Origin of the sequence: Falsirhodobacter sp. alg1 (genome assembly GCF_000739715.2) — a bacterium.
Lineage (GTDB): Bacteria > Pseudomonadota > Alphaproteobacteria > Rhodobacterales > Rhodobacteraceae > Falsirhodobacter.
In genome coordinates this window covers 281,503-336,971 of sequence record NZ_BBJC02000004.1, presented here as the reverse complement: position 1 = coordinate 336,971, position 55,469 = coordinate 281,503, and the positions used below count along the sequence as shown (strand labels likewise).

The 55,469-nt window shown below is 62.2% G+C and carries 58 protein-coding genes and 3 tRNA genes (2 of these 61 only partly in view); 37 read left to right on the top strand and 24 right to left on the bottom strand.

Going from position 1 to position 55,469, the window contains the following annotated elements; genetic code table 11:
• Nucleotides 1-98, bottom strand: the beginning of a protein-coding gene (locus TR36_RS10090; protein WP_062763143.1) for a GNAT family N-acetyltransferase. It extends 394 nt beyond the left edge of the window; 98 of the gene's 492 nt are visible here — the first part of the coding sequence; it begins with the start codon at nucleotides 96-98; the stop codon falls past the left edge of the window.
• A gap of 73 nt (nucleotides 99-171) precedes the next feature.
• On the opposite strand from TR36_RS10090, the gene TR36_RS10085 reads away from it, so the two are divergent.
• Entirely contained in the window at nucleotides 172-756 is a 585-nt protein-coding gene (locus TR36_RS10085) for a flavin reductase family protein (RefSeq protein WP_045391112.1), read from the top strand.
• Here TR36_RS10085 and TR36_RS10080 read toward each other — a convergent pair.
• Complete coding sequence (locus TR36_RS10080) at nucleotides 716-1,537, bottom strand: pseudouridine synthase (protein ID WP_082714915.1); 822 nt, start codon at nucleotides 1,535-1,537, stop codon at nucleotides 716-718. The two genes, TR36_RS10085 and TR36_RS10080, sit on opposite strands and share 41 nt — an antisense overlap.
• A 103-nt stretch (nucleotides 1,538-1,640) precedes the next feature.
• On the opposite strand from TR36_RS10080, the gene TR36_RS10075 reads away from it, so the two are divergent.
• The 3 genes from TR36_RS10075 (at nucleotide 1,641) to TR36_RS10065 (ending at nucleotide 3,245) form a co-directional block, all read left to right on the top strand.
• Complete coding sequence (locus TR36_RS10075) at nucleotides 1,641-2,093, top strand: nucleoside deaminase (protein WP_045391115.1); 453 nt, start codon at nucleotides 1,641-1,643, stop codon at nucleotides 2,091-2,093.
• 47 nt (nucleotides 2,094-2,140) lie between these two features.
• The gene (locus tag TR36_RS10070) at nucleotides 2,141-3,115 is read left to right on the top strand and encodes a phosphoribosylaminoimidazolesuccinocarboxamide synthase (protein ID WP_045391118.1); all 975 of its coding nucleotides are present in this window, start codon (nucleotides 2,141-2,143) and stop codon (nucleotides 3,113-3,115) included.
• Nucleotides 3,116-3,155: 40 nt separating this feature from the next.
• A tRNA-Ser gene (locus tag TR36_RS10065) sits at nucleotides 3,156-3,245 on the top strand.
• A gap of 14 nt (nucleotides 3,246-3,259) precedes the next feature.
• Here TR36_RS10065 and TR36_RS10060 read toward each other — a convergent pair.
• On the bottom strand, nucleotides 3,260-4,516 hold the full coding sequence (locus TR36_RS10060; RefSeq protein WP_062763141.1) for a histidine kinase dimerization/phospho-acceptor domain-containing protein: 1,257 nt from the start codon (nucleotides 4,514-4,516) through the stop codon (nucleotides 3,260-3,262).
• Nucleotides 4,513-5,169 carry a response regulator transcription factor gene (locus tag TR36_RS10055; RefSeq protein WP_045391125.1) on the bottom strand — a complete coding sequence of 219 codons (657 nt, stop codon included), beginning with the start codon at nucleotides 5,167-5,169 and terminating at the stop codon, nucleotides 4,513-4,515. The genes TR36_RS10060 and TR36_RS10055 overlap by 4 nt, the downstream gene beginning before the upstream one ends.
• Before the next feature lie 110 nt (nucleotides 5,170-5,279).
• Between TR36_RS10055 and TR36_RS10050 the strand changes: the two genes are divergently transcribed.
• Nucleotides 5,280-5,837 carry a tyrosine-protein phosphatase gene (locus tag TR36_RS10050; protein ID WP_045391944.1) on the top strand — a complete coding sequence of 186 codons (558 nt, stop codon included), beginning with the start codon at nucleotides 5,280-5,282 and terminating at the stop codon, nucleotides 5,835-5,837.
• A 10-nt stretch (nucleotides 5,838-5,847) separates the two neighbouring features.
• Nucleotides 5,848-6,459: an isoprenylcysteine carboxylmethyltransferase family protein gene (locus TR36_RS10045; RefSeq protein WP_045391128.1), complete on the top strand. Its 612-nt coding sequence runs from the start codon at nucleotides 5,848-5,850 to the stop codon at nucleotides 6,457-6,459.
• 49 nt (nucleotides 6,460-6,508) lie between these two features.
• Here TR36_RS10045 and TR36_RS10040 read toward each other — a convergent pair whose 3' ends face one another.
• From TR36_RS10040 to hpxO, 11 genes are all read right to left on the bottom strand, one after another.
• Entirely contained in the window at nucleotides 6,509-7,243 is a 735-nt protein-coding gene (locus TR36_RS10040; RefSeq protein WP_062763139.1) for an amino acid ABC transporter ATP-binding protein, read from the bottom strand.
• On the bottom strand, nucleotides 7,240-7,914 hold the full coding sequence (locus TR36_RS10035; protein WP_045391131.1) for an amino acid ABC transporter permease: 675 nt from the start codon (nucleotides 7,912-7,914) through the stop codon (nucleotides 7,240-7,242). The genes TR36_RS10040 and TR36_RS10035 overlap by 4 nt, the downstream gene beginning before the upstream one ends.
• Before the next feature lies 1 nt (nucleotide 7,915).
• Nucleotides 7,916-8,671, bottom strand: a complete 756-nt coding sequence (locus TR36_RS10030; RefSeq protein ID WP_045391135.1) for an amino acid ABC transporter substrate-binding protein — start codon at nucleotides 8,669-8,671, stop codon at nucleotides 7,916-7,918.
• Nucleotides 8,672-8,824: 153 nt separating this feature from the next.
• Complete coding sequence (locus tag TR36_RS10025) at nucleotides 8,825-9,301, bottom strand: ureidoglycolate lyase (RefSeq protein ID WP_045391138.1); 477 nt, start codon at nucleotides 9,299-9,301, stop codon at nucleotides 8,825-8,827.
• Between the two features lie 12 nt (nucleotides 9,302-9,313).
• Nucleotides 9,314-10,132, bottom strand: a complete 819-nt coding sequence (locus tag TR36_RS10020) for a bifunctional allantoicase/(S)-ureidoglycine aminohydrolase (RefSeq protein ID WP_045391141.1) — start codon at nucleotides 10,130-10,132, stop codon at nucleotides 9,314-9,316.
• Nucleotides 10,129-11,541, bottom strand: coding sequence for an allantoinase PuuE (gene puuE, locus TR36_RS10015; RefSeq protein WP_045391144.1), 1,413 nt, complete (start codon nucleotides 11,539-11,541; stop codon nucleotides 10,129-10,131). Before puuE ends, TR36_RS10020 begins: the two co-directional genes overlap by 4 nt.
• 3 nt (nucleotides 11,542-11,544) lie before the next feature.
• Complete coding sequence (uraH, locus tag TR36_RS10010) at nucleotides 11,545-11,868, bottom strand: hydroxyisourate hydrolase (RefSeq protein ID WP_045391147.1); 324 nt, start codon at nucleotides 11,866-11,868, stop codon at nucleotides 11,545-11,547.
• Nucleotides 11,856-12,791: a xanthine dehydrogenase accessory protein XdhC gene (xdhC, locus tag TR36_RS10005; protein ID WP_045391150.1), complete on the bottom strand. Its 936-nt coding sequence runs from the start codon at nucleotides 12,789-12,791 to the stop codon at nucleotides 11,856-11,858. Before xdhC ends, uraH begins: the two co-directional genes overlap by 13 nt.
• The gene (gene xdhB, locus TR36_RS10000; protein WP_062763137.1) at nucleotides 12,781-15,192 is read right to left on the bottom strand and encodes a xanthine dehydrogenase molybdopterin binding subunit; all 2,412 of its coding nucleotides are present in this window, start codon (nucleotides 15,190-15,192) and stop codon (nucleotides 12,781-12,783) included. Before xdhB ends, xdhC begins: the two co-directional genes overlap by 11 nt.
• Nucleotides 15,189-16,541: a xanthine dehydrogenase small subunit gene (gene xdhA, locus TR36_RS09995; RefSeq protein ID WP_045391153.1), complete on the bottom strand. Its 1,353-nt coding sequence runs from the start codon at nucleotides 16,539-16,541 to the stop codon at nucleotides 15,189-15,191. The genes xdhB and xdhA overlap by 4 nt, the downstream gene beginning before the upstream one ends.
• Nucleotides 16,542-16,760: 219 nt before the next feature.
• Nucleotides 16,761-17,909 carry an FAD-dependent urate hydroxylase HpxO gene (hpxO, locus tag TR36_RS09990; protein WP_062763135.1) on the bottom strand — a complete coding sequence of 383 codons (1,149 nt, stop codon included), beginning with the start codon at nucleotides 17,907-17,909 and terminating at the stop codon, nucleotides 16,761-16,763.
• A gap of 223 nt (nucleotides 17,910-18,132) precedes the next feature.
• On the opposite strand from hpxO, the gene TR36_RS09985 reads away from it, so the two are divergent.
• From TR36_RS09985 to TR36_RS09960, 6 genes are all read left to right on the top strand, one after another.
• The gene (locus tag TR36_RS09985; protein ID WP_062763132.1) at nucleotides 18,133-19,044 is read left to right on the top strand and encodes a LysR family transcriptional regulator; all 912 of its coding nucleotides are present in this window, start codon (nucleotides 18,133-18,135) and stop codon (nucleotides 19,042-19,044) included.
• 215 nt (nucleotides 19,045-19,259) lie between these two features.
• A complete protein-coding gene (locus tag TR36_RS09980; protein WP_062763130.1) occupies nucleotides 19,260-20,048 on the top strand; it encodes an alpha/beta fold hydrolase in 789 nt (262 codons plus the stop codon).
• A 10-nt stretch (nucleotides 20,049-20,058) separates the two neighbouring features.
• Complete coding sequence (locus TR36_RS09975) at nucleotides 20,059-21,036, top strand: ABC transporter substrate-binding protein (protein ID WP_045391164.1); 978 nt, start codon at nucleotides 20,059-20,061, stop codon at nucleotides 21,034-21,036.
• A 67-nt stretch (nucleotides 21,037-21,103) separates the two neighbouring features.
• On the top strand, nucleotides 21,104-21,895 hold the full coding sequence (locus TR36_RS09970; RefSeq protein WP_045391167.1) for an ABC transporter ATP-binding protein: 792 nt from the start codon (nucleotides 21,104-21,106) through the stop codon (nucleotides 21,893-21,895).
• Entirely contained in the window at nucleotides 21,892-22,743 is an 852-nt protein-coding gene (locus TR36_RS09965) for an ABC transporter permease (RefSeq protein WP_202814398.1), read from the top strand. The genes TR36_RS09970 and TR36_RS09965 overlap by 4 nt, the downstream gene beginning before the upstream one ends.
• 1 nt (nucleotide 22,744) lies before the next feature.
• Nucleotides 22,745-23,242 (top strand): nucleoside deaminase, encoded by a 498-nt coding sequence (locus TR36_RS09960; RefSeq protein WP_062763128.1) that lies wholly within the window; start codon nucleotides 22,745-22,747, stop codon nucleotides 23,240-23,242.
• Between the two features lie 42 nt (nucleotides 23,243-23,284).
• On the opposite strand, the gene TR36_RS09955 is transcribed toward TR36_RS09960, so the two are convergent.
• Nucleotides 23,285-23,848 carry a carboxymuconolactone decarboxylase family protein gene (locus TR36_RS09955; protein ID WP_045391173.1) on the bottom strand — a complete coding sequence of 188 codons (564 nt, stop codon included), beginning with the start codon at nucleotides 23,846-23,848 and terminating at the stop codon, nucleotides 23,285-23,287.
• A gap of 145 nt (nucleotides 23,849-23,993) precedes the next feature.
• Between TR36_RS09955 and TR36_RS09950 the strand changes: the two genes are divergently transcribed.
• From TR36_RS09950 to TR36_RS09935, 4 genes are all read left to right on the top strand, one after another.
• On the top strand, nucleotides 23,994-24,584 hold the full coding sequence (locus tag TR36_RS09950) for a TetR/AcrR family transcriptional regulator (protein ID WP_045391176.1): 591 nt from the start codon (nucleotides 23,994-23,996) through the stop codon (nucleotides 24,582-24,584).
• 94 nt (nucleotides 24,585-24,678) lie between these two features.
• The gene (locus TR36_RS09945; protein ID WP_052362612.1) at nucleotides 24,679-25,815 is read left to right on the top strand and encodes a DUF6152 family protein; all 1,137 of its coding nucleotides are present in this window, start codon (nucleotides 24,679-24,681) and stop codon (nucleotides 25,813-25,815) included.
• 67 nt (nucleotides 25,816-25,882) lie between these two features.
• Nucleotides 25,883-26,341, top strand: a complete 459-nt coding sequence (locus TR36_RS09940; protein WP_045391179.1) for a hypothetical protein — start codon at nucleotides 25,883-25,885, stop codon at nucleotides 26,339-26,341.
• A gap of 11 nt (nucleotides 26,342-26,352) precedes the next feature.
• Complete coding sequence (locus TR36_RS09935; protein WP_045391181.1) at nucleotides 26,353-26,850, top strand: DUF6644 family protein; 498 nt, start codon at nucleotides 26,353-26,355, stop codon at nucleotides 26,848-26,850.
• Between the two features lie 23 nt (nucleotides 26,851-26,873).
• Here the strand turns inward: TR36_RS09935 and TR36_RS09930 are convergent, their stop codons facing one another.
• Genes TR36_RS09930 through ftsY form a run of 3 tightly spaced genes read right to left on the bottom strand, consistent with a single transcriptional unit; the run spans nucleotide 26,874 to nucleotide 29,386 of the window.
• Complete coding sequence (locus tag TR36_RS09930; RefSeq protein WP_045391183.1) at nucleotides 26,874-27,476, bottom strand: inner membrane-spanning protein YciB; 603 nt, start codon at nucleotides 27,474-27,476, stop codon at nucleotides 26,874-26,876.
• A gap of 13 nt (nucleotides 27,477-27,489) precedes the next feature.
• On the bottom strand, nucleotides 27,490-28,386 hold the full coding sequence (locus TR36_RS09925) for a DMT family transporter (RefSeq protein WP_045391185.1): 897 nt from the start codon (nucleotides 28,384-28,386) through the stop codon (nucleotides 27,490-27,492).
• 7 nt (nucleotides 28,387-28,393) lie between these two features.
• Nucleotides 28,394-29,386, bottom strand: coding sequence for a signal recognition particle-docking protein FtsY (gene ftsY, locus TR36_RS09920; RefSeq protein WP_045391188.1), 993 nt, complete (start codon nucleotides 29,384-29,386; stop codon nucleotides 28,394-28,396).
• Between the two features lie 151 nt (nucleotides 29,387-29,537).
• Here ftsY and TR36_RS09915 point away from each other — a divergent pair, with 151 nt between their 5' ends.
• A complete protein-coding gene (locus TR36_RS09915) occupies nucleotides 29,538-29,936 on the top strand; it encodes a hypothetical protein (protein ID WP_045391953.1) in 399 nt (132 codons plus the stop codon).
• On the opposite strand, the gene xseA is transcribed toward TR36_RS09915, so the two are convergent.
• Nucleotides 29,933-31,486: an exodeoxyribonuclease VII large subunit gene (xseA, locus tag TR36_RS09910; RefSeq protein WP_045391191.1), complete on the bottom strand. Its 1,554-nt coding sequence runs from the start codon at nucleotides 31,484-31,486 to the stop codon at nucleotides 29,933-29,935. The two genes, TR36_RS09915 and xseA, sit on opposite strands and share 4 nt — an antisense overlap.
• A gap of 71 nt (nucleotides 31,487-31,557) precedes the next feature.
• Between xseA and purD the strand changes: the two genes are divergently transcribed.
• The 19 genes from purD to TR36_RS09815 all read left to right on the top strand — a co-directional run bounded on the left by purD (nucleotide 31,558) and on the right by TR36_RS09815 (nucleotide 51,404).
• Nucleotides 31,558-32,820: a phosphoribosylamine--glycine ligase gene (gene purD / locus TR36_RS09905; RefSeq protein ID WP_045391194.1), complete on the top strand. Its 1,263-nt coding sequence runs from the start codon at nucleotides 31,558-31,560 to the stop codon at nucleotides 32,818-32,820.
• Between the two features lie 68 nt (nucleotides 32,821-32,888).
• A complete protein-coding gene (locus tag TR36_RS09900) occupies nucleotides 32,889-34,145 on the top strand; it encodes an aspartate kinase (RefSeq protein WP_045391197.1) in 1,257 nt (418 codons plus the stop codon).
• A gap of 19 nt (nucleotides 34,146-34,164) precedes the next feature.
• The gene (gene ptsP, locus TR36_RS09895) at nucleotides 34,165-36,405 is read left to right on the top strand and encodes a phosphoenolpyruvate--protein phosphotransferase (RefSeq protein ID WP_045391200.1); all 2,241 of its coding nucleotides are present in this window, start codon (nucleotides 34,165-34,167) and stop codon (nucleotides 36,403-36,405) included.
• Between the two features lie 86 nt (nucleotides 36,406-36,491).
• Nucleotides 36,492-37,541 carry an alanine racemase gene (alr, locus tag TR36_RS09890; protein ID WP_045391203.1) on the top strand — a complete coding sequence of 350 codons (1,050 nt, stop codon included), beginning with the start codon at nucleotides 36,492-36,494 and terminating at the stop codon, nucleotides 37,539-37,541.
• Complete coding sequence (locus TR36_RS09885) at nucleotides 37,538-38,320, top strand: ABC transporter permease (protein ID WP_045391206.1); 783 nt, start codon at nucleotides 37,538-37,540, stop codon at nucleotides 38,318-38,320. The genes alr and TR36_RS09885 overlap by 4 nt, the downstream gene beginning before the upstream one ends.
• On the top strand, nucleotides 38,317-39,063 hold the full coding sequence (locus tag TR36_RS09880; protein ID WP_062763126.1) for an ABC transporter ATP-binding protein: 747 nt from the start codon (nucleotides 38,317-38,319) through the stop codon (nucleotides 39,061-39,063). Before TR36_RS09885 ends, TR36_RS09880 begins: the two co-directional genes overlap by 4 nt.
• Nucleotides 39,063-40,421, top strand: a complete 1,359-nt coding sequence (radA, locus tag TR36_RS09875) for a DNA repair protein RadA (RefSeq protein WP_062763124.1) — start codon at nucleotides 39,063-39,065, stop codon at nucleotides 40,419-40,421. Before TR36_RS09880 ends, radA begins: the two co-directional genes overlap by 1 nt.
• A gap of 15 nt (nucleotides 40,422-40,436) precedes the next feature.
• Nucleotides 40,437-41,036, top strand: coding sequence for a CvpA family protein (locus tag TR36_RS09870; RefSeq protein WP_045391215.1), 600 nt, complete (start codon nucleotides 40,437-40,439; stop codon nucleotides 41,034-41,036).
• 82 nt (nucleotides 41,037-41,118) lie between these two features.
• Complete coding sequence (gene purF / locus TR36_RS09865) at nucleotides 41,119-42,582, top strand: amidophosphoribosyltransferase (RefSeq protein WP_045391218.1); 1,464 nt, start codon at nucleotides 41,119-41,121, stop codon at nucleotides 42,580-42,582.
• 17 nt (nucleotides 42,583-42,599) lie between these two features.
• A complete protein-coding gene (locus TR36_RS09860; RefSeq protein ID WP_045391955.1) occupies nucleotides 42,600-43,085 on the top strand; it encodes a flavin reductase family protein in 486 nt (161 codons plus the stop codon).
• Complete coding sequence (locus TR36_RS09855; protein WP_045391221.1) at nucleotides 43,082-43,294, top strand: hypothetical protein; 213 nt, start codon at nucleotides 43,082-43,084, stop codon at nucleotides 43,292-43,294. Before TR36_RS09860 ends, TR36_RS09855 begins: the two co-directional genes overlap by 4 nt.
• Before the next feature lie 58 nt (nucleotides 43,295-43,352).
• A complete protein-coding gene (locus TR36_RS09850; protein ID WP_062763122.1) occupies nucleotides 43,353-44,639 on the top strand; it encodes a homoserine dehydrogenase in 1,287 nt (428 codons plus the stop codon).
• Nucleotides 44,640-44,717: 78 nt separating this feature from the next.
• Entirely contained in the window at nucleotides 44,718-45,686 is a 969-nt protein-coding gene (gene glpX / locus TR36_RS09845; protein ID WP_045391227.1) for a class II fructose-bisphosphatase, read from the top strand.
• Nucleotides 45,687-45,738: 52 nt separating this feature from the next.
• Nucleotides 45,739-47,487, top strand: a complete 1,749-nt coding sequence (gene recJ, locus TR36_RS09840) for a single-stranded-DNA-specific exonuclease RecJ (protein WP_062763120.1) — start codon at nucleotides 45,739-45,741, stop codon at nucleotides 47,485-47,487.
• Between the two features lie 54 nt (nucleotides 47,488-47,541).
• Nucleotides 47,542-47,616 (top strand) — tRNA-Glu (locus TR36_RS09835).
• A 108-nt stretch (nucleotides 47,617-47,724) separates the two neighbouring features.
• Nucleotides 47,725-47,799: transfer RNA gene (locus tag TR36_RS09830), tRNA-Glu, on the top strand.
• Nucleotides 47,800-47,936: 137 nt separating this feature from the next.
• Nucleotides 47,937-49,067 carry a lycopene beta-cyclase CrtY gene (gene crtY, locus TR36_RS09825; protein ID WP_045391233.1) on the top strand — a complete coding sequence of 377 codons (1,131 nt, stop codon included), beginning with the start codon at nucleotides 47,937-47,939 and terminating at the stop codon, nucleotides 49,065-49,067.
• Nucleotides 49,060-50,514 (top strand): phytoene desaturase, encoded by a 1,455-nt coding sequence (locus tag TR36_RS09820; protein WP_045391236.1) that lies wholly within the window; start codon nucleotides 49,060-49,062, stop codon nucleotides 50,512-50,514. The genes crtY and TR36_RS09820 overlap by 8 nt, the downstream gene beginning before the upstream one ends.
• A complete protein-coding gene (locus tag TR36_RS09815; protein ID WP_045391239.1) occupies nucleotides 50,511-51,404 on the top strand; it encodes a phytoene/squalene synthase family protein in 894 nt (297 codons plus the stop codon). Before TR36_RS09820 ends, TR36_RS09815 begins: the two co-directional genes overlap by 4 nt.
• Here TR36_RS09815 and TR36_RS09810 read toward each other — a convergent pair.
• Together TR36_RS09810 and TR36_RS09805 are read right to left on the bottom strand one after the other, a co-directional pair.
• Nucleotides 51,386-51,895: a sterol desaturase family protein gene (locus TR36_RS09810; RefSeq protein ID WP_045391242.1), complete on the bottom strand. Its 510-nt coding sequence runs from the start codon at nucleotides 51,893-51,895 to the stop codon at nucleotides 51,386-51,388. The genes TR36_RS09815 and TR36_RS09810 overlap by 19 nt on opposite strands.
• Nucleotides 51,895-52,845, bottom strand: coding sequence for a polyprenyl synthetase family protein (locus TR36_RS09805; protein ID WP_052362614.1), 951 nt, complete (start codon nucleotides 52,843-52,845; stop codon nucleotides 51,895-51,897). Before TR36_RS09805 ends, TR36_RS09810 begins: the two co-directional genes overlap by 1 nt.
• Nucleotides 52,846-53,202: 357 nt before the next feature.
• On the opposite strand from TR36_RS09805, the gene rimO reads away from it, so the two are divergent.
• Nucleotides 53,203-54,594, top strand: a complete 1,392-nt coding sequence (rimO, locus tag TR36_RS09800; protein ID WP_045391960.1) for a 30S ribosomal protein S12 methylthiotransferase RimO — start codon at nucleotides 53,203-53,205, stop codon at nucleotides 54,592-54,594.
• Here rimO and TR36_RS09795 read toward each other — a convergent pair.
• Nucleotides 54,591-55,424: a carboxylesterase gene (locus TR36_RS09795; RefSeq protein ID WP_237763550.1), complete on the bottom strand. Its 834-nt coding sequence runs from the start codon at nucleotides 55,422-55,424 to the stop codon at nucleotides 54,591-54,593. The two genes, rimO and TR36_RS09795, sit on opposite strands and share 4 nt — an antisense overlap.
• Nucleotides 55,417-55,469: the 3' portion of a carboxylesterase gene (locus tag TR36_RS09790; RefSeq protein ID WP_062763116.1), read on the bottom strand. The gene runs 676 nt beyond the window's last position; the window shows 53 of its 729 coding nt (coding positions 677-729); its start codon lies beyond the right edge, outside the window; it ends in the stop codon at nucleotides 55,417-55,419. The genes TR36_RS09795 and TR36_RS09790 overlap by 8 nt, the downstream gene beginning before the upstream one ends.

Here is a 55,469-nt window from a genome sequence, read left to right as displayed (position 1 = left end):
TATGATGACAGCGCCGTCCGGCCCGGTGCAAAGCACAGATCGTACAGCGCCTCTACTTCCCACCAGTCGGCGGGCGTTTCCTGCTCCAGCTGGTACAAGGGACCTCCGCGAATCTGCTGGAAACGCGGGTAACATGAGGGCACAACCATCGCAAACGCATAAGGAGTTGCTATGTTCTATCGCCCCGAGGACGGCCATGGTTTGCCGCACAATCCCTTCAATGCAATTGTTTCTCCGCGTCCGATCGGCTGGATATCCACCCGCGGGCCGGACGGCGACAATCTGGCACCCTATTCGTTCTTCAACGCCATTGCCTATGTGCCGCCGCAGGTGATGTTCGCCACCACTGGCGAAAAGGACAGCGCAGCTGCCCTGCGAGCAACGGGTGTATTCTGCGTGAACATCGTCGAGGCCGCCTCTGGCAAGGTGATGAATGAAACCTCGGCCGCCTTTCCACGCGGCACGGATGAATTCACCCAGCTGGCGATCGAAAAGGCCGAATGCGACACCATCGATTGCCCGCGTGTCGCCAATGCCCCGGCAGCACTGGAATGCCGCGTCACGCAGATCGCCCCCCTCTTGGGCGACGGCAACTCCCTGATCATCGGTGAGGTCACGGGCGTCCACATGCGCGATGACTGCATGGTGGACGGCCGTTTCGACGTGACGCGGTTCACACCGCTGTCACGTCTGGGCTATCGCGATTTTGCCGAAATCAGCGCGGTGTTCGAGATGAACCGCCCCGGCGAACAATAGGCCCCTTGCCGCGTGGCTTGGCCTTCGGTTCCTCTTCCACCGGGTCCGACAGGCCAAGCTGGTCGCGCAGAACGCGCGGCCGCACCTCCTCCACGTCTCCGGGCTTCAACTCGTTCAGCCGGAACGGGCCGTAGCTGACGCGGATCAGGCGGTTCACAATCAGACCGATATGGTTCACCGCGCGGCGGATCTCGCGGTTCCGCCCTTCGCGCAGGCCCACCGTCAGCCATGCGTTCGCCCCCTGATGGCGATCCATCGTTACGGTCATCGGCTGGAAACGCTCTCCGTCGATCGTGATTCCCTGCCGCAGCGGTTCCAGATCCGCATCGGTCGGGTTACCCTTGATCCGCACCCGGTACTTGCGCAGCCAGCCCGTGGACGGCAGTTCCAGCTTGCGCTTCAGGCCCCCGTCATTCGTCAGCAGCAACAACCCCTCGGAATTGAGATCCAGACGCCCGACCGTCATCACACGGGGCATATCCTCGGGCAGGTGATCAAAAACAGTCTCACGCCCCTTTTCGTCGCTGTTCGACGTCACAAGACCTTCGGGCTTGTAATACAGCCACAGACGGGCCGGTTCGGGGGCGTTGATGGGCTTGCCTTCAACCGTGATCCGGTCACTGTCTGTAACATTCAGGGCGGGGCTGCTGATCATCTTGCCGTTCACCGAAACCATGCCGGCCTCGATCATCCGCTCGGCCTCGCGGCGCGAAGCAACACCGGCCCGCGACAACACCTTGGCGATGCGGTCTCCGGCGGGGGGGGATTTAGGCTCGGTCATGGTAATCCTTACGCATTGGGCGTGGCATAACAGACTAAACTATTTGCGTTGGTGCGGCGGGGCAAGGTGTTGCCTGACCGGCGTCGTCACGGCATGAGGGAATATGAGCACATTTCACAGCCATATGCAGCTTGCATTATCCGAAGCCCGCGCCGCTGCCCTGCGGGGCGAGGTTCCCGTGGGTGCGGTCCTGACCGATCCATCCGGCCGTGTGGTGGCACAGAACGGCAACCGCACCCGGGAGCTGTCGGACCCGACTGCCCATGCCGAAATTCTGGTTCTCAGAGAGGGGTGCAGGCTTGCCCGTTCCGAACGTCTGCCCGGATACCGGCTGTATGTGACGCTGGAACCCTGCCCGATCTGCGCCGCCACCATTGCCGCCGCCCGCATCGCACGCCTGTATTACGGTGCCGCCGATCCGAAATCCGGCGGTGTTGCGCAGGGCCCCCGCGTTTTCAGCCATCCCCAGTGCCACCACGCCCCCGAAGTGTATGATGGCCTCGCCGAAGCCGAGTCTGCAGAACTTTTACGCAGCTTCTTTGCAGCACGGCGTTGACTTCACAAACCGCCGGACCCATGACGACCGCAAACAGGAGGAACGCCATGACCCTCGATATGACCCGCGTGCTGCCCGAGGCCCGCATTGACGAACTGCCGAACCCCTATTTCGGCAAGGTCCGCGATTGCTACGATCTGCCCGCAGACGGGGACGAGCCTGCGCGCCGCATCCTGATTTCATCCGACCGTATTTCCGCATTCGATCGCATCCTGACCGCCATTCCGTGGAAAGGTCAGGTGCTGACGCAGATGGCGCGCTGGTGGTTCGATGAAACCGCCGACATCGCACCGAATCATGTGCTGGCCTATCCTGACCCCAATGTGGTCATCGGCCGCAAGGTTACCATCCTGCCGGTCGAGATCGTCGTGCGTGGCTATCTTGCCGGTACAACCGGCACCTCGGTGCTGACCCAGTACAAACAGGGCGTGCGCAAGATGTATGGCCACACCCTGCCCGACGGCCTGCGCGACAATCAGGTTCTGCCGAAACCGATCATTACCCCGACGTCCAAGGCCTTTGACGGTGGTCATGACGAGCCGCTGGATGCCGATGCGATCCTGACCCAGGGCCTGCTGACCGCACCGCAGTGGGAACAGATCTCGGCAATGGCGCTGGCGCTGTTTGCCCGGGGCCAAACGATCGCCAATGATCGGGGCCTGATCCTGGTCGATACCAAATACGAGTTCGGGGTGGACGAAGAGGGCCGGATCCTGCTGGCCGACGAGATCCACACCCCCGACAGTTCCCGCTATTGGCACGCTGCGTCCTACGCCGAGGCTTTCGAGGCAGGCACCCGCCCCTCAAGCTTTGACAAGGACGTCATCCGCGCTTGGGTCGCAGCCCGCTGCAACCCCTATGAGGATGATATTCCCGAAATCCCGCAAGACATGATCACGGCCACTTCGGCCGCCTATGTCGAGGCGTACGAGACGATTACCGGCACACGCTTTGTCCCCGATACGTCCGGCAGTACTCCGCTGGCGCGAATTCGCAAAAATCTGGAGCCATGGTTCGGTTGAGGCTGGACTAGGCTGCGTATTTTGCTATGCCTCGGCCAACGGATGGGTGGCCGAGTGGTTTAAGGCTCTAGTCTTGAAAACTAGCGTAGGGGGAACTCTACCGTGGGTTCGAATCCCACCCCATCCGCCACTTGCCACCGCAACCTACCGATCCGGGCTTATCACGGCCTCGAATCCATCGTCATATCCATGGCGGGGGGAGGCAAGTTCCAGCTTCAGGTTTGCCCCTTGGGCAATGGTCGCAACAATTGCCAAGCCAAGCCCGGACCCTTCGGCCCGGGAATTCGCCCGTTCAAATCGGCGGGTCAACTGTGCCAGAGTGGCCGCCGGGACAACCGCACCGCCGTTGCTTACACGAAGCGTTCCGTCCGGTGACAGGCACACCTGTACGTCCGTTCCATGACAGACCGCATTTTCGATCAGGTTACGGGCAAGGATGGCAAAGGCGTCAGGATCGATCCGCAGGTCCACGGCCCCCGCGGGAACCAGCGGACGCACCTGAAAATCATCCGCAACCAGCCTGAGGATGGGGGAAACATCGGTAACGGTGTCCTGCGGCACCAGATGTTCCGCACGGGCCAGTTGCAGCAGCTTTTCCACCAGCCGCGTCACACGCTTCAACTCCCGCTCGATCCGGCGTGCGCGATCCGCTGCTGGCCCCGAAGACACTTCCGACATCAGCAGTTGCACATGGGCCAGCGTGGCGGCGATCGGGGTCCGCAGTTCATGTGCGGCATTGGCAGAGAAGGCACGCTCGGCGTGCAGTGCCTTGGACAGATTGGCCATCAGGTGGTTCATCTCGTCCCGTATGGGCAACAACTCGGCCTGCAGGCCGGATGTCATCAAGGGGCGCAGATCATCGGGGGTACGACCCGCCACCTCGGCCGACAGCGCCCGCACCGGGCGCAAACGGTAACTGGTAAAGGCAATCACGCCAAACAGACATAGAGGCAGAAGCAGCAGAGCGGGAAACAGCAATGTCGACAGAACGCCCCAGGCCGCCTCCCGTCTTTCGTTCAGCGGGCTGGCCACATCCAGCGTCCGTCCCGCAGTACTGCGGACGAAATAGCGATGATCATCCCGCGTGCTGAACCCTTCGGGCGAAGGCACGGCAAAGATATCTGCCGATGCGCCGGTTGATTGCTGCAGGATTGTTCCGTTTTCGTCCCGAACAGCCCAGAACAGCAAGGCTTCGGCCTGCGGCGGCAGATCGACCAGATCGCGATCGGCGGCAAGGGGCAGCAGGCGGTCGGCCGTTTGCTCCATCAAACTGTCGTAAACCTCATCCAGCTCTTCGCGCACGATCAGGGTTGCCCCCAGCATCGCCAGAATCCACAACGCCGTCAGCCCTGCCCCAAGTCCAAGCGCAAGATCACGCCGAAGGCTGCGCGGTTTTTTCATCGTAGAATCCTGTACCCGAGGTTGCGCAGCGTTTCGATACTGTTGCGCCCCAGTTTCTTGCGAAGACGGCTGACATAAACCTCGATCGTATTGCTCTCCACCTCGGCATCAAAGGAATAGAAACGATCCTCCAGTCGGGATTTGGAAACCACCCCGCCCCGTGCCTGCAGCAGTGTTTCAAGAATGATCCATTCCCGCTGCCCCAGATCGACGATTCCACCCGGTCCGCGCACAACCCGTCCGGCCAGGTCCACCGAATATTCGTTGAGCATCAGATGCGGATTCGGATCACCGGCATACCGGCGGGCAACGGCGCCGATACGGGCCGTAAGCTCTGCCAGATCGAAGGGCTTCACCAGATAATCATCGGCACCGGCGTTCAGCCCGTCGATACGGTCCGTAATCCTGTCCATCGCCGTCAGGACAATGACAGGCACGTCGGACCGGTCGCGCCGCAGCCCTCGCAACAGATCCAGCCCATGGCCGTCCGGCAGCATCATATCCAGCAGAACCAGATCATAGACCACCGTGGAAAGGCATGCACGGGCATCGGCCAATGTCTGCGCCCAATCGGGCAGATGGCCATCTGCCGTGATCCGGTCCCGGACTGCCGTGCCAAGGCCGACATCATCCTCGATCAGCAATATCCGCACCGCACGCCTCCCTTTGCGCAAACATAAAGAAACGTCCCGCAGACGCCACAGCGTTCAGGCTCGTGTCAGGATCAAAACCGATGAAGGCGGCACCGATACCGAGGACCGCCATGAAAACTGCCATGATCCGCCTGACAATCCTGACCGTGCTATGCGTCGCCCTTCTGGGCGGCTATCTCGCGCATCTGCAGATCAGCGGCAATTTCCATCCGGTCGTGGCCGGCGTTGCCTATCGGTCGGCGCAGCCATCGGCCGAGGATCTTGCCCTCTGGACGGCCGAAACCGGCCTCCGCAGTGTCATCAACCTGCGGGGGGCGCATGAAGGCGCAGCATGGTACGACAGCGAAATGGCCGGTGCCGCCGCGCTCGGGCTGGTGCATTATGATTTTCAGATGTCGGCGGGCAAGCAGCTGACCCTGCAGGACGCCGCCCGATTGGTGGCCCTGCTGCGGGCCGCGCCGAAACCTGTGCTGATCCATTGCAAATCCGGCTCGGACCGGACGGGCCTCGCTTCGGCCATGCTGATGGCCGACCTCGGTGAAAACGAGGCCAGGGCCGAACGGCAGATTTCCATCCGCTACGGCCATGTCTCCCTTCCCTACACCGCCGCCTGGCCAATGGACCAAAGCTGGGAAGCTTTGGAAGGTTGGCTCGGCTATGCATCCTGAGGACATCCCCATGACCACGATTCCGGCCATCCCTTTCAACCAGAAAATCCGTATCGCCGGGTTGCGCCTTGCGTTTCTGGCGCTACTGCCGCCGATTGCCCTCTGTGCCTCGGCGTGGAATGCTCTTTCCATGACCATGATGGAAAGCGCGGGTATTCTTGCGATTGTCGCAGCCGTTCTGGGGCGGTTCTGGGCGATCCTCTACATCGGCGGGCGCAAGAATGCCGTGGTGATGCAGGACGGCCCCTATTCGATATGCCGCCACCCGTTGTATCTGTTCTCCACGATCGGGGCGGTGGGCTTTGGCCTGATGCTGGGCAGCCTTCTACTGACCGCGATGATCGGGACCGTTGCCTTTGTGATCCTGTCCCTGACCGCCCAACGTGAAGAAGATTACCTTCGTCGCACCTTCGGGCGCCAATACGATGATTATGCCGCACGCGTTCCGCGTATGCTGCCCGCGCCGCGCCGTTTCAGCACACCCAGAACGGTAACCTTCGACATCGGGACGCTATCGCGCAATGCCGCGGACGCATTGGTCTTTCTCAGCCTGATCCCCTTGGCCCAGATCCTGAATTGGCTTCATGCTTCGGGGATGCTGGGGGCGGTGCTGCTGAAATGAACTGAAGGTCCGGGCACTGCAGCCTTGTGCGCTGCAGTGCCCGAAAATGTCATTGTTTCACACGGCGCAGGAAGGCCTGCGTTCGCGGGTCCTGTGCATTTTCAAAAATCTGCGCAGGGGGCCCCTGTTCCACGATACGCCCGCCATCCATGAAAATGACCCGATCCGCTATTTCACGGGCGAACTGCATTTCGTGGGTCACGATCAGCATGGTTTGCTGCCGCTCTGCCACGCGTCGCATCAGGTCCAGCACCTCGCCCACCCATTCAGGATCCAGCGCCGAGGTCGGTTCGTCGAACAGCATCAGCTCGGCATCCAGCGCCATTGCCCGCCCGATCCCCACCCGCTGCTGCTGGCCGCCGGACAGGGCGGCAGGATAGCTGTCTGCCTTGTCCGCCAACCCGGTTTCCTGCAGGATCGTATCGGCCCGGGCCTCGGCCTCTGCGCGGGGCCGCCCCTGAACCGTTATCAGGGCTTCGGTGATATTCTGCCGCGCGGTCTTGTTCGCAAACAGCGCATAGTTCTGGAAAACGAATGCCGTTCGGCGCCGCAGCCCGAGGATTTGTGCCTTGGTGGCCCGTGCCGCATCGACAGACAGATCACCGATTCCGATCACACCCTCATCAGGACGATCCAGAAAATTGATGCAGCGCAGCAGGGTGGATTTTCCGGTGCCCGAAGGTCCGATGATCACCACCCGCTCTCCGTCCTGGATCGTCAGGTCGATACCGTTCAGCACGGTATTCGTACCGAAACGCTTGGTCAGTTTATCCAGACGGATCATCGGGTGAACGCCTTATTCAAATTCGTCTCCAGCCGCCGCTGCACAAAGGACAATGCCTCGACCAGTACCCAGTACACCAATGCGACCACGATAAAGGATTCGAAGAACAGAAAGCTGCTGGACGCCTCTTTTTGCGTGGCCCCCATCATTTCCGTCACCCCGAGGGTAAAGGCCAGAGATGTGCTTTTGATCATGTCGATGAAATAGTTCATCAGCGTGGGGGCAGCCACACGGGCCGCCTGGGGCAGGATGATCCGCCGCATCATCTGGATGCGCGTCATGCCGACGGCCTCGGATGCCTCCCACTGGCTGCGATCCACGCCCTGAATGGCCGCGCGAATGCTTTCGGCCATATAGGCGCTGAAATGCAATGTCAGCCCGATGATCGTCGCCTGCACCCCCGTCAGCCCCGACATGAACGGCATCAGCGACGGCAGCCCGAAATAGAACAGGAACAGCTGTACCAGCAGCGGCGTCCCCCGGAAAAAGCTGATGAAGACCACGACAGCCTGATCCAGCACCGGAATGCGGGCCACACGTTCAACTGCCAACAAGGCCCCGAGGATCAGCGCGCAGATCATCCCGACTGCCGCCATGAACATCGTCAGCGGCAGGTACCCCAGGATGATGGGCACCAGACCAAGCATGAAATCGAGGTCCAGCGCCCTCATGTCAGTTTGCGCCCGTCGGAACGGTCACATCCGTTTCCAGCCATTTTTCGGAAATAGCCGCAAGCGTGCCATCCTCTTTCATCGAGGTGATGGCGGCATCCACCTTTTCACGCAACTCCGTTGCATCCTTGCGGAAGGGCAAGGCGTTCTGGATCTCGCTGAAGGGCTGTCCGGCCAAGGCCAGCGGCAGCGGGCTTTCGGCAATCACCTGCCCCGACGAAACGCGGTCCATGACAAAGGCATCCACCCGGCCAAGCGCGGTATCCTGCGCGATATTGGATTCATAGGTCAGGATATTGATTTCATCCGAATAGGGCAGATCGCGCAGCAGCTGCTCGAAGTTGGAGCCGAGGTTCACGGCAACCTTCCGCCCCTTGAGCGATTCCGGGCCAGTGATTTCGGTTTCATTGCCCCGCTTCACCACAACCTGTGCCCCGTCATAGACATAGGGCTGCGTAAAATCGAAACGGGCCTCCCGCTCGGGCGTAATGGTGATCTGGTTGGCAACGGTATCGATCCGGTTCGAATCCAGCGCCCCGATCAACCCCGAAAACGACATGGTCACGAATTCCACGTCCAGATCGGTCCGTTTGCCGATCTCGTTCATGAAGTCGATCTCAAATCCCTGAAGCGTGTCGCTTTTCGTGAACGTGAACGGGAAATATCCACCCGACGTCCCCACACGCAGCGTTTCGGAAAGCGCGGGCGTGGCCAGCGCGGCGGCAGCAACCGCGGCGAATGTCAGGGCTTTGAACATGATATTCCTCGTTTTCTTTCCAGAACGCTCGACATGACGTTTTCACGCGCGCCCTGCAATATAGCACAAGAAACAAGGATGCCTTGCAATGGGTTCCGCCATGCCGTGAACGAATATTCCCACCGCAGATGGCAAATCGGAAGAACGTTCCGGTCATATGACGGTTATGGGGGTCTCCAACCAATGTTCTTCCAGATTCGGGGTGGTTCCGATGCGGTCCACCACCATGAAAAGCCCGGGCGGATGCAGGGACGTCAGCACCCCGTGCCATGTTCCGCGATGCAGGTTGACCCCCTGATGCGGTGCCGACAGAAAGGCCAGCGGCACACCCGGGCGCCCCCCGTCATCCGGTGCGACAATCACCAGAAACGGATGCTCCGACATCGGCATGAAGGCCTGGCTGCCGTGCGGATGCCGCTCCATCATCTCCAGCCGGTACGGCAGGTTGCGTGGCACAGCCCGGAAAATGGAGATACCGAGCCTTCCGCCTTCTGCCACGCAATGGGCCCGGTCATGGAAACGCTCGCACATTCCCTGATTGATCATCATATCGGCCGGGCCGGACGCCTCCAGCACATCCCCGAAGGGTGCAAAGGCCGTGGAAGTCAGGGGCTGTGTCCGTATCTCCATCCCGTCCCCCTATCAGAAGCGACGCAAGGCCGCGTGGCGGTTCACATCCTTGTACAACAGGTAGCGGAACGGCCCCGGTCCGGCAGCATAGCAGGCCTGCGGGCAGAAGGCGCGCAGCCACATGAAATCACCGCCCTCAACCTCGACCCAATCCTGGTTGAGCTTGTAGACCGCCTTACCCTCCAGAACATATAGCCCGTGTTCCATCACATGCGTTTCCTCGAACGGAATGACCGCGCCGGGCTGAAGTGTCACGATGGTGATATGCATGTCGTGGCGAAGATCCGCAGGATCGACGAAACGGGTTGTGGCCCATGCACCATCCGTGTCGGGCATCGGGCTGGGGGCAACATCGTCATCATGCAGGATCAGCGGGTCAGGACGCTCCATCCCCGCACCGTCCCACAGCTTGCGGAACCAGTGGAAGCGCGCAGGCTCCTCGGCCCGGTTGTGCAGGCACCACGCCATACCGGCAGGAATATAGACGTAGTGGCCCGCCCGCAGCGTATGATCCACGCCATCCAGCGTCAGGACCGGCGTACCGCCCGTGATAAACAGCACGGCCTGCGCAGCGGCCTCCGGCTCCGGCAGATCAGAGCCGCCTCCGGGCGCGACCTCCATCACATACTGGCTGAAGGTTTCGGAAAACCCGGTCATCGGTCGCGCAATCACCCAAAGCCGCGTCTTGTCCCAATTCGGCAGGAAGCTGGTGACGATATCCGAAAATACCCCCTTGGGCAGAAAGGCATAGGCATCGGTGAATACCGCCCGCCCCGTCATCAGTTGCGTCTGGGGCGGCAGGCCGCCTTTGGGGGTGTAATACTGGGTCATAGAAGGGCCTTCAGTCGATGTTCGATGATGCGTTCAACCTGCGCGCAGGCGGTGGTGAATTCGGTATCGCGATCATGGGCAATGCGCTGGCGGAATGCGGCAAGAATGCCGTCCTTGGTATGGTCGCGCACGGCGATGATGAAAGGAAAGCCGTGCCGGGCAACGTATTCGGAATTCAGCGCGGTGAACTCTGCCCGCTCGGCATCCGTCAGCGCATCCAGCCCCGCGCTTGCCTGTTCCGATGTGCTTTCGGCCGTCAAACGTCTGGCCGCCGCCAGCTTGCCCGCCAGATCGGGATGCGCGTTCAGCGTGGCAAGGCGGTCCGCCTCGCTTGCGGAACGGAATATCCGGCACAGGGCGTTATGCAGCCCGATCGCGCTGTCATGCGCGGGCCCCAGCTCCAGCTGCCATGCCCGCTCGGCCACCCAAGGGGAATGTTCGACGATGCCGCCGAAACGCGCCACGAACGTCTCGCGGTCCATCTGGCTGGGACGTTCGCGTCGCCTATGCGGATGGGTTGCGGCCCAATGCGCCGCAATCTGGCCGCGTGTGGCAAACCACGCACCGCCCTTCTGCGCCGCATATTCCAGAAAACGCACAAGCCCGGCAACCTTGCCCGGTCGTCCGATCAGACGGCTGTGCAGCCCGATCGACATCATCTTGGGCGATCCCGCAGCACCTTCGTCCCACAGGGTATCAAAGGCATCCCTCAGATAGGTAAAGAACTGCTGACCGTTGATATAGCCGGGCGCCGTGGCAAAGCGCATGTCGTTCGCCTCTAGCGTATAGGGAATCACCAGCTGATCGCGCGCGCCCACCTCGACCCAATGCGGCAGGTCGTCGTCATAGGTATCCGATATCCAGTCGAACACGCCGGTTTCCGCCGTCAACCGCACGGTATTGGCAGAACAGCGCCCCGTGTACCAACCGCGCGGCGGCGTACCCACCACCTCGGTATGCAGGCGGATCGCCTCGGAAATCTGGCGACGCTCCTCATCCTCGGGCATTGCCCGGTGCTCGATCCACTTGAGACCGTGAGACGCGATTTCCCAACCCGCCGCCTTCATGGCAGCCACCTGTTCGGGGCAACGCGCCAGTGCCGTGGCCACACCGAAAATGGTGACCGGGAGCCCCCGCGCGGTAAAGATATCATGCAGCCGCCAGAACCCTGCACGTGCTCCGTAATCGTAGATGGATTCCATGTTCCAGTGCCGCTCTCCCACCCAGGGGGAGGCACCGGCAATATCGGACAGAAACGCCTCTGATGCGGCATCGCCATGCAGGATGGAATTCTCTCCCCCCTCTTCATGGTTCAGCACGAGGCTGACAGCCACCTTCGCCCCGCCCGGCCAAAGGGCATCGGGGCGCGCGGCGCCATATCCCGTCATATCACGTGGATAACGGTTCACTGCTCAGCTCCCCCGATAGGTGCTATACGCGAACGGCGACAGCAGCAGCGGCACATGATGATGGCCCGCGTCCGAAATCCGGAACCCGACCGGCACCACATCCAGAAACGTATCGGGCTGGCCCGTTGCCCGCAGATAGTCGCCGGCATGAAACCGCAGTTCGTAATTCCCCAATGCCAGATCCGCGGCCATCGGGGCATCGGTGCGGCCATCCGAATTCGTCACCGCCTCTGCCAGGGGCACATCACCCTGCCACAATGTGATCTGGACCCCCTCTGCAGGGCAGCCGCGGGCGGTATCAAGAACATGGGTCGTCAGTCGCGCCATGAAATGTCCTTTTTCAATTCGGATGTAAGGGGGGAAGCCGCTGCGGCCACCGCTGCATTCCGCAACAACTGGCTTGCCACTCCGACGGCGATTGCCTGCGGATGCTTGCCCAGAGCAGGGTCGCCGATCGGGCAGGTGATGCGCGCCGGATCATGGCCCAGCGCTGCCAGACGGCTGGAGAAGCGTGCAGCCTTGGTGGCGGATCCGATCAGCCCCGCAAAGCGGAACCCGTGCTGAAGAAGGCTGTGGCAAATCTCCAGATCCAGCGGATGCGAATAGGTCAGGACCAGATGCTCGGCCTGCGGCGGGGCACCTGTGACCATATCCGCCACGTCTGCGGACCAGCGCGCCGTCACGCCTTCGGGAATGGCGGGAAAACGGTCGGCCGCGGTATCCAGCCACGTTATCGCAAAATCCGGCAAGGGCCGTATGGTATCAATCAATGCGCGACCGACATGCCCGGCACCCCAGATCCACAGCTGCCGCGTCGGACGGGCCACGGGTTCCACCATCCAGCCCTGAACAAGCTGCGGGGCCACCGGTTGACCCCTGTCCCGCGCGCGTTTCACAAGCCGCGCCACCGCCAACGGCATCGGCCCCGCCCCGCGCGCAACCACGGGGCCCTCGGGGGCCGCGGCCAGCACCTCTGACCAGAGCGTCACCGCGCCGCCGCAACATTGCCCAAGGGACGGGCCCAGTGGATGGCGGGTAATACGATGCCCCTCGCTCATCCCGCGAGCATTCGCTATGGCCTGCCATTCCAGCGCCCCGCCACCAATGGTCCCTTCGGTTCCGGTCGCCCAGACCAGCATGGCCGCACCTATCTCCCGGGGAGAGGAGCCTTCGACCTTGGCCACCACCACGCGGACCACCGGCCCATGTTCCGCAATGGCGCGTGACAGTGCTGCAATATCAAACCCCATTTTCGACCGCCCGCAGGATGCGTTCGGGCGTGGCGGGGGCATCGATCAATCCGCCCCCTGCAGCACGAACCGCATCCTGGATTGCCAGAAATGCCGATATGCCCAGCATGAACGGCGGCTCCCCTACGGCCTTTGACCGGCCGACTGTCCCTTCGGAATTCGGCCGGGACCAGAGCGCCACATTGAACACATGCGGGCGATCCGAACAGGCGGGGATCTTGTAGGTGGAGGGTGCATGCGTTGTCAGCACGCCCTGCGCATTCCATACCAGTTCCTCGGTGGTCAGCCAGCCTGCCCCCTGCACATATCCGCCCTCTATCTGCCCGATATCCAGTGCCGGGTTCAGGCTGCTGCCGGTATCATGCAGGATATCGGCCCGCAGGATCCGGGATTCTCCTGTCAAAGTGTCGATCACCACTTCGGATACGGCAGCGCCATAGGCGAAATACAGGAACGGGCGGCCCTCACCGCGTTTTCTGTCCCAAGTGATCTTCGGAACCTTGTAGAACCCCGTGGCCGAAAGGGAGATGCGGTTCTGATAGGCGATCTGGACCGCCTCCGCGAACGGAATGCGGCTGTCGGCAATATGGACATGGCCTGCACGGAACAGGATCGTATCCGCCGCCACGCCGTGCAGCGCCGCAAGACAATCGGCAATCCGCCCGCGCAGCGTCTCGCAGGCCGACTGGGCTGCCATGCCGTTCATATCCGCCCCGGAGGAGGCCGCCGTGGCAGAGGTGTTCGGCACCTTGGAGGTATCGGTGGCCGTGATCTTCACCGTCTCCATAGGGACATCGAACACCGAGGCCGCTATCTGCGCGACCTTCTGGAACAGCCCCTGCCCCATTTCCGTCCCGCCATGGTTCAGATGGATGGAACCGTCCTGATACACATGGACCAAGGCCCCCGCCTGATTGAGCCATGTCAGCGTAAAGGATATCCCGAACTTGACCGGCGTCAGGGCAATTCCCTTTTTCAGGACAGGATTGCGGGCATTCCAATCGGCCACCGCCAAGCGGCGGGCTGCATAATCCGACGTTTCCTCCAGTTTCGCCACCAGATCATGCGCGATGAAATCCTCTACCGGCATGTGATAATGCGTGGTCTGCACCCCATCGGCCACAGGCACATGCGCCGGACGTGCTGCCCCTTCCTGCCCCTGAGAGGTCAGATCAACGCCCGTTGCCGCAGCATCGGCCCTGATCTGCGTATTCGCCTCCACCGGCACCTTGGGCGCGATGGGAGCATCCCCGCCCGTCATCGCACGGTAGAAATTGACCCGGCGGACCGCCAGAGGGTCCATCCCCAAGGTAGCTGCGATATGGTCGACAATCCGCTCGATTCCGATCATTCCCTGCGGGCCACCGAACCCGCGAAAGGCGGTGGCGCTCTGGGTATTGGTTTTCAGGCGATGGCTCTCGATCCGGATATCCGGCAGGTGATAGGTGTTATCGGCGTGCAGCATCGCCCGGTCCGCCACCGCCAACGACAGATCCTGCGCCCAGCCACACCGCAGCAAATGGCGCAATTCCAGCCCGGCGATCCGGCCATCCGCCCCGAAGCCGACACGGTATTCGATGCGAAGGTCGTGGCGTTTACCCGTGATCATCATATCATCATCACGGTCATAACGCATCTTGCACGGACGGCCCGTCAGGCGCGCGGCCAAGGCGCAGGCGATGGCCAGGGCATTTCCCTGGCTTTCCTTCCCCCCAAAGCCGCCGCCCATACGTCGCACCTCTACACGGACCGCGCTCATGGGAATGTGCAGGGCGTGCGCCACCTTGTGCTGGACCTCGGTCGGATGCTGGGTAGAGGAGTGGATTAGCATATCCCCCCCCTCTTGGGGAACAGCTGCAGCGATCTGCCCTTCCAGATAGAAATGCTCCTGCCCGCCAACAGTCAGGGCAGCCTCAATCACGTGATCGGCGGCGTCGATGGCGCGCGCGGCATCACCTTTCTGCCAGATTACCGGGCCGTCCTCGAACCGGCTGTTGGCCACCAACGCGTCCTCGATCGTCAGGACAGGCGTTTCGGCAGCATAGGTTACCCGTGCCAGACGTGCCGCGCGCCGGGCCGCCAAGTGGGTTTCGGCCACCACGATGAACAACTGCTGCCCCGCATGGTTCACCCGACCGGCCGCCAACAAAGGCTCATCATGGACCGATGCCGAACAATCGGGAATTTCGGCAAGATCATCCGGCCCGATCACCGCCACAACGCCGGGGGCAGCCCGTACCGGTGCCAGATCCAGCACCGTGATCGCCCCCCGCGCGATAGAGGAAAGCCCGAAGGCCAGATGCAACGTGCCGCGCGGCAAAGGCATATCATCCACAAAGCGGGCGGCACCTGTCACATGCAGGGGCGCTGCATCATGGGGGAGCGGTTTGCCGATGCTCATGATGCCACCTCCTGAACCGAGGTCACGTTGCCCGCCAGATCATGGATGTATCGTGTCAGCAGGTTCTGTGCGATTTTTAGACGATAGCCGGCGCTGGCACGCATGTCGCTGAGCGGGGTAAAATCCTCTGCGAACACCTCGGCCGGCAGGGTTGTTAGGGGCTTTCCAGTCAAGGCAGCCTCTACCGCGCTTGCACGTTTGGGCACAGCCGCCATTCCGCCGAAGGCGATGCGCGCGCCGGTTACCACGCCATCCGTCACGGTAATGTTGAAGCAGCCGCAAACCGCCGAAATGTCCTGATCGAACCGCTTGGATACCTTGTAGCACCGCAGCGCGGGGGATGCGGCCGGGATGCTGATGGCCTCCACGAACTCACCGGGGTGACGGTCCTGCTTGCGGTAATCAAGGAAGAAATCTTCCAGCGGCATATCCCGCCGCGCATTCCCGCGCCGTAGATGAAGCCTTGCACCCATCGCGATCAGTGCGGGCGGCGCATCCCCGATGGGAGAGCCATTTGCGATATTTCCGCCGATGGTCGCCGCGTTCCGCACGGGCGGCGAGGCAAAGCGGCGCAGCAGTTCGGCCAGCGCGGGATGGGTGTCCACCACCGCCTCTGCCAAGGCAGAGATGGTCACACCCGCGCCGATGCGCAGCATGTCCCCCTGCTGTTCGATACGCTGCATCTCGGCGATGCCGCCCAGAAATATGGCGGGCGTCACATCGCGCAGCCCCTTGGTGACCCAAAGCCCCACATCCGTGGCCCCGGCAACCAGCGTGGCATTTGGCATCTCGGCATAAAGGGTGGCAAGTTCATCCGATGTGGCGGGGCTATGTGGCAGGCCAACGCCTTCGGTGGCCATATCGGGTTCGGTCAGCCAGTCGGGTCTGGGGGCCGTCGCCGCCCGCTCTGCCGCGCGGACAATCGGGGCATAACCGGTGCAACGGCACAGGTTGCCTGCCAGCACATTGTCATGATCCGTTCGTCCCGTGGCATGCGCCGCCGCCATCGACATGACAAAACCCGGCGTGCAGAATCCGCATTGGCTGCCGTGGCATTCCACCATCGCCTGCTGCACCGGATGCAGCCGGCCATCCGGGGCGGCCAAACCCTCGACAGTGCGCACAGCCTTGCCATGCAGCTGTGGCAGAAACAGGATGCAGGAGTTCAGTGCGCGTGGTCCGCGCCCATCGGTGACCATCACGGTGCAGGCACCGCAGTCGCCCTCATTGCACCCCTCCTTGGTGCCGGTCAGCCCCCGCGTTTCACGCAGCCAGTCCAATAACGTGCTTGTGGGGGAGGCATCCGCAATGCGTACGGGCATTCCATTCAGATGAAACGCGATATCCATGGGTCAGACCTGCCGCGATACAGAAACAAGCCCGCTGCGGGCGGCCCCGCCCGAGACGGCGTAAAGCAGGGCGCTTCTCCCCAACAGGCCGATACGGCGACGCACAATCAAGAGGCGATGTGCCGCCTTGCGGGCAGATTTATAATCCACCCGCAACAATCATGCCTGATCGCCTAATTTTCGGGCCCCATGGCGAAAAAACGCACAGGTGTTATGCGATCATACGGCCAAGGGTCCGCCGTCGACGGTTTTCTGGATTCCCTGAAGGATTTCACCCGCCGCATCCGCCGTAAGGCTCCGGTACCAATCTTTGGTAAGGGCGGGATCGATACCATGCGTGATATCGCTGCGGACACGGGCGCGCAGCACCAGTTCGGCACAACGATCAACACGAGCCGCCTGATAGCTGGCCAGCGCGGCGTCCAGATCGTCCGGATACTGTGTCAGCGCCCGCTCCAGCACCACCGCATCCTCCATCGCCATGCAGGCCCCCTGCCCCAGATCCGGGGCGGTGTTATGCGCCGAATCCCCCAGCAGAACCATGCGGCCGTTCACCCATGTGCCGATCGGATCAATATCGTGGATCTCCACCCGATTGAGCGAATCGGTGCTGATCGCGTCCAGCAGGCACTGAACCGGCTGGCACCAATGGCTGAAATGCCCACGCAGTTCCGCCAGACGGTCCGCGGGGGCCTCCCCGCCCGCGGGCCGGGGAACATCGAAGAAATAATAGCATTTTCCCGCCCCGATCGGCATGATCGAGACACGCTTTCCCTCGCCCACATAGGTTGTCCAGCTGGTCACGGGGGCAATAGCCGGATCGGCAGGAACGATGCCGTTCCAATTGGTATACCCCGCAGACCTCCGCGACAGTGGCGACCCGAGGATGTGCGAGCGAATTGCCGAATGCGCGCCGTCCGCCCCGATGATCAGATCACCCTGCGCCTGCATGCCGTTCGAGAACGTCGCCGTACCATCCTGCGCTGCCGTCAGCAGTTCTGCCCCGAAATGGATCTCCTCACGGCCGAAACGATCGATCAACCTGTCCTGCAGGGCAGCCCGTGAAACCGGATAGGCCCGCGCGCCCGAGGCATCGTAAAGCGGCTGCAACGAGAAATCCGTCATACCCGCGCCGCTCAGGCCATCGACATATGCCATGGTTTCCATCTGGCCGCCCAAAGCCTCCACATCCGGCCCAAGGCCCAGATGCTGCAGACAGCGGATACCGTTCGGCCACAGGGACAGGCCCGCCCCCACCGGGCGCATCTCGCGCACCTTTTCGAAAATCTCGATATCATGGCCAAGGCGACGCAAGGCCAAACCAGCACATAGCCCGCCAATTCCCGCGCCGATGATCAGAATTTTCATATGCGCCCGCCTTTTTCCGGTTTTACGACAACCTCGAAGTCGTATGTCGCACCCCTGCCGGAGGCAAGCACCGGATGGGGCCGCCCCTCGGAACCGCCCGTTTACCGCCCGCAGCTGATTATTTTTCGGGCAGATACCGTCCGCCACTGCAAGATTGCCAAGTGGTTCCCCGCACCGGCAGACTGCATTACCCTGAACAGGTCACTTGCAAAGGTTGCCCCATATGCGGATCCACGCGCCAGCCATCCTCTATTTCGACACGGTCCGCAGGGCAGGTTCCATCCGCGAGGGGGCGCGGCAACTGAATGTGGCCTCTTCGGCTGTGAACCGTCAGATCCTCAAGCTGGAAGAGGAAATCGGCGCCCCCCTGTTCGAGCGACGCTCTACAGGCATTGTCCTGACAACCGCGGGGGAAATGCTGGCACGGCACGTCATTGTCGTTCTGCAGGATCTGGAGCGGGCAAAATCCGATATCTCCGCGCTGCGCGGCGCCCGGATCGGCCATATATCCGTGGCGGCGATCGAAGGGGTATGCGCCTCCCTGCTGCCGGCCGTCATCCTGCGGATGGGAAAGATTGCGCCGCGTATCCGGCTGACCGCGCAGATGATGGGATCGCGGGCCATTCCCGATGCACTCAACGACGGGCGCGCGGATGTCGGCATCACCTTCTCCCCCTCGCGGACGCCGCAGGTCCGGCAGGCGCATGTCGCAAAATTCAAGCTGGGCGCAATCATGGCCCCCACCCACCCCCTGGCACACCGCCAGACCGTAACACTTTCGGCCTGCTGTGATTATCCGCTGCTCTGGGCGGGTCCGAACCTGTCGATCTCGGCACTTCTGGAGCCCCATATGCAGACATTGGGCCGCACGGTAGAGCCGATGCTGGTCACCGATTCCATCGATCTGACACGGCGGCTGGCCATGACGCCCCCCCTCATCGGCTTCCAGACCCCTATCGGGCTGGAAACGATGCTGGAGGACGGCAAGCTGGTCCATGTTCCTCTGGAAACCGCGCGCGGGCCGATCTGGTCCGATCTGGGCATCTATGTTCGCGCAGGCCGGTCCCTGCCGGGGGCCGTCGATCTGTTTCTTCAGGTGCTGATTGCAGAACTGCAAGGGCAGGAATCCATCTGAACGCCGGCCCCTGTCATCAGGGTGATGCCGAAACGGCATCAGCCTGTGCGATAATCTGTTCTTCTTAGATCGCCCGATACTGGCCTATGACGACATCACAGGAAACCGGAGGTCGGGCATGGACAATCACACCAGCAGGGCAACGCAGCAAACACGCTGCCTTTGCGCCATACCGTCACCGACATCGCCCACCCTTGCAGAACGGGAGACCGCCCGTGCCGCATGATCCCGTCTGCCTGATCCACGGTGCATGGCAGGGGGCATGGGTCTGGAACAGGCTGTCCCCGCTGCTGGAACAGGCGGGCATTCCGGTACTGGCCGCAGATCTGCCCGGCAACGGGGCGGACGGCTCCGACCCGGCTGCGGTCACGCTGGAAATCTGTCTGGATTACCTTGATCGTCTGATCGCCCCCTATGACCATGTCAGTGTGGTGGGCCATTCCGGCGGGGGCATGATCGCCTCGGCCCTGGCCGAACGGAACAAGAAGGCCGTCCGCATCGCCTATATCGCAGGCATCGTGCTGCCGGCAGGTTTGGGGTTTGCCGAGGTACAGGCCCGGATGGCAGGCGACAAGGGCATCAGCCGGGGGATCACGCCATATCTGGTCTGGTCGGATGACGGGCGGGTGACATCGGTTCCGCACAGCGTGGCCCAGGCAATCCTGTTCAACGACTGCCCGCCGCAGGTTGCCCGCACCGCCAGCCTTGCCCTGACGCCGCAGGGCGAAGGTACGCGGTCGGTCCGCCTTGGCAGCGATGCAAGGTTCACGAAACTGCCCCGGCTTTACGTGGAGGCGACCGAGGATATGTCCGTCCCCCTCCCCCTCCAGCGGCATATGCAGCGCCTGCTGCCCCGGGCGCTGGTGGCGGATCTCCCGGTGGGCCATGTGCCGCATCTAGTGGCTCCGCAATTGCTTGCAGATCACCTGATCCCCTTTCTGACCGGCGGGCGTGATGATGAGGCCCTGCTGCTGCACGACGATAAATTCCATGAAATTCTTTAACGGAGACATTATGAAAACCCTGAGCACATTCCTCCTCTCGGCCGCCTTCGGGATTACCGGCGCGGCCGCCAATGCCGCCGATTCCGTCACCTTCATGATCGACTGGCTGCCGGCCGGGGATAAGGCCGCCATCTATTACGGCATCGAAAGCGGCATCTTCGATGAGGCTGATCTGGATGTATCGGTCATGGTGGGCCGTGGATCCTCGGATGTGGTCACGAAACTGGCCACCGGCACGGCGGACATAGGCTCCGGCGGGCTGTCGGCGCTGATGCAGGCCGCGGCAACGGGCGATATTCCGGTAAAGGCGGTGCAATCCGTTTATACCATGCAGCCCGATGTGATCTTCACCACCACCGATACCGGCATCTCCACACTTCAGGATCTGGTGGGCAAGAAGATCGCGACTGCCACCTTCTCCTCTTCCAACGTGGTCTGGCCCCTGCTGCTGGAGGCGAACGGCCTTTCCGCCGATGCGATCGTTCCGATCAAGGTCGATCCCGGCGCGCTTGGCCCGATGTTGGCGACCGGTCAGATCGATGCCACCATCAACTGGAACACCAAGGCCCCGGGACTGGAGGGGCCCCTGGCCGAAACCGGCAAGACGCTGGCAATGCTGCCCTGGTCCGATTTTGGCTATGAAGGGTACGGCCTGTCGATCTTCGCCTCGGAAAAGATGATTGATGACCGGCCCGAAGTTCTGTCGCGTTTCCTGACCGCCTATAGCGAGGCAACCAAGGCCGCGATTGCCGACCCCGCGGGTGCCGCCGCCGCGATGAAGGCGATGGTGCCGGAAATCGACGTGGATACTGCCCAGAAGGAATGGGAAGTCTCGATCCCGCTGATGGTCAATGACATTACCGAAAAGGACGGCATGGGCACCTTCGAAGCCGAACGCCTGGCCGTGACTTGGGATTGGGTCGCCCGCTCGCTGGACCTGGATCCTGCCTCGCTTGATCCGCAAAGCCTGATCGCCACAGCCGAATAATCACCCCCACCTCCCCAAGCGCGGCAGTCCCCACCGGCCTGCCGCCCCTTTCCAAAGGATCTGGCGCATGCGGACCCCCCCTGCCATCCATTTCAAAGACATAGAGCAGGTGTTTCCTGGCAAGAGCGGTGCGCCGATCCATGCGTTGCACGCCCTCGATTTCCGGATCGAACGGCATGAATTCGTCTCGGTTCTCGGGCCGTCCGGTTGCGGCAAATCCACCCTGCTGCGGCTGCTGTCGGGGCTGATGCTGCCAAGCGACGGCCAGGTAGAGGTTTTCGGCAGCCCGATCAAGGGACCGCGCGATGACGTGGGAATCGTTTTCCAGCGCCCGACCCTGCTGCCGTGGCTATCGGTCATCGACAATGTGACATTCCCGATGCGGCACAAATACGGCCGCGTTACCCCGGATGACCGCAAGCGCGGATTGGAAATGCTGGACCTTGTCCGGTTGGGGGATTTTGCAGACAAACGTATCGACGAGCTTTCGGGCGGAATGCAGCAACGGGTCGGGATTGCACGCGCGCTGCTTCTGGACCCCGACATCCTGCTGATGGACGAACCCTTCAGCGCACTTGACGCCCTTTCACGCGATGAAATGAGCTTCGAGCTGTTACGGATCTGGCGCGAACGGCCCAAGACGGTCCTGTTCATCACCCATTCCATCCCCGAGGCACTGCTGCTTTCCGACAGGATCATCGTGCTGAGCGAACGGCCCGGCACGGTACGCGACGAGATCATCGTTCCCTTTGCCCGCCCGCGCACGCTGGAAACGATGGCCGATCCGCGATTCACCGAAATGGCGAACAGCATCCGTCGCCGTTTGTTTTCCCACCCGGTCGACGGAGGCGAAGCATGACATCCCCCACACCCCAAACCGCCGCCCAGACCCGTCTTGCCGCCCTGATGCAGCCCGTGCGTATGACACCGCGCCGCCGCCTGCTGGATATGCTGGACCGTTTCACGCCCTTTCTGGCGTTCGTGGCCGTGCTGGTCATATGGGAGGCCGCGACCCATATCTTCGCGATCCCGTCATTCCTGCTGCCTGCCCCGACGGCAATTCTGGGTGCCGGCATCGCGGTGGACCCGATGGTCTGGCTGGATCATATCTGGGCCACCGTGCGGGTGGCGCTGACGGGATATGCCGCGTCCATCGCCATCGCCATTCCGCTGGCCGTGGCCCTGTCGGATTCGCGTTTTCTGAAACGGACGCTCTATCCGATGCTGATCGTGGTCCAATCGACCCCTGTCGTCGCCGTGGCCCCGATCATCGTGGTCACATTGGGTGCAGGTGATCTGCCGCGGGTGGTCATCACCTTCCTTATCGCCTTCTTTCCGATCGTCGTCTCCACCACCACCGGGCTGATGGCCACACCGGATGAGCTGATCGAACTGTCCCGCTCGCTCAGGGCTGGCCGCATCCGCGAGATCTACCAGATCCGCCTGCCCTATGCCCTGCCCTATGTATTCTCGGCGTTGAAGATATCGGTCACGCTGTCGATCATTGGCGCCGTGGTGGCCGAATTCGTCGCGGCCCAGTCGGGCCTCGGGTACTTCATCGGCTTTTCGACATCCTTCTTCAAAATTCCGCAGGCCTTTGCCGGGCTGATCGTTCTGGTCGTGATCAGCCTTGTGATGTTCCGCGCCGTGGCATGGGTCCAGAACCGCTTTGCCCCCTGGTCCCTGCCCAAATCCGAAAGGAAATAAGATGCCCCCACATACATTTGATGAATCTCGTGACGAAGAGTTCCTGCGTGCCGCCTTTGCCGTGGCAGCCAAGGCGCGCGACGGAGGCGACCATCCCTTCGGATCGGTTCTGATCGGGCCGGAAGGGGAATTGCTGATGGAACAGGGCAATGCCTATACCAGCGAAGGCTGCGACATGACGGCCCATGCCGAACGGGTCCTGTGCAGCCGCGCCTCAAAGACATACGCCATCGATTTTCTGAACAAATGCACCCTTTATACATCGGCTGAACCCTGCGCGATGTGTGCAGGGGCCATGTATTGGGCAGGAATCGGGCGCGTGGTCTTCGGGCAGACCGAGGCCGATCTGAAGGCCCGCACAGGGGATCATCCGGAAAATCCGACACTCGACCTGCCATGCCATATCGTTTTCGCGGCGGGTCAGCGTCAGGTGGTGATCAAGGGGCCCTTGCTGGAAGAAGAGGCCGCGAAGCTGCAGGATGGCTTCTGGCAGGCCTGAAAATCACCGGCGCGGCTTGTGCCGCGCCGGTGTACCTGATGCTTAGCGCTTCGATGCAGGGGTCCATGCGAATTTCTGCATGCCCTCATCAACCGGCGTCTCGGCAACGTGGTTGGTATAGTTGCTCATCACTTTCTGCGCGAGGCCGAGGATGATTTCCAGAACCTGCTGCTCACCATACCCGGCGGCATAGAACGCCTCCATCTGGGCATCGGTCGGGCGACCGCGGCTGTCCAGCATGGCCAGCGTGAAGGTGCGCAGGGCTTCCAGCTTCTCGCTCGGCAGCGGCGTTTCATCACGCAGCGCGTTAGAGATATCGTCGCTGACCTTCATAGCCTTGGCGATGCCGGTATGCGCCGGAACGCAGTAATGGCATTCATGCGCCACGTTGATGGTCTGCCAGACAACGGTCTTTTCATCGGCATCGAACGAGGTCTTTTCGGCGAACAGGCCGTGAAGCACCTGATAACCATCAAGCAATGCGGGCGATTGCGCCATGACGGCGTGCAGGCCCGGCAAACGACCGAATGCCGCCTTCGATTTTTCGATCAGGGGCAGTGCGGCCTCGGGGGCTGTGGTTTCATCAAGCTTTTCGAACTTTGCCATTTTTGGCTCCTTTGAGAGTTGCCTATCGTGTCTGTGCCTTAACCTGTACCCACTTGAGCGATCATTCAAGAATAAATTGAGCAATCGCTCAAAATAAATCGTGAGGGTACTTTGCCTGAGCAAAGCAAGGCTGTATGAAAGGAATATGGCACGCACAGCGACATATGACAGGGATACGGCACTGGATGCCGCCATGCAGCTTTTCTGGGTGAAGGGCTATCACGCCACATCCATGAAGGATCTGGAGGCCGTGCTGCACATGCGCCCCGGCTCGATATATGCCGCGTTCCACAGCAAGGAGGCGTTGTTTCGCGCCGCGCTGGACCGATACGCCACGCGGATGGCGGGTGATATGCAGGCACTGATCGACAACAGCCCCTCCCCCTTGGCCGCTCTGCAATCCCAACTGCTGAGCCTGGCCGACCTTACGCCCTGCGATCGCCCCTCAACGGCCTGCATGCTGGTGAAATCCCTGCTGGATGTACCGGACGAAGGGGATCTTCGCCGGTTCATCACCGATCATCTGGACCGGATAGAGCGGCTGATCGGTGGCGCCTTGCAAAAGGCCCGCGACCGTGGAGAGCTGGAAGCCGATTGTGATACGGGCCGGCTGGCCCGCCGCGTCCAGACCTATATCTTCGGGCTGAAGGTACAGGCCCAGCGCGAACGGGATCCGCAGCGGATGCAGGATCTATGTGCCGATCTGGCTGACGAATTGGGCCGGATTGCCGCCTGAAGCGGTCTTTTCACTTTCATCGCGACGGAAAATGCGCGTCCGCCCGTTCAGAACGGGATGAACGCCGCTGGCCGTGCAAAAAGAAAGTGACCCTATGGCAAATCTGAAGAACCTCGGGCTGATCGCCGCAATGGCCGCAGCGCCGTTTCCCGCCTTGGCCCATCACGGCAGCAGTGGGCAGTTCGATTTGAGCAAGACCGTTGAATTCACCGGCAGCGTCACCCGCATCCGCCTCGTGAACCCGCATGCCTATGTGTATTTCGACGTGACAGGCACCGCAGGCGATGTGACCAATGTGCGCTGCGAACTGCAGTCCGGATCGCTGCTCAAACGGAACGGCTGGTCGGCCGACATGTTTGAAAAAGGCAGCACCATTTCCGTGGTCGGGGCACCGGATCGGACGGATCCGACCACCTGCTACATGAAGCAGATCACCTTTGAAAACGGCATGACCGCCACCCGCAACAGCACCTTCGATACCGATGGCACCGTACTGGCCGAACAGCGCCCGACGGAGCAGGACGACGGCACCCCGAACATAGATGGCAACTGGGTGAAGGTCCGTGACGAAAACGCCCCTCCTGAAGGCGGCAACGAAACGCGCACCGAACTGACCGACGCCGGGAAGAAAGCCGTCGAGGGCGCCACCAGTGACGACAATCCCCGCTTCCATTGCCAGGCCACGAATATCTTCATGGACTGGTGGATGGATGAAATGGTGAACAGGATAGAGCAGACCTCGACCGAGATCACGATGGACTACGGCTTCATGGACATGGAGCGGACCATCCATCTGGATGGCCAGCCCATGCCCGAGGATTACACCCCGGGCCGCGCCGGATATTCCACCGGCGAATGGCAGGACGGCACATTGGTCGTCACCACCACAGGATTTGACGAAGGCTGGATCATGGCCCCGATCGGTGGCGGACCGGACGGGCATACACCGCCCGACGAAGGCGAACGGCCTCAGAACCGCCCCGAGGGGGGACCGGAGGGCGGCAAGGGGCGCGGCGGCCCACCTCCCACACCGATGAAGAACAGCACTGAAATGGTGGTGACCGAACGCTTCACCCTCAATGACGACGGGACCGTATTGCACCGCGAATACACCATGGTCGATCCGCTGTATCTGCAGGGGGAGATCACGGGATCCGATGATGTGACGCTGACTACCGACCCCTACGAACCCTATGACTGCGATGATCTGACCAACGAACGGTCGCATTGATTCCGACCCTATCCCGCACACCGCGCCACGCATCTGTGGCGCGGCGACGATTCAAGGAACACATGAAATGGAAACGCTGTACTGGCTGGAGGATTCGGCCCTCGGCATGATGGTTTCCAGCTCTGAATGGGGCTATCCGATCATCCTGACGCTTCATGCTATCGGCATGGGCATCCTTGTGGGGGTCGCCCTGATGCTGGCCATCAGGGTCATGGGCTTTGCTGCTGCCATTCCGGTCACGGCGATGTTCCCCTATTGGCGTGTGGCGCTTGGCGGTTTCGTTCTGAACCTGCTTTCAGGCTCCGCGCTTTTCTGCGGCAATGCATCGGAATTGTTCTTCAACTGGGCATTCCGCATTAAGATTGCCCTCGTGTTTCTGGGGCTGGGATTGAGCTGGTGGCTGGTCCGGATCTGCATCAGCCGGACCGACAACATTTCTTTCCGCCATCGCCGCCTTGCCGTTGCGGCAACCCTCACATGGGTGGCGGCAATCATCTCCGGCCGCCTGATCGGCTATATGTCCTGAAGGGAAATCCGATGGATAGCTTGCTGCCCCTGATTACCGATACACTGAATGCCACCGCGCTCAGCCGTCTGGTGATGAACAACGCCTATGTTTTTCCCGCGCTGGAAATGGCGCATTTCCTGGGTCTGTGCCTGCTGTTCGGTTCCCTGCTGATTGTGGATCTGCGGGTGATCGGGCTGGCCCCGGACGTGCCGATGCAGCGGGTCGGTCTGTTTGTACGCTTTGCCCTGATCGGCTTTGCAATCAACCTGACATCGGGATTGCTGTTCGTGGTGGGGGATTCAGACCGCTATCTGGTCAATATCGCCTTCTGGGCAAAAATGGGCACCATCATGATTGCTGGCCTGAATACCGCCTATTTCGTGTGGCGCATAAAACCGCAAATGGATGCAGGTGTCGCGACCAGATATCTGACACCGGATGCCCGCGTGGTTGCATGGCTATCGCTGATCCTGTGGACCTCTGTCATCACCCTTGGCCGCTTCATGCCCTATGTCGAGGGCATGTGACGCATTTCCCGCGGCGCGATACCCTATTTCCCGGGCCGCTCGATCCCGTATTTCTGCAGCAGTTTGCCCTGCCCCATGAAGAACAGGAACAAGGCAGCCGTCAGCCCGAATGTCTTGAAGCTGACCCATGTCTCGGTAGAGAACATCCGCCACACGATCTCATTCGCCAGCGCCAACCCGAACAGGAATGCACACATGCGGCGGGTCAGGATCATCCACCCCTGCTCCTGCATGGGAATGGCCTCATCCAGAACCACGCGCAGATAGCTGCGCCCGCGCAACAGACCCACGCCGAGGATAGAGCCGAAGATCAGATAGATCAGCGTCGGCTTCATCTTGAAGAACCGCTCATCGTTCAGCCAGACCGACAGGCCGCCGAACACGACGGCCATGACGACCGTTGCAATCTGCATCTTGGCCAGATGCCCCGTCAGCGCCCAGAGAATGCCGGTCGTGATTACCAGCAGCGGGACAAAGGCCGCGGTTGCCACGATGAAGCCGCTGTACTCGGTGCCTCCGAAGGTAAAGACCCGGTCCTTCATCATGATATAGGCGATGAAGAACAGGGCCACCGGCCCCAGTTCCAGCGCCATCTTCAGCATCGGGTGGATTTTACGTCCGGTCATCCTGCGTTCTTCCTTATCCCAGTTGAACAAGAACCGCGCCTGCCGCAATTCCGCCCATCAGCGCGATCCGCGCCGGTGTTGATTTTTCGCCCAGTACCAGCCAGCCGATCAGGGCCGCAAACAAAGTCGATGTCTCGCGCAAGGAGGACACTTCGGCAACCTTGCCGATACGGGTGCCCAGCATCACGCCGCCGAAACTAACCAGCCCGAACAGCGCGCCCATCATCCCGCGTGTCATGACGGGCCGCATCCACGCCAGCCCCTCGCTGCGCCGCCACCATCCCACCAGAAGCGGGAAATCGAACGAGGTTGCAATAAACAACCAGATCACAAAGGCGAAGGGGTTTTCCCACAGCCGGATGCTCCAGGCATCATAGGTCGTATAGACGGCCACCATGATCCCCGTCATCACCGCCCACGACAGGGCGGCCACCAGCATGGGCCGGTTCAGCGAGGTCGCGCGCAGGTTCATCCGCGCCAACCCCAGAATACATCCCGACAGAACGCCAACTCCCAGCCATTGCACAGGCCCGTAATGTTCGCTCAGGAACAGCGCGGCAAAGGTCAGCGTGGCCAATGGGCCCGTTCCGCGCACCACGGGATACACGACCGTATAGGCCCCCCGCTCGTAGGCCATCGCCATGAATGTCTTGTACATGAAATGGATGATGGTGGCCCCGCCAAGGATGATCCATTCCCCCCCCGTGGGCCAGGGCATCAGGATCAATCCGATCGGCAGGCAGATGGCCATGATCCAGGCGTCGATGCTGGCACGGCTGACCCATGGATCATGCCGCCCTTTCTGCAATGCGCCGAAACAGGCGTGGGCAAGCGCGGATGTCAGTGCCAGCCCCATGGCCACATGGCTGCCCAGCGGAGTTCCCGCAATCGCGTTCAGCCATTCGACCATCAGGATGTCACTTCACTTCGAGGCCGACAAGCGCACGGGCAAATTCATCGGGATCGAAGGCCTGCAGATCATCGATCTGCTCCCCCACCCCGATCGCATGGATGGGCAAGCCAAAACGGTCTGCCAGCGCCACAAGGACCCCGCCACGCGCGGTGCCATCCAGCTTGGTCATCACAAGGCCGGACACATCGGCCAGCTTCTGGAACACCTCAACCTGCATGACCGCGTTCTGGCCGGTCGTGGCGTCCAGCACCAGAAGGGTATTATGCGGCGCGGTCGGATCCTTCTTGCGGATCACGCGCACGATCTTGGACAGCTCTTCCATCAGGTCGGCGCGGTTCTGCAAACGTCCTGCGGTGTCGATCATCAACAGATCGGCCCCTTCTGCTTCGGCCCGCACCATCGCGTCATAGGCAAGCGATGCCGGATCCGATCCTTCCGGCGCCGTCATCACGGGAACGCCTGCGCGATCCCCCCAGACCTGCAACTGCTCCACCGCGGCGGCCCGGAAGGTATCGCCTGCGGCGATCACCACCGTCTTGCCCGCCGCCCGGAACTGGCTGGCCAGTTTGCCGATCGTCGTGGTCTTGCCCGACCCGTTCACGCCCACCACCAGCACGACCTGGGGGCGCTGCGTCCGCAAGGGCATCGGTTTTGCCACCGGGTTCATGACGCGGGCAATCTCGGAGGCCAGCGCCTCCCGGATTTCGGTCGTGCCCACACGACGGCCAAAACGCCCCTCGGCAATATTCGCAGCCACGCGCAGGGATGTATCGACGCCCATATCGGCCGAGATCAACAGCTCTTCCAGCCCTTCGAGCATCGCATCATCAAAGACCCGCTTCGGCTCTTCGCCCAGCAGGCGGCCAAGAAGCCCGGTCTTTTCGGGTTCGGCATCCGGCGGCTTGGGCGCATCCTCGACAATCGCCTCGATCCCCTCACCAAGACGGTCCGAGGATCGCGTCATCCGGTCGCGCAATTTACGGAAGAAGGACGCCATCTTGGCCTCGTTTTTTAGGTCACATTCCACCTAGTCAGTTTGCAGCCCCATGTCCACGTCTGGACCGGCGGGAAATGGATCATTCTGCCCGCAATGCTGGCAAATACCGCCCTAAACCGCCAAAATGCGCACCATTGCCCCGGAGGAAACGATGCGCGCCCTGCTTGCCATCCTGACATTGACCACCCTTGCCGGCCCAGCGCTGGCGGCGCCTCCGTTAAGCGTGGCCGAATTCGAACGATATGTGACAGGCAGGACGCTGACCTATGCCCTGAACGGCAGCGTTGCAGGCATCGAGCAATACATGTCCGACCGGCGCGTGATGTGGGTTGATGAGGAACATCAGTGCCAGACGGGAAAATGGTACCCCAAATCCTCGCAGATCTGCTTTGCCTACAAGGGCGAGGATCAACCCAAATGCTGGACGTTCTTCAAGGAAGGCGACCGGCTCAGCGCCCGCTATGAAACCGGCGGTACCGGCCAGATCATGACGGAGATCCATGCCAGCAAATCCCCCCTTGCCTGCAGCACCCCCGAGGCGGGGGCCTAGAACAGCTCTCCCTGTTGCGGAGGGGCCTTGGACTTGCCGCCGCGCGGGGGCTTCGCGCCAAGCGTCAGGCGACCGTCATGGAATTCAGCCTCCAGAACCTGGGCCTTCTGGGCGGCGGATCTAGTGGTCACCACATCACCATCCCCGCGAATCACGGCATAGCCGCGTGCAAGGGTTTCGCGGTACCCCAATGTCAGCCGCAGGCGGTCGGTGGCCTCCAATGTTGCCGCACGGGCCTTCAACGCCGCCATGGGCGCTGCGTGCAAGCGCATCTCCAGCGCGTGCAGCTTGTCCCGCTGAACTGCCAGATCCCGGCCCGCCTGCGCCACGGCCCGTGCCAATGCGGGGTCCAGCCGTGCGCCAAAGCCTGCCAGCCGCTCCTTGCCGCGCGCCGTGCCGCGATTTGTGGCAGCATCAAGCGCCCGCGTCCGGTCCGTCAGCCGTTCGCGCCCCCGTCCCGCCAGATCCGCCAACAGGCGGGGCCGCAAATGTGCCGACAGGGTATCCAGCCGGGCACGGCGTTGTGCCACACCAAGGCCGAGCGCGCCGTCCAGACGCCCCGCCCAAAGGTCATGCCGCTGCGAAGCCGTCTGCGTCAGCGTTTCGGGGCGCGGCAAGGCGCGGGCCAGATCGCGCAACCGCTGCCCCCGGTTCACAAAGCCCGTGGCCACGGATCGAGACAGACTTGCGCCCCGCTGGTCCACCGCCGCGATCAGGTCCATTCGCACCGGCACCGCCATTTCGGCCGCAGCCGTGGGTGTCGGCGCACGACGGTCGGCCGCATGATCGATCAGCGTGGTATCGGTTTCATGCCCGACGGCCGAAATCAGGGGAATCCGCGATTCGGCAGCAGCGCGCACCACGATCTCTTCGTTGAACCCCCACAAATCCTCAAGGCTGCCGCCCCCCCGCGCCACGATCAGCAGATCTGGCTTGGGAATGGGCCCACCAGCAGGCAATGCATTGAACCCACGAATGGCGGCAGCCACCTCGGGCGCGCATTTCTCTCCTTGGACCGGCACCGGCCAGATCAGCACATGGCGCGGAAACCGGTCGCGCAGCCGGTGCAGGATATCGCGGATCACGGCACCGGAGGGCGACGTTACCACCCCGATCACCTGCGGCAGCCACGGCAGCGGGCGTTTGCGGGCCTCGTCGAACAAGCCTTCGGCCGCAAGCGCCTTGCGGCGTTTCTCCAGCATGGCCATCAGCGCCCCGGCCCCGGCGGGCCGGATATCGTCAATGATCAGCTGGTATTTGGACTGGCCGGGAAAGGTCGTCATCCGCCCCGTGGCGACCACTTCCATCCCCTCTTCGGGTTTGACCGCCAGCTTGGAGGCCTGACCCTTCCAGGTGATGGCAGCCACAACGGAACGGTCGTCCTTCAGGTCGTAATACAGATGGCCGGAGGCCGGGCGGGAAACACGGCCGATCTCTCCCCGCACGCGCACCTGCCCGAATTCGCCCTCGATCACCCGTTTGACCGCCCCCGACAGCTCGGACACGGTGAAATCATGGGCATTGTCATCAGGGGCTTCGAACAGGTCCATGTGCGGCCTTCTTGCGGTTTTACGGGTCCGACCCTAAAACGCGAAGGGCAAAAGGCCAAGCGGGGGCGGCAATGAATATCCTGATACTGGGCAGTGGCGGGCGCGAACATGCGCTGGCATGGGCAATCAAGCAGAACCCGAAATGCGATCGGCTGATCGTGGCGCCGGGGAATGCGGGCATCGCGGGCGTGGCCGAATGCGCGGATCTGGACATCATGGACGGGGCCGCCGTGGCCGCATTCTGCAAGGAGCATGACATCGGCTTCCTGATCATCGGCCCCGAGGCGCCCTTGGCCGCAGGTGTGGCCGATGCCGCCCGTGCCGCGGGGATCCTGACCTTCGGGCCATCAGCCGAAGCGGCCCGGATCGAGGCGTCGAAATCGTTCACCAAGGAACTCTGCGATGCCGTGGGGGCCCCGACAGCTGCCTATGCCCGCTTTACCGAGGCGGCTCCTGCACGCGACTACATCCGCGCACAGGGCGCGCCCATCGTGGTCAAGGCCGACGGTCTTGCCGCAGGCAAGGGCGTGATCGTCGCCATGACCGAGGCCGAGGCGCTGGATGCCATCGACGACATGTTCGGCGGTGAATTCGGGGCCGCCGGTGCCGAAGTGGTGATCGAGGCCTTCATGACCGGCGAAGAGGCTTCGTTCTTCGTGCTGTCGGACGGCACCAATATCCTGCCGGTCGGTACGGCGCAGGACCACAAACGGGCCTATGACGGGGACAAGGGGCCGAACACCGGCGGCATGGGGGCCTATTCCCCCGCCCCGGTATTGACCGATGCCATCGCGCAGGATGTGCTGGACCAGATCGTTGCCCCCTGCGTGGCCGAACTGGCGCGGCGCGGAACCCCCTATCAGGGGGTGATCTTCGTTGGCCTCATGATCGAGGACGGCAAGGCCCGCCTTGTCGAATTCAACGCCCGCTTCGGCGATCCGGAATGCCAGACGCTGATGATGCGCCTTGGTGCGCAGGCTCTGGACCTGCTTCTGGCCTGTGCCGAGGGGCAGCTTGACCGGATCAGCGCCCAATGGGCCGATGACCATGCGGTAACGGTGGTCATGGCGGCCCGCGGATATCCGGGCGCCTATGAAAAGGGCTCTGTCATCCGGGGGCTGGAGGCATTGCCGGCCACCAGCCGGCAGATGGTGTTCCACGCAGGGACCACGGCGCGTGAAGGCCATATCACGGCCACCGGGGGCCGTGTTCTGGCCGTGACCGCACGCGGTGCCACATTGGCCGAGGCACAGGCAGAGGCCTATCGCATGGTGGATGCCATCGACTGGCCCGAGGGGTTTGCCCGCCGCGATATCGGGTGGCGCGCGTTGTAACATCGCTTGCCCTTGGCGAAGCGGATCGCTAAGGGGGTCCCCGTATGTCCGGCAGAGGGGGGGAACCTATGCCAACTCTTGTCATGAAATTTGGCGGCACATCAGTGGCCGACTTGTCGCGCATCAAGAACGCGGCGAACAAGGTCAAGGCAGAGGTTGCGCGCGGCTATGACGTCATCGTCATCGTCAGCGCAATGTCTGGCAAGACAAACGAACTGGTGGGATGGGTCGAACAGACCTCTCCGCTGTTCGACGCGCGGGAATACGATGCGATCGTATCCAGCGGCGAAAACGTGACGGCGGGCCTGATGGCGCTGACGTTGCAGGAAATGGATGTGCCTGCACGGTCGTGGCAGGGCTGGCAGGTGCCGATCAACACCACCTCCGCGCATTCGGCGGCACGGTTTCTGGATATTCCGCGAACCAACATCGAGGCAAAGTTTGCCGAAGGGTTCAAGGTTGCGGTTGTCGCAGGCTTTCAGGGGGTTTCACCCGAAGGCCGGATCACCACGCTGGGTCGTGGCGGATCGGATACGACCGCGGTCGCCTTTGCTGCCGCCTTCGGGGCCGAGCGGTGTGACATCTACACCGATGTCGACGGCATCTATACCACCGACCCGCGCATCACGTCCAAGGCCCGCAAGCTGGACCGGATCGCGTTCGAGGAAATGCTGGAGCTGGCAAGCCTCGGGGCAAAGGTGCTGCAGACCCGTTCGGTCGAACTGGCGATGCGCTACAAGGTGAAATTGCGCGTCCTGTCCTCCTTCGAGGATACGGACGAAACATCTGGAACCCTGGTCTGCGACGAGGATGATATCATGGAATCGAAAGTAGTTTCTGGCGTCGCCTATTCGCGCGACGAAGCCAAGGTCACGCTGGTCACGGTCGAGGACCGTCCGGGTATCGCCGCCTCCATCTTCGGGCCTCTGGCCGATGCGGGCGTGAACGTGGACATGATCGTCCAGAACATCTCGGAGCGGGATTACGAGGATTATCCCGGCTCGGTGACGGACATGACCTTCTCCTGCCCTGTCAATCAGGTGGCGCGGGCGAAACAGGCCATGGAAGATGCCAAGGCAAAGGGCCTGATAAACTACGAAGAGATGGTGGTTGATGATGATGTGGCGAAGGTGTCGGTGGTCGGCATCGGCATGCGCAGCCACGCAGGCGTCGCGGCCAAGATGTTCAAGGCGCTGTCGGCAGACAATGTGAACATCAAGGTTATCGCCACGTCCGAGATCAAGATTTCGGTTCTGATCGACCGGAAATATATGGAACTCGCTGTTCAAGCGCTCCATGATGCCTTTGATCTGGAGAAGGCCTGACGCACAAGGGGGACCACCCGTGCCGAAACGCAATGACAGCGATAGCCGCAAACTTCTGAGGCGCTTGCGTGACAGTCTGGCCCTGCCCGGTCAAGGGCAGGACCGCTTGGACCGTATCACCAACCTGATCGCGGATTCGATGCACTCGGAAGTGTGCTCGATCTATCTGTTCCGTGATCCGGAAACGCTGGAATTGTGTTCCACCGAAGGCCTGAAGGCCGAGGCCGTCCACCAGACCCGCCTGAAGCTGGGTGAAGGGCTGGTCGGCCAGGTTGCCCGCAAGGGCGAACCGATGAATACGGCAAATGCCCCGGCCGCCAAGGGCTTCCGCTACATGCCCGAAACGGGTGAGGAAGCCTATCCTGCGTTTCTGGGCGTTCCGATCCAGCGGATCGGCGAACGTCTGGGCGTGCTGGTGGTGCAATCCAAGGTCGCCCGCGTCTATGCCGAAGACGAGGTCGATGCGCTGGAAGTGGTGGCGATGGTGCTGGCCGAGATGGCCGAACTGGGCGCCTTCAACAGCGACGAGGCGATGGCGGGCAAGCATACCCACCCGCTGATGGTGCGCGGCAGCACCGGACAGGAGGGCGTGGCCGAAGGGCACGTCTGGCTGCACGAACCCCGCGTGGTCGTGACCAATCCGGTGGCCGAAGACCCTCTGACAGAGATCGAACGTATCCGCGCCGCCGTGGATCGCCTGCGGGTCTCCGTGGATGATCTGCTTTCGGTCGCCACACTGGACAAGGAACAGCGGCAGGTTCTTGAGGCCTATCGCATGTTCGCCCATTCGCGCGGCTGGCTGCGCCGGATGGAAGAGGATATCGCCCGTGGTCTGTCCGCCGAGGCCGCGGTGCAGAAAGAACAGTCGGCCACCCGCGCCCGCATGGAACAGGTGCCCGACGCCTATTTGCGGGATCGCCTGCATGATCTGGACGATCTGGCAAACCGCCTGCTGCGCATCCTGACGGGTCAGGGCACGGATACGGGGGCCGAGATGCCCGCGGATCCGGTGCTGGTGGCCCGGAATATCGGCCCTGCCGAATTGCTGGACTACGGGCGCAAGCTGAAGGGCATCGTGCTGGAAGAGGGGTCGGTCGGGTCGCATGCCGCAATCGTGGCACGTGCCCTGGCAATTCCCCTGGTCATCCATGCGGACCGCATCCTGTCCGAAGCATTGAACGGCAACGCCATCGTGGTGGACGGCGATCAGGGCATCGTGCATCTGCGCCCCGAGGAAACCATCGCACGCTCTTTCCGTGACAAGATGGCAATGCAGGCGCAGGCGCAGGAACGCTATGCCTCGCTGCGCAGCCTGCCGGCAGAATCACGCTGCGGCACGATCACGGCACTGCATATGAACGCGGGGCTGATGGCGGATCTTCCGTCGCTGGAACATTCCGGCGCAGAACGTGTGGGCCTGTTCCGGACGGAACTGCAGTTCCTGATCCGGAACCAGATGCCCCGCCGTGAGGAACTGGCAGCAATCTATGCCCGCGTGCTGGATGCAGCCAAAGGACGGGGCGTGACCTTCCGCACCCTCGACATCGGGTCGGACAAGGTTCTGCCCTACATGAAACCGCATGACGAGCCCAACCCGGCAATGGGCTGGCGTGCCATACGCGTCGGGCTGGACAAGCCCGGCATCCTGCGGATGCAGTTGCAGGCCCTGATCCGCGCGCATCGGGGCGAGCCGATGTCGCTCATGTTCCCCTTCATCGCCGAAGGGTCCGAATTCTATGACGCCCGTGCCATGCTGGACGCCCAGCTGGAGCGTGAACGGATGCTGGGTCATGTCATCCCGCGTACGATCCGCATCGGTGCCATGCTGGAAACCCCCGCGCTGGCCTTTGCCCCCGACCGCTTCTTCCGCGAGGTGGATTTCATCTCTATCGGCGGAAACGATCTGAAGCAGTTCTTCTTTGCCGCCGATCGTGAAAACGAACTGGTACGCCGCCGGTATGACACGCTCAGCCCGTCCTTTCTGGAATTCATCTGCCGCATCGTGGCGCGCTGTCAGGAATTCAACACCGATCTGTCGTTCTGCGGAGAGGATGCAGGCCGCCCGATAGAGGCGATGTGTTTTGCCGCCCTTGGCATCCGCACCCTGTCCATGCGTCCCGCCTCCATCGGCCCGGTCAAGACATTGCTGCGACGGATCGATCTGACCCAGCTGCAGGGCGTCATCAAAACCGCCATCATGGACGGCGAGAATGCCCGCCAGCCGGTAACGGACTGGCTGGCAATGCAGACATCGGACTGATCACCCAATCGGCGCTGACCAGCCTGTGAGCGAGCGAAAACCGCTTTGCCCTTGACCTTGTAGCTATGACTGTCGAAACACCCCCTATGGCCAGCGCACATCTTTCCATCGACCTCGACGCAATTGCCGCCAACTGGCGCACCCTCAGCCGTATGACAGGCCCCGACACCCAGACCGGGGCCGTGGTCAAGGCGGATGCCTATGGCCTGGGGTCGGGACGCGTTTCACATGCCCTTGCCAAGGCCGGGGCACGCCGCTTTTTCGTGGCCGCCGCCGAAGAGGGGGCCGCCATCCGCAAGGCGCTTGGCACCGGTCCCCAGATCAATGTGTTCTCGGGGCATATGGAGGGCGACGCCGCCCTTATCCGTGATCTTGACCTGACGCCGATGCTGAATTCCGTCGATCAGATCATGCGCCATGTGGAATCACTGCCCGGACATTCCTTCGGTATCCAGCTGGATACCGGAATGAACCGGCTGGGATTAGAAATGGCCGAATGGCAAGCTGTGGCCTCGATGGTGCTGGAGCTGGGGCCGGAATTGGTCATGTCGCATCTGGCCTGTTCCGACACGCCCGACGATCCGATGAACGAGGCGCAACTGGCCGAATTTCGCGCCATGACCGATGGCTGCGGTGTTCCGCGCTCGCTCTCGGCCACTGGCGGCATTCTTCTGGGCGAACGCTATCACTTCGATCTGACGCGCCCGGGAATCGGCCTTTATGGCGGTCGCCCCTATGATGCCGGACAGCCTGCCGTGCGCCTGTCGCTGCCCGTCATCCAGACGCGGGAAGTGGCCGCGGGCGAGGTTGTCGGATATTCGGGAACATGGCGTGCCGAGGCGCCTGCCTTTGTCGCCACGGTCGCCGCCGGATATGCCGACGGGCTGATGCGCACACTTTCGAACAATACCCGACTTTGGGCCGGATCAACCCCCTGCCCGCTGATCGGCCGCGTGTCGATGGATCTCGTCACGGTCGATATCTCCCATCTGAAGGAGGTGCCGACCGCGCTGGACATCCTTGGCCCGCATCAGACCGCGGACGATCTGGCGGATGCCGCCGGCACTATCGGCTATGAGGTCATGACCTCGCTTGGCGCGCGATACCAGCGCCGTTATTCAGGGGATGACCTATGATCTTGACCGCACCGCTTGCCGCGATCGGCCGTCCTGTCATGGCGATGCTGGCCGGTATCGGCCGCATTTCGATTTTCGCCGCACAGGTTGTCAGCCACATCCTGCGCCCGCCCTTCTATCCGCGCGAATTCTTTGCCGCGGTGATGCAGATCGGCTGGTTCAGCCTGCCGGTCGTCGCGATGACGGCCCTGTTCACCGGCGGTGCGCTTGCCTTGCAGATCTATGCCGGTGGCGCACGCTACGGTGCCGAGGCGGCGGTCCCCTCCATCACCGCGCTTGGCATGGTCCGTGAACTCGGGCCGGTTCTGGGCGGCCTGATGGTTGCGGCACGGGTCACTTCCTCCATTGCGGCGGAAATCGGCACGATGAAGGTGACCGAGCAGATCGATGCGCTGACCACCCTTTCGACCAACCCGATCAAGTATCTGGCCGTGCCAAGGGTGGTGGCAGCCGTTCTGGTCATGCCAGTTCTGGTGGCGGTTGGCGATGTGATCGGCATTGCCGGGGGGTGGCTGGTGGGCGTGAACCAGCTTGGCTTCAATTCGGCCACCTATATCAAGAATACCGCCGATTTCCTGCAATTCTGGGACGTAGGCTCCGGCCTGGTAAAGGGCGCGGCCTTCGGATTCATCATTGCCCTGATGGGCGTATATCACGGGATGTATTCCGGGCGCGGCGCGCAGGGCGTCGGGACCGCCACCAAATCCGCGGTGGTTGCCGCCTCGGTGCTGATCCTCGCATCGAACTTCCTGCTGACAAGGGTGTTCTTCGGGTCATGATAGAACTTACAAACGTTCACAAGGCTTTCGGGCCGAAACACGTCCTGAGCGGCGTTGACCTGAATATCGCCAAAGGCACCAGCATGGTGATCATCGGCGGTTCGGGCACCGGAAAATCGGTCCTTCTGAAATCGGTCCTCGGCCTGATCCGGCCAGACAGCGGCACGATTACGCTGGATGGCAAGGATGTGGCCAAAGGCGACCGGGATGCTTTTCTGGCCCGTTTCGGAATGCTGTTCCAAGGGGGGGCGCTGTTCGACTCCCTTCGCGTCTGGGAAAATGTGGCATTCCGCCTTCGTCACGGCAAGCAGACCCTGCCGAAGCACGAGGCCCGCGAAATCGCCATCGAGAAACTGCGCCGCGTCGGGCTGAAGCCGGATGTGGCCGACCAGTTTCCTGCCGAACTGTCAGGCGGCATGCAGAAACGCGTGGGGCTTGCCCGTGCCATTGCCGCCGAACCCGAGATCATCTTTTTCGACGAGCCGACCACGGGCCTTGATCCGATCATGTCCGGCGTCATCAACGACCTTATCCGCGAGATTGTGACCGAAATGGGGGCGACCGCGATGACGATCACTCATGACATGACCTCGGTCCGCGCGATTGCCGACAATGTGGCAATGCTGCACGGCGGCAAGGTGCGCTGGTCAGGCCCCGTTGCCGATCTGGATGCCACGGATGATCCCTACGTCCAGCAGTTCATCCACGGGCGGGCCGAGGGGCCGATCGAAAGCGTGCGCTGATGGCCAAGGCAGCCGCATTCACCTGCACCGCCTGCGGTGCGGCCCACCGCAAATGGGCCGGACGGTGTGATGCCTGCGGTGCGTGGAACTCCATCGTGGAAGAGGCGCCCCTGTCCTCGGGACCGAAAACGCTTGGCGCGGCACGCGGCAAGGGGATCGAACTGACCGATCTTGCCACTGAAGAGGCCCCGCCCCCGCGCGCCTCTTCCGGCATGGACGAACTGGACCGCGTACTGGGTGGCGGGCTGGTTTCCGCCTCGGCCATTCTGGTGGGCGGCGATCCCGGCATCGGGAAATCGACGCTGCTTCTGCAGGCTGCGGCCAGCTTTGCCCTGTCGGGGCTGAAGTGTCTCTATATTTCGGGCGAGGAATCCTCGGCGCAGGTCAGGATGCGTGCACAGCGGCTGGGATTGGCCCATGCCCCTGTTGCGCTTGGCGCGGAAACCAACCTGCGCGAGATTCTGACCACATTGGACCGGGAGCGTCCGGCGCTGGCCATCATCGATTCCATCCAGACGATGTGGATGGACAACATCGAAAGCGCCCCCGGTTCGGTCAGCCAGGTCCGGGCCGCATCCCACGAACTGGTCACATTTGCCAAGACGCGCGGCGTTGCCGTCATTCTGGTCGGGCATGTCACCAAGGAAGGGCAGATTGCCGGGCCGCGTGTCGTCGAACACATGGTCGATACGGTTCTCTATTTTGAAGGGGAGCGGGGCCACCAGTTCCGTATCCTGCGGGCCGTAAAGAACCGTTTCGGACCTGCCGATGAAATCGGGGTCTTCGAAATGACGGGGGACGGGCTGGCCCAAGTGGCCAACCCTTCGGCCCTGTTCCTGTCCGAGCGGGACAAGCCCGCCCCCGGTTCTGCCGTATTCGCGGGGATCGAAGGTACGCGCCCCGTCCTGACCGAAATTCAGGCGCTGGTTGCCCCCTCGCCGCTCGGCACCCCGCGTCGCACGGTGGTCGGGCTGGATTCCGGCAGGCTGTCCACCATTCTGGCTGTGCTGGAAGCGCGTTGCGCCATTCCCTTTGCCGGTCTTGACGTATTCTTGAACGTAGCTGGCGGGATGCGGGTGAATGAGCCGGCCGCCGATTTGGCTGTTGCAGCAGCGCTTCTTTCGGCGCGTGAAGATGTTGCAATTCCGCCCGACATGGTTCTTTTCGGTGAAATCAGCCTGTCCGGAGCGCTTCGCCCGGTCGGGCAGACCGAAAACAGGTTGAAAGAAGCCTCGAAACTTGGTTTCACACGGGCGATTGCCCCAAGCCGCTCCAAGCTCGGATCGGTAGAGGGAATGGATGTGCGGCAGATGGCCGACCTGACCGCCTTTGTTGGCGAAGTGTTCGGGGCCGGCTGACCGGAGAGGGAATACATGGACGGCTTTACAATCATCGATGCCGTAGTTGCGGTGGTCATCGTTCTGTCGGCCATTCTTGCCTATGCCCGCGGGCTGGTGCGCGAAGTGATGGCCATTGTCGGATGGATCGCCGCGGCGGTTCTGGCCTTTACCTTTGCAGGTGCGATCGAACCCCTGGTGCGTGAGATACCGGTGGTCGGCGATTTCCTGGGTGACAGCTGCGAGCTGTCGATGGTCGTGGCGTTCATGGCGATCTTTGCACTGGCGCTGGTCATCATCTCGCTGTTCACGCCGCTTCTGTCCTCGACAATTCAGGGCACTGCGGTCGGCACCGTGGATCAGGCGCTCGGGTTCCTGTTCGGTGCGGCACGTGGCATCCTGCTGGTTGCCGTCGCCTTTCTTGTCTATGACCGTGTGATCGGGGCGCAAACAGTGCCCATGGTCGATAATTCGCGCGCGGCCCATGTGTTCTCGTCGTTCCAGTCGAAGATCGACGATCAGGTGCCCGATGACGCGCCCGGTTGGATCATGAGCCGCTATGAACAATTGGTTGGCCGCTGTGGTGTGCCCGTTCAGCCAATAGCGCCTGAAGTTCCGGCAGCACCGCAAAACTGATTGTCTTTTCGTTTGCCAGAGGGTGACAGCAGACGCGTTACCCTCTAAACGGAGGGCAATCCAACGGATTCGGAGCGCGAGCATGCGGCCCTTTCTTGCCCACCCCTTTGACGATGACAAGTTGAAGGAAGAATGCGGTGTATTCGGCGTGATCGGCGTCGCTGACGCCGCGAATTTCTGCGCGCTTGGCCTGCACGCGTTGCAGCACCGCGGACAGGAAGCTGCGGGGATCGTGACACACCACCCCGAACACGGCTTCAACTCTGCACGCCGGTTCGGCTATGTCCGCGACAACTTCACCAGCGCCGACGTGATGCAGACGTTGCCCGGCGAACTGGCCATCGGTCACGTCCGCTATTCGACCGCCGGGTCCAAAGGGGCAACCGCGATCCGCGACGTGCAGCCCTTCTTTGGCGAGTTTTCGATGGGCGGGGCAGCGATTGCCCACAACGGCAACCTGACCAATGCCGCCCAGCTTCGCAAGGAACTAATCGAACGCGGTTCGATCTTCCAGTCCTCATCAGATTCCGAGTGCATCATCCATCTGATGGCGCGGTCGATCCAGCAGACCGTTCCCGAACGGATGAAGGATGCCCTCCGCCGTGTCGAAGGGGCGTTCTCGGTCATCGCCATGACCCGCACCAAACTGATCGGCGTGCGCGATCCGCTGGGCGTCCGCCCGCTGGTTCTGGGCAAGGTTGGTGAAGGTTATGCCCTTTCGTCCGAAACATGCGGTCTGGACATCATCGGGGCAAAGTTCCTGCGTGAGGTCGAACCTGGCGAGATGGTTGTGATCGAGGATGGCGAGATCGTCTCCTCCCGCCCCTTCGCGCCTGCGAAATCGCGGTTCTGCATTTTCGAGCATGTCTATTTTTCCCGCCCTGATTCCATTCTCGGCGGCCGTTCCGTCTATGAAACCCGTCGCCAGATCGGCGTGGAGCTGGCGCGAGAGGCGCCGGTGGATGCCGATCTCGTCTGCCCCGTGCCCGACAGCGGCACACCGGCGGCCATCGGTTTCAGCCAGGAATCCGGTATTCCCTATGCGATGGGGATCATCCGCAACCAGTACATGGGCCGGACCTTCATCGAACCGACCGAGCAGATCCGCAACATGGGCGTCCGGCTGAAGCTGAACGTGAACCGTGCCCTGATCCGTGGAAAACGCGTCATCCTCGTGGACGATTCGGTTGTACGGGGCACCACCAGCCGCAAGATCAAGGATATGATCCTTGATGCAGGCGCGGCCGAGGTTCACTTCCGCATCGCCTCTCCGCCCACGGCATGGCCCTGCTTCTACGGGGTGGACACCCCGGAACGGTCAAAGCTTCTGGCGGCCAATATGTCCGAAGAAGAGATGCGCGACTGGATCGGCGTCGATTCGCTGCGTTTCATCTCTCTGGACGGTCTGTATCGCGCCGCCGGAGAGGCCGAAGGCCGGAATCCCGTGGCACCGCGTTATTGTGATGCCTGCTTCTCGGGTGAATACCCTGTTGCCCCGACGGACAAACTGGCCGAAGGTTTCGAAATGAAAACTGCAGCCGAGTGAACATCGACAGGTTGGGCATGACGACATTTCAGGCCGGTGAGAATGCGATTTCCCTGCGCGACGCCTTGGGGAAATTCGCGACGGGGGTGACCCTGGTTTCCACGATGACGGAACAGGGGCCTGTCGGCATGGTCGCCAACAGCTTCGCTTCTGTTTCTCTGGATCCGCCGCTCGTTCTCTGGTCACCGGCACGGTCGTCCTCTCGTTTCCACCATTTCGAACGAGCAAGGCATTTTGCAATTCATGTGCTGGCACAGGATCAGACGCATGTGTCTTCGGCCTTCGGGCGGAATGGCCCCGGGTTCGACGGCCTCCCGCATGAATTGAGCGAGGGGGGCGCCCCCTTGCTGGAGGGCACACTTGCCCGCTTCGAATGCGACACCCATGCCACCCATGACGGTGGGGACCACCTGATCATCGTTGGCCGTGTGGGCCGCGTGACGGTGGGAGCCGGGGAACCGCTGATCTTCAGCCAGGGGCGATTCGGGGGATTCACCGCGTGAAGCCCCTTCTATTGCTGCTTGCCCTCTCGGCTTGCACGGTGCGTCCTGATATCGGCCCGATAGAGGCTGATGACGGCCCTGCCCCCGTGCTGCTGACCCGCGACGCAATTGCCGCCCGTACGGGCAATGATCTGACCGATGTCGAAACGCAGGAATCGCTGCGCGCAAAAGGCGCAGCCCTGCGCGCCCGTGCAGACGCATTGCGCTAAGGGCTGGAAAGACTGGTCCCGACGGGATAACACGTTCACTGTTATCATCGGAGGATACATGCCCGCTCCCCTGCGTATTGGTCTTGCCGGCCTTGGAACGGTCGGCATTGGCGTCATCGAAATTATCCAGAACCACGCCGAAATGATTGCGATGCGGGCGGGCCGCCCAATTATTATTACAGCCATTTCGGCCCGTGATCCGAAACGCGACCGCGGCATCGATCTGTCCGGCTTCGCCTGGGAGGATGATCCTGTCGCCTTGGCCCGCCGGGATGATGTGGATATCCTTGTCGAGGTGATGGGCGGACACGAAGGTGCCGCGCGCGCCGCAACCGAAGCCGCACTGGAGGCGGGCAAGGATGTGGTCACTGCCAACAAGGCGCTGCTGGCCCATTACGGACAGGCATTGGCTGAAAAGGCCGAGGCAGCCGGCTGCACCATCCGCTTCGAAGCTGCCGTTGCCGGTGGCATACCGATCATCAAATCCCTGACCGAAGGCCTTGCCGGGAACAGCATCCGCCGGGTGATGGGCGTGATGAACGGCACCTGCAATTATATCCTGACACGGATGGAAGATGCGGGCCTGCCCTATGAAATGGTCTTCGAAGAGGCACGCGCCCTGGGCTACCTTGAGGCGGATCCGAATCTGGACGTGGGGGGCATCGATGCCAGCCACAAACTCAGCCTGCTGTCCTCGATCGCGTTCGGCACCAAAGTGGCTTTCGACGGGATCGAGATGGAAGGGATCGGCGCCATTTCTGTCGACGATATCCAGCGTGCAGGCGACATGGGGTACCGGATCAAGCTTCTGGGCGTCGCACAGATGACCGGACGCGGTCTGGAACAACGCATGACACCCTGCCTTGTCCCGCAAGACAGCCCGTTGGGGCAACTTTCGGGCGGCACGAACATGGTCGTGGTCGAAGGCGATGCCGTGGGCCAGATCGTTCTGCGCGGTGCAGGCGCCGGCCGCGGGCCGACCGCCAGCGCGGTCATGGGCGATGTGATCGATCTTGCGCGCGGCATCCGCACGCCGGTGTTCGGCATCCCCGCCACCAAGCTGGCTGAAACGGTCTCGGCCCATTCCGCCGCCCCTTCCGCGTGGTACCTGCGGATCCGTCTGGTGGACAAGCCCGGCGCGCTGGCCAAGGTCGCGACAAAGCTGGGCGATGCCGGCGTTTCCATCAACCGGATGCGCCAATACGGCCATTCGGACGGTGACGCGCCCGTATTGATCGTGACGCATAAGGCAACACGCGACGATATCCTGACCGCCATGGCCGCCGCACGCGCCACGAATGTCGTTGTCGGAGAGCCTGTGGCCCTCAGAATCGAAGACGTTTGAAGCGTTAGCGCCACCATACTTGCCCCTCCTCTCCCCGCGCTCTACCACTTGAAGCGTAATGAGGAGATGAGGGGCAACATGGCCGACGCAGAACAATTTCAAGACCGTATGCTATCACTCGGCTTGGCGCGGGTATCCGAGGCCGCTGCCTTGGCCTCGCACCGCCTGATCGGGCGCGGCGACGAAAAAGCCGCCGATCAAGCTGCCGTAAACGCCATGCGTGACCAGCTGAACCTGCTGGATATCGCAGGTGTCGTGGTCATCGGCGAGGGAGAGCGTGACGAGGCCCCGATGCTGTACATCGGTGAAAAGGTCGGCACCGGAAACGGCCCCGCCGTGGATATCGCGCTGGACCCGCTGGAAGGGACAACCCTGACGGCCAAGGACATGCCGAACGCGCTGACGGTCATCGCGATGGCACCGCGCGGCACCCTTCTGCACGCCCCCGACGTCTATATGGAAAAACTGGCCATTGGTCCGGGGTATCCTGTTGATACCGTCACGATGAACATGACCCCGACCGAACGCGTCCATGCCCTGTCCAAGGCCAAGGGCGGTACCGCCGAAGACATTACCGTCTGCATTCTGGAACGGGACCGCCACATCGACCTGATCGCAGAGGTTCGTGCCACGGGTGCCGCCATCCGTCTGATCACCGATGGTGATGTTGCGGGCGTCATGCATTGCGCGACACCGGGCACCGGCATCGACATGTACATGGGTTCGGGCGGCGCCCCCGAGGGCGTGCTCGCAGCCTCTGCGCTGAAATGCATGGGCGGCCAGATGTACGGCAAACTTCTGTTCCGCAACGATGATGAAATCGGCCGCGCCCGCAAGGCCGGGATCGAGGATCTGGACCGCATCTACACCAAGGATGAGCTGGTGACCGGCGACGTGATCTTTGCCGCAACGGGCGTGACGGACGGTGATCTGGTTGCCGGCATCAAGCGGGAACTGGGCTGGGTCACCACGGAAACCATCCTCATGCGCTCGCGCACCGGGTCGGTTCGCCGCATGACCTATCGCAACCCCGTCAAAGCCATCTGATGCCTGCGCGGCGGCCCTGTTCAAGGGCCGCCCGAGCGGTTAGAAAACCGCCATGACAACCCCCGCATTCCTGAACGTCGAACGCTCGCTTACCGGACGCCGCTGGATCGGCCCGGCGGCCGAGGATGAACGCATGGCCGAGGCGATGGCCCAGACCACGCGCCTGCCCCTGCCCCTTTGCCGCACATTGGCCCGACGCGGCGTGTCGCCCGAAGATGCCGCCAGCTATCTGGCGCCTGCACTGCGCGATCTTCTGCCCGATCCGATGACCTTGCGTGATATGGGCCCTGCCACCGAACGCTTCCTGCGCGCGGTGCGCCAGCGCCAGAGAATCGCGATCTTTGCCGATTACGATGTGGACGGCGGATCATCGGCGGCCTTGCTGATGATCTGGCTGCGGGGCATGGGAATGGGTGCCACCCTGTATATCCCCGACCGGATCGACGAGGGCTACGGCCCCAATCCGCCCGCAATGCGGGATCTGGCATCCAGACATGATCTGATCATCTGCGTGGATTGCGGCACCCTCAGCCATGAGGCGATTGCCGCAGCAGCGGGGACGGATGTACTGGTGCTGGATCACCACCTCGGCGCGGAAACGCTGCCGCCGGCGCTGGCTGTGGTCAACCCGAACCGTCAGGATGAAACGGGAGCGTTGGCGCATCTCTGCGCGGCCTCCGTGGTATTTCTGGTTCTGGTAGAGGCGAACCGCAGATTGCGGCTGGAGGGGTCGAAGGCGCCCGACCTCATCGCCCTGCTGGATCTGGTGGCGCTGGCCACCGTGGCCGATGTGGCACCGCTGATCGGTGTGAACCGTGCATTGGTGCGTCAGGGCCTGAAGGTGATGGCCCGGCGCGAACGGGCCGGCCTGGTGGCGCTGGCAGATGTGGCACGCATGACCGAGGCTCCGACCGCCTATGCGCTTGGCTTTGTCATGGGGCCGCGGGTGAATGCCGGCGGCAGGATCGGACAGGCCGATCTGGGCGCGCGCCTTCTGGCAACGGATGATCCACGAGAGGCCGCCACCCTTGCCGCACGACTGGACGAGCTGAACCGCGAACGCCGCGAGATAGAGGCGAATGTCCGCGCCGAAGCCTTGGCGCAGGCCGAAGCGCGGGGGCTGGAAGGTCCGCTGGTCTGGGCGGCGGGCGAAGGCTGGCACCCCGGTGTGGTCGGTATCGTGGCCGCCCGCATGAAAGAGGCGACGAATCGCCCCGCCATCGTCATCGGGCTGGAAAACGGAATCGGCAAAGGTTCCGGCAGATCCGTCTCCGGCGTGGATCTGGGCGCAGCCATCCACAGGCTGGCGGACGAGGGGCTGCTGATCAAGGGTGGCGGCCATAAAATGGCAGCAGGCCTGACGGTGGACGAGAAGAAACTGCCCGAAGCGATGGCGCGCCTGTCCGAGCTGCTAGCCCGCCAGGGGGCGGGCGATGCCGGACCTGCGGACCTGCGGCTGGACGGATTGTTGATGCCGGAAGCATGCAACCCCGAACTGGTGGAACAGATCGAAAGCGCCGGTCCTTTCGGCGCCTCGGCCCCCGCCCCGCGATTCGCCTTTGCCGCACAGGCTGTTTCCGCCCGCAAGATCGGGGAAAACCACTTGAAGCTGACATTTGGCGGATTGGGCAGCGCCCGGGTGGAGGCGATTGCCTTTGGCGCCTACGATGGCCCTCTGGGCCCTGCGCTCGAAGCCGGTGGCAACCGGCGTTTCCACCTTGCCGGACGGTTGGAACTGAACAGCTGGGGCGGCCGTAACAAGGTCCAGTTGCGTCTGGAAGATGCCGCCGAAGAAAAATGATTTTTCCTCTTGCGCGCCGATAATCCACGGACTAAACAGCGCGCAAGAAACAGTGGCCCGTTCGTCTATCGGTTAGGACGTCAGGTTTTCAACCTGAAAAGAGGGGTTCAACTCCCCTACGGGCTGCCACTTCTTCCTCCCTCAAAAAATCAAAAATACCCTGAAATAAAATCGGCTTTGCTGAATTTTTTCTCTTGCAAGTGCCGGAGCGGTTTCGTAAAAGCCCGCTACCCAAGTGGCCCGTTCGTCTATCGGTTAGGACGTCAGGTTTTCAACCTGAAAAGAGGGGTTCAACTCCCCTACGGGCTGCCAGGGTACCCTTTTATCGCTTGCGATAATGTTGCCGGACAAGTCGATATTATTATCGCGCCATCCGTGCATATTTCCAGTATCCCCCTCGCCTTTTCAGACGTATCCGCTACCTTTCCGTGAAACCGGATGAGGATTGGATGCAGACACAAATCGCCATTGCCGGGGCGGGCCTTGCCGCCGCCCTGACGGCGCTGCGGCTGCTGTCGCGTCCGGATTGCCCCTCTGTGATTCTGGCAGATCCTGCCCCGCTGACGGGGCGGACATGGTCCTTCCATGAACATGATATTTCCGCTTCCGATCGGGAATGGCTGGCACCCGCCGTTGCCTATCAATGGGCCGGGCAGGATGTACGGTTTCCGGGAAACATCCGCAGCCTGCGTGCAGGCTATGCCACCATCACCCCGACCTCCATGGCCGGGGCATTGCGGCATCCGCAGCTGACCATGATGCAGGCGCGCGTTCAAAGCCTGTCACCTGATCATATGCTGCTGGACGATGGCACACGTATAGACACCCGATGCGTGATCGATGCCCGCGGGATTGTGGCACATCCGGCAATGGATATCGCCTTTCAGAAATTCCTTGGACAAGAGGTGGAGCTGGACGCCCCCCACGGCCTGACCCGCCCCATCATCATGGATGCCACGGTGGATCAGGTCGATGGCTACCGCTTCGTCTATGTGCTGCCCTTTGGCCCGAACCGCCTGCTGATCGAGGATACGCGCTATTCCGATACGGCCACCCTTTCGGCCGAAGGGGTCCGTGCCGCCATCGGGGAATATGCGAACAGCCAGGGCTGGACGATCACCCGCATTCTGGCCGAGGAGCAGGGCGCCCTGCCCCTGATGCTCGGCTTTGATCCCAAGGCCTTCTGGGCCGATGCGCATCTGCCCCGTATCGGCATGCGGGCTGCCCAGTTCCATCCTGTCACCGGCTATTCCCTGCCTGATGCCGTGCGCACATCGGCGGTCGTAGAGGCACATTGGCACAAGGGATCGGACGCCCTCGCCCATGCCATCCGGCAGGATGCCCTGTCCCGCACCACGCGCTTCTACCGTCTGCTGAACAGGATGCTGTTCCGCGCGGCCGATCCTGCACAGCGCCGCCACGTCATGAACCGTTTCTACCGCCTGCCCGAACCGTTGATAGAGCGGTTCTATGCCGGCCGAACCACCCCTGCCGATATGGCGCGAATCCTGATCGGCAAACCGCCGGTTCCGATCCGCCGCGCCCTGCGCGCCCTGCCCGAGAGGATTTCCGATGTCTGACAGAACCGCCGCCGTGATCGGTGCAGGGCTTGGCGGCCTTGCCCTAGCCATCCGCCTGCAATCGGCGGGCATCGCCACCACCGTATTCGAAAAACGCGATATGCCGGGCGGGCGGGCCTATGTCTACAAGGATGCGGGCTTCACCTTCGATGCCGGCCCGACGGTCATCACCGATCCCGACTGCCTGAAGAAGCTGTGGGCGCTGTCCGGGCGCAGGATGGAAGATTACGTCACCCTTCTGCCCGTTGCCCCCTTCTACCAGCTGTGCTGGGAAGACGGATACCGTTTCGATTATGCCGATGATCAGGATGCCATCGACGCGCAGATCGCTGCAAAGAACCCTGCCGATGTTCAGGGGTATCGCGATTTTCTGGCCTATTCGCGCGATGTGTACCGCGAAGGCTACGAAAAGCTGGGCACCGTACCGTTTCTGCACTTCAAGTCGATGATCAAAGCGGCACCGCAACTGATGCGGCTGCAGGCATGGCGGTCGGTCTATTCGATGGTCGCCCAGTTCATCAAGGATGACAGGCTCAGGCAGGCCTTCAGCTTCCATACGCTGCTGGTGGGCGGCAACCCGTTCGAAACCTCGTCGATCTATGCCCTGATCCATGCGCTGGAACGTCAGGGCGGCGTCTGGTTCGCCAAGGGCGGAACGGGTGCGCTGGTGCAGGGCATGGTCAACCTGTTTCAGGATCTGGGCGGCACGCTGCACGTGAATGCCGAGGTCGAGGAGATCGAGACGGACGGCAACCGCGCCACCGCGCTGCGCGTCAATGGCACTCGCCATGCATTCGACATGATCGCCAGCAATGCGGATGTCGTCCACACCTACAAAAAGCTGCTTTCGGCCCCCAAGGGCGAAACGTTGGCCAGAAAACGCCATTCGATGTCCCTGTTCGTCACCTACTTCGGCCTGCGAGGAGAGCGTCCGGACCTGCGGCATCACATGGTGCTGTTCGGAAACCGCTATCGCGACCTGATCTCCGAGATTTTCCATGGCAAGGATCTGCCGGATGATTTCTCGCTGTACCTGCACGCCCCGTCCGTGACGGATGACAGCCTCGCCCCCGAAGGGTGCAGCGCCTATTACGTGCTGTCCCCCGTGCCCCACCTCGGTCAGGCGGATATCGATTGGGATGTGGTAGGGCCGCAGTACCGCGACCGCATTCTGGATTATCTGGAAGAGCATTACATCCCGGACCTGCGACGGGATCTGATGACGGTTCGCCACTTCACGCCGTTCGATTTCCGTGACGAGCTGAACGCCCACCACGGCAGCGCGTTTTCCATCGAGCCGATCCTGACGCAAAGCGCCTGGTTCCGGCCGCACAACCGAGATGAAAAGCTGACGAACATGTATATCGTGGGCGCGGGCACGCATCCGGGGGCGGGAATTCCCGGCGTCATCGGCTCGGCCGAGGCGACCGCAGGCCTGATGATATGACCGATGCCGTTGTCGCCATGGGCGAAGACACGATCGCAAAAGGCTCCAAGAGTTTTGCCGCAGCCGCCCGTATCTTCGATGCCCGCACGCGCGAGGATTGTGTCCTGCTCTATGCATGGTGCCGCCACTGCGACGATGTGATCGACGGGCAGGATCTGGGCCATGCACAACGCACCGATTTTCGCGACGGGCAGCGCCAGCGGCTGGAGACATTGCGCGCGCAGACCGCCTCGGCCCTGCGTGGAGAGACGCAGGATGATCCGGTGTTCGAATCCCTGCGGCGCGTCTCGGCGCGCAATGCAATTCCAGACCGCGATCCGCAGGCCCTGCTGACAGGCATGGCCATGGATGTGGATCAGCGCCATTATGCCACGATGGATGATCTGCTGGACTATTGCTACTACGTGGCCGGCTGCGTGGGCGTGATGATGGCCCGCGTCATGGGCGTTACGGATCCGGCTGTGCTGGACCGGGCATCCGACCTTGGCCTGGGCTTCCAGCTTACGAATATCGCACGGGATGTGGTTGAGGATCAGGCCGCAGGGCGGGTCTATCTGCCGGACGAGGTGCTGACCGGCACCGACCGCGCGGCCTTGCACCGGTCCGCGCTGCATCTGCTGGACGAAGCCGACCGTTATTATGACAGTGCGCTTGCCGGCATAGGCGTCCTGCCATTCCGGTCCGCCCTGGCCATCGCTGCCGCAAGGCGGGTGTATCGGGCCATCGGGCAGAAGCTGCGCCACGGCGGACCTGAAGCATGGGACAATCGCATCAGCACCAGCAAACCGGAAAAGGCGGCGCTATTCGTAGCCGCCATCTGGGATGTCGCGCGCAGCCGGTTCATCGGAGCAAAACCGCGCGAGGGGCTGTATCAGCGCCCCTCTTCCTGAACCTCGCGCACCAGATCACGATCGGTGCGCTTGTTTTCGTCCAATTGCTTGACCAGCTCTTTCACAGGCGGGGCATAGACAAAGCCGAAAGAGACGCATCCGTCTTTGCCTTCAACCGCATGGTGCAGCCGGTGGGCCTGATACAGGCGTTTGGCATATCCCTTGCGGGGGATGTAATGGAACGGCCAGCGTTTGTGCACCAACCCGTCATGGGCGATAAAATACAGTATACCATACAGCGTTACGCCGATTCCGAACCATGTGGCGGGGCGCCATGCCCATTGCCCCACGACAAACAACCCGATGGCGATAAAGGCGAATACGACGGCATACATGTCGTTCAGCTCGAACTTGCCATGGCGTTCTTCGTGATGGGATTTATGCCACCCCCAGCCCCAGCCGTGCATGATGTATTTATGTGCCGCCCAGGCCACGTATTCCATTGTGGACACCGTGCCTACGATGATCACAACCGGCAAAATCCAGTCCATCAGCTTGCCTCCGCATGGCAGTCCGCCTGCGCCGCCAACCGGTCGCGATCAAATATCTGATCGATCAACCACTCGAAGGGTTCGGCATCAATTCCGGCTGTATCTAGGGCCGCCTGCGCCGACCGCAACAGCTCAAGACAGCGGCGAAGGGCCATATCGGTGCCCAGTTCGGCCACGAAGGTCGTCTTGCCGGCATCCTTGCCCACATCCTTGCCCATCGTATCCGCCGTGCCCAACTGGTCCCCCAGATCATCCGCGATCTGGAATGCCTGCCCCATATCCTCGGCAAAGCGCGCCAGCGACAGGCGGCGCTCGGTGCTCTGACCGCCCAGAATTGCCCCCATCTCCACGGCCGCAACCAGCAGGATACCGGTCTTCATCCGGTTGACCCGCGCGATACGGCCCAGAGCCGATCCGTCGGTCTGATCCTCGGGGGCAAAGCCGTTGACGTCATATTCCTGCCCGCCAACCAGACCGGCCCAGCCCACGGCGCGGTTCATCGTAGCCACCAGCGCCACCCGCTGCGCATCGCTGGCCGGCAGGGCCGCCAGAATGCCGAACGCTTGTGACAAAAGGCCCACGGCGGCCAGCATCGCCGTCGCCTCGCCGTATTCCATATGCGTGGCAGGCTGGTTCCGGCGCAACTGGGCATCATCCATGCAGGGCAGATCATCCAGTATCAACGACGCCGAATGAACCATCTCCAGCGCGCATCCCGCATCCAGAATTGCCTCGGAGTTGCCCGCCCCTTCGGCCGCCAGTGCCACAAGGTAGGGCCGCATCCGCTTTCCCTGTGACAGAATGGCCGCTCCCGAGGCCGCCATGAGATGCGCCGGGGCTTCGGACGGGGCCACGAGATGCCGGCGCATCCGCAAATCCAGCGCGGCACGAAAGGCGGTGAAGCGGCCGGTCTGATCGGTAATCGCAGAAAGGTCGGGCGTAATATTCATTGCAGGGCTGATCGCTTCCGTATGCCGGGCTGTCCGATTTGACTATCTGGAGGAACCGCCCCCCATGTCAAACATCGTCCATGCAAAAGCCCGTCATGACAAGCGGGTGCAAGGCCAAAGCCCCCTATTTACCACAATCACAGGTCCTTTTATGGCATATCGGCCCATAGGAATGCGGCCTTTCTTTCGCCTTGCATGCTGAAATCACGTTGAAATTCCGCGCGCCCTGCCGGCGCGCCCGCGACGATGGACCGCAATGCAGGTCCGGCGCGGGTGGATCGGCCTTTTCGCAACGCCTGCCGCGCGATGATGCCGCTTTCCACGCGGCCCCTTCCGCGCGCGCCCATGCATCGCTATATGGGCGGCATGAGCCAGAATCCGCCCTCACTCCGCCCCGATCTTGCCCCCAAGATCGTGATTGATCCAGCCCGTCGCGCGGGCCAGCCAACCATTGGTATGGTCAGCCTTGGCTGTCCGAAGGCGCTGGTGGACAGCGAACGCATCCTGACCCGCCTGCGGGCAGAGGGATATGCGATCAGCCCCGATTACAAGGGGGCCGATGCGGTCATCGTGAATACCTGCGGTTTCCTCGATAGCGCCAAGGCCGAAAGCCTTGATGCGATCGGCGAGGCATTGCGCGAGAATGGCAAGGTTCTGGTCACCGGCTGCCTCGGGGCAGAGCCGGAATACATCACGGGGGCGCACCCCAAGGTGATGGCCGTCACCGGTCCCCACCAGTACGAGGCGGTGCTGGATGCCGTGCACAAGGCCGTGCCGCCCGTGCCCGATCCCTTCATCGATCTGCTGCCCGCCCAAAGCGTCAGCCTGACCCCGCGTCATTACAGCTATCTGAAAATCTCCGAAGGCTGCAACCACGCGTGCAAGTTCTGCATCATTCCCGACATGCGCGGCAAACTGGCCAGCCGCCCGGCCCATGCCGTATTGCGCGAAGCGGAAAAGCTGGTGGACGCCGGGGTGAAGGAACTGCTGGTCATCTCGCAGGATACCTCTGCCTATGGCGTGGACCGCAAGCATGACATGGCCCCCTGGAAAGGCGCCGAAGTGCGCGCGCATATCACCGATCTGGCCAGAGAACTGGGGAAGCTCGGGGCCTGGGTGCGCCTGCACTATGTCTATCCCTATCCGCATGTGCGCAACCTGATTCCGCTCATGGCCGAGGGGCTGGTGCTGCCGTATCTGGATATTCCGTTCCAGCACGCGCATCCCGACACCCTGCGCCGGATGGCCCGCCCTGCAGCAGCAGCCAGAACGCTGGATGAAATTGCGGCATGGCGCGCAGCCTGCCCCGATATCACCCTGCGTTCGACCTTCATCGTCGGATATCCCGGCGAAACGGAAGAAGAGTTCCAGACGCTTCTGGACTGGCTGGATGAGGCAAAGCTGGACCGTGTCGGCTGCTTCCAATACGAGAATGTGGCGGGCGCACGCTCCAACCTGCTGCCGGACCATGTTCCTGCCGAAGTGAAGCAGGACCGCTGGGACCGGTTCATGGAAAAGGCGCAGGCCATTTCCGAGGCAAAACTGGAGGCCAAGGTCGGCTCCATCCAGCAGGTCATCGTGGATGAGGTGGATGCCGAAGGGGCCACCTGCCGCACGAAGGCAGATGCGCCGGAAATCGACGGAAACCTGTTCATCGATCAGGGATTCGAGGATCTGAAGCCCGGCGATATGCTTAACATCCGGGTGGATGAGGCCAGCGAATACGACCTTTGGGGCAGCCGTATCTAAAGCTGCCCGATCCAAGCGGCGATCAGACCGGTCACCCGTTCGGTCTGATCCGGCGACAGGATATCTCCGCACAGGATATGGCGGAACGGATCATCCCTTTGCCCCAATGTTACCGGCTGGCGCGTGACCGCCCCACCCCATTTCATTGCTGCCTGTTCGACAGCGCGCGGGTCTATCACACGGTCCGCCTTTGACCACAGGAACAGCGCAGGGGCACGCGCCGCAGCGGGATCAGCCACGCGCATCAGCTCGATCATTGGCCAAAGGGCCGATGTGGGGTAGCGGGTGGTCCAATGGGCGGCATGGGCCACGCTCAGTGCAGTGAAGCCACGTTCCTTTCCGGCAATGCGCGGCCCCCATGCGCGGATGCCGGGCAAGGCAAACAACCAGTTTACATAACGGTTCAATGCATAGTTCGGTGAAACCAGCACCACCCCCGCCACGTCCTGCCGTGCCGCCGCCAGTGTAGCCAGCGTTCCACCGGTAGAGGTGCCGATAATCACGACACGCCGCCCGATCTGCCGGGCAATCGCCATCGCCTCGGCCAGATCGGCCTGCCAATCGGCCAGCTTTACCGTTCCCATCGCTGCGGCACTGCGGCCGTGCCCGGCCAGGCGTGCCAGAAACAGGTTGGCCCCCAATTTTGCGGCAACATGGCGATGAACAGGGTCGATTTCCCATTTGGTTGCCGAAAAACCGTGGAGGTAGATCAGCGCAATATCCGTAACCGCCCCCCGCTCGGCCGCCCAGACAATCTCCTTGGCATCACCGGCACGCAGATCGGGAATGCCCCCCTCCTGCGCGGCCAGCCATGCGTCCAGATCAGGCAACATCGGCCACGGTCTGCCGGATCAATGCCAGGCATTCAGGCGTGG

What these genes read in the sequence shown, in the direction of transcription:
- TR36_RS09805 (WP_052362614.1), bottom strand. Translation starts at nt 52,845, where the DNA reads ATGAATATTACGCCCGACCTTTCTGCGATTACCGATCAGACCGGCCGC.
- TR36_RS09915 (WP_045391953.1), top strand. Translation starts at nt 29,538, where the DNA reads ATGCGCGCCCTGCTTGCCATCCTGACATTGACCACCCTTGCCGGCCCA.
- xdhC (WP_045391150.1), bottom strand. Translation starts at nt 12,791, where the DNA reads ATGGGGTTTGATATTGCAGCACTGTCACGCGCCATTGCGGAACATGGG.
- TR36_RS09810 (WP_045391242.1), bottom strand. Translation starts at nt 51,895, where the DNA reads ATGGACTGGATTTTGCCGGTTGTGATCATCGTAGGCACGGTGTCCACA.
- TR36_RS09970 (WP_045391167.1), top strand. Translation starts at nt 21,104, where the DNA reads ATGCGGACCCCCCCTGCCATCCATTTCAAAGACATAGAGCAGGTGTTT.
- hpxO (WP_062763135.1), bottom strand. Translation starts at nt 17,909, where the DNA reads ATGAAAATTCTGATCATCGGCGCGGGAATTGGCGGGCTATGTGCTGGT.
- TR36_RS10085 (WP_045391112.1), top strand. Translation starts at nt 172, where the DNA reads ATGTTCTATCGCCCCGAGGACGGCCATGGTTTGCCGCACAATCCCTTC.
- TR36_RS10020 (WP_045391141.1), bottom strand. Translation starts at nt 10,132, where the DNA reads ATGACCCAGTATTACACCCCCAAAGGCGGCCTGCCGCCCCAGACGCAA.
- TR36_RS09930 (WP_045391183.1), bottom strand. Translation starts at nt 27,476, where the DNA reads ATGACCGGACGTAAAATCCACCCGATGCTGAAGATGGCGCTGGAACTG.
- ftsY (WP_045391188.1), bottom strand. Translation starts at nt 29,386, where the DNA reads ATGGCGTCCTTCTTCCGTAAATTGCGCGACCGGATGACGCGATCCTCG.
- TR36_RS09975 (WP_045391164.1), top strand. Translation starts at nt 20,059, where the DNA reads ATGAAAACCCTGAGCACATTCCTCCTCTCGGCCGCCTTCGGGATTACC.
- TR36_RS09900 (WP_045391197.1), top strand. Translation starts at nt 32,889, where the DNA reads ATGCCAACTCTTGTCATGAAATTTGGCGGCACATCAGTGGCCGACTTG.
- alr (WP_045391203.1), top strand. Translation starts at nt 36,492, where the DNA reads ATGGCCAGCGCACATCTTTCCATCGACCTCGACGCAATTGCCGCCAAC.
- glpX (WP_045391227.1), top strand. Translation starts at nt 44,718, where the DNA reads ATGGCCGACGCAGAACAATTTCAAGACCGTATGCTATCACTCGGCTTG.
- TR36_RS09950 (WP_045391176.1), top strand. Translation starts at nt 23,994, where the DNA reads ATGGCACGCACAGCGACATATGACAGGGATACGGCACTGGATGCCGCC.
- TR36_RS09985 (WP_062763132.1), top strand. Translation starts at nt 18,133, where the DNA reads ATGCGGATCCACGCGCCAGCCATCCTCTATTTCGACACGGTCCGCAGG.
- TR36_RS10060 (WP_062763141.1), bottom strand. Translation starts at nt 4,516, where the DNA reads ATGAAAAAACCGCGCAGCCTTCGGCGTGATCTTGCGCTTGGACTTGGG.
- xseA (WP_045391191.1), bottom strand. Translation starts at nt 31,486, where the DNA reads ATGGACCTGTTCGAAGCCCCTGATGACAATGCCCATGATTTCACCGTG.
- TR36_RS09870 (WP_045391215.1), top strand. Translation starts at nt 40,437, where the DNA reads ATGGACGGCTTTACAATCATCGATGCCGTAGTTGCGGTGGTCATCGTT.
- TR36_RS10035 (WP_045391131.1), bottom strand. Translation starts at nt 7,914, where the DNA reads ATGAGGGCGCTGGACCTCGATTTCATGCTTGGTCTGGTGCCCATCATC.
- TR36_RS10040 (WP_062763139.1), bottom strand. Translation starts at nt 7,243, where the DNA reads ATGATCCGTCTGGATAAACTGACCAAGCGTTTCGGTACGAATACCGTG.
- TR36_RS10070 (WP_045391118.1), top strand. Translation starts at nt 2,141, where the DNA reads ATGACCCTCGATATGACCCGCGTGCTGCCCGAGGCCCGCATTGACGAA.
- xdhA (WP_045391153.1), bottom strand. Translation starts at nt 16,541, where the DNA reads ATGGATATCGCGTTTCATCTGAATGGAATGCCCGTACGCATTGCGGAT.
- purD (WP_045391194.1), top strand. Translation starts at nt 31,558, where the DNA reads ATGAATATCCTGATACTGGGCAGTGGCGGGCGCGAACATGCGCTGGCA.
- TR36_RS09935 (WP_045391181.1), top strand. Translation starts at nt 26,353, where the DNA reads ATGGATAGCTTGCTGCCCCTGATTACCGATACACTGAATGCCACCGCG.
- TR36_RS09860 (WP_045391955.1), top strand. Translation starts at nt 42,600, where the DNA reads ATGACGACATTTCAGGCCGGTGAGAATGCGATTTCCCTGCGCGACGCC.
- TR36_RS09925 (WP_045391185.1), bottom strand. Translation starts at nt 28,386, where the DNA reads ATGGTCGAATGGCTGAACGCGATTGCGGGAACTCCGCTGGGCAGCCAT.
- TR36_RS10045 (WP_045391128.1), top strand. Translation starts at nt 5,848, where the DNA reads ATGACCACGATTCCGGCCATCCCTTTCAACCAGAAAATCCGTATCGCC.
- TR36_RS09960 (WP_062763128.1), top strand. Translation starts at nt 22,745, where the DNA reads ATGCCCCCACATACATTTGATGAATCTCGTGACGAAGAGTTCCTGCGT.
- TR36_RS09955 (WP_045391173.1), bottom strand. Translation starts at nt 23,848, where the DNA reads ATGGCAAAGTTCGAAAAGCTTGATGAAACCACAGCCCCCGAGGCCGCA.
- TR36_RS09945 (WP_052362612.1), top strand. Translation starts at nt 24,679, where the DNA reads ATGGCAAATCTGAAGAACCTCGGGCTGATCGCCGCAATGGCCGCAGCG.
- crtY (WP_045391233.1), top strand. Translation starts at nt 47,937, where the DNA reads ATGCAGACACAAATCGCCATTGCCGGGGCGGGCCTTGCCGCCGCCCTG.
- TR36_RS09815 (WP_045391239.1), top strand. Translation starts at nt 50,511, where the DNA reads ATGACCGATGCCGTTGTCGCCATGGGCGAAGACACGATCGCAAAAGGC.
- TR36_RS09885 (WP_045391206.1), top strand. Translation starts at nt 37,538, where the DNA reads ATGATCTTGACCGCACCGCTTGCCGCGATCGGCCGTCCTGTCATGGCG.
- xdhB (WP_062763137.1), bottom strand. Translation starts at nt 15,192, where the DNA reads ATGAGCATCGGCAAACCGCTCCCCCATGATGCAGCGCCCCTGCATGTG.
- TR36_RS10075 (WP_045391115.1), top strand. Translation starts at nt 1,641, where the DNA reads ATGAGCACATTTCACAGCCATATGCAGCTTGCATTATCCGAAGCCCGC.
- TR36_RS10050 (WP_045391944.1), top strand. Translation starts at nt 5,280, where the DNA reads ATGAAAACTGCCATGATCCGCCTGACAATCCTGACCGTGCTATGCGTC.
- TR36_RS09850 (WP_062763122.1), top strand. Translation starts at nt 43,353, where the DNA reads ATGCCCGCTCCCCTGCGTATTGGTCTTGCCGGCCTTGGAACGGTCGGC.
- purF (WP_045391218.1), top strand. Translation starts at nt 41,119, where the DNA reads ATGCGGCCCTTTCTTGCCCACCCCTTTGACGATGACAAGTTGAAGGAA.
- TR36_RS09965 (WP_202814398.1), top strand. Translation starts at nt 21,892, where the DNA reads ATGACATCCCCCACACCCCAAACCGCCGCCCAGACCCGTCTTGCCGCC.
- rimO (WP_045391960.1), top strand. Translation starts at nt 53,203, where the DNA reads ATGGGCGGCATGAGCCAGAATCCGCCCTCACTCCGCCCCGATCTTGCC.
- TR36_RS09820 (WP_045391236.1), top strand. Translation starts at nt 49,060, where the DNA reads ATGTCTGACAGAACCGCCGCCGTGATCGGTGCAGGGCTTGGCGGCCTT.
- TR36_RS10080 (WP_082714915.1), bottom strand. Translation starts at nt 1,537, where the DNA reads ATGACCGAGCCTAAATCCCCCCCCGCCGGAGACCGCATCGCCAAGGTG.
- TR36_RS10025 (WP_045391138.1), bottom strand. Translation starts at nt 9,301, where the DNA reads ATGGAGATACGGACACAGCCCCTGACTTCCACGGCCTTTGCACCCTTC.
- recJ (WP_062763120.1), top strand. Translation starts at nt 45,739, where the DNA reads ATGACAACCCCCGCATTCCTGAACGTCGAACGCTCGCTTACCGGACGC.
- TR36_RS10030 (WP_045391135.1), bottom strand. Translation starts at nt 8,671, where the DNA reads ATGTTCAAAGCCCTGACATTCGCCGCGGTTGCTGCCGCCGCGCTGGCC.
- TR36_RS09880 (WP_062763126.1), top strand. Translation starts at nt 38,317, where the DNA reads ATGATAGAACTTACAAACGTTCACAAGGCTTTCGGGCCGAAACACGTC.
- TR36_RS09940 (WP_045391179.1), top strand. Translation starts at nt 25,883, where the DNA reads ATGGAAACGCTGTACTGGCTGGAGGATTCGGCCCTCGGCATGATGGTT.
- radA (WP_062763124.1), top strand. Translation starts at nt 39,063, where the DNA reads ATGGCCAAGGCAGCCGCATTCACCTGCACCGCCTGCGGTGCGGCCCAC.
- uraH (WP_045391147.1), bottom strand. Translation starts at nt 11,868, where the DNA reads ATGGCGCGACTGACGACCCATGTTCTTGATACCGCCCGCGGCTGCCCT.